The following is a 55,349-nucleotide window of genomic DNA, read 5'->3' on the forward strand; positions in this document are numbered from 1 at the left end:
GGTGGGGCGGCGCTGGGGGGGGCGTGTGGGGGGGGGGGGGGCGCGGTGCGGGGCGGCGGCGCGGGGGCCCGGTTTCACGGGGGGCCCGGGGGGGGCGGGGGGCGCGGCTGGGGCGGGCGGGGCGGCCGACCGGGCTTCGTCTCGGGCCTGAGCCGCCGCGGTGGCCGCCTTGCGTGCGAGCGCCTCCGCGGCGGTCGCCGCACGGTTGGCCTCGGCGGCGTGGCGCCGGGCCGCGGCGGCGGCGCGACGGGCCTCGGCGGCCTGGGCGCTGCTCTGATCGGCGTAGTTGCTCGCCGTCACGGCGGCGTCCGCGGCCGCGTCGGCGTTCACGCCGGCGCTGATGGCGGAGAGCGCCGCGGCGCCGGCCGCGGCAGCGGCTTTCGACGCCTCGTCGGCCGCGTCGGCCGCATCGGTGGCACCCTTGGCGGCGGCCCGCGCCTCCACGGCGGCCTTACGGGCACCGTCGGCGTCGGCCGCGTCACGCGCCGCGTCAGCCGCGGCGCTGCGGGCGCGGGAAGAAGCACGCGCGGCGCCCGCCGCGGCGGCGGCTGCCTGAGCGGCGGCGTCGGCCGCGACCCGGGCGGAGTTGTTGGCCGCGTTGGCCGCGGCGATGGCGTGCTGGGCGGCGGTCGCCGCTTCCTTGGCGGCCTTGGCCGCGCGCCCGGCGGCGGCCGCGGCGTCGACTGAGTCCCGCTGCGCCAACGACGCTTCCTCGGCGGCCTTCTTCGCCGCGTCCTTGGCCATCTCGGCGGCCTTGACCGCCTTCGCCGACGCCTCCTTCGCTTCTCTGGTCTCCTTGGCGGCCTGGCGCCCGGCCTTCTCGGCCTGGGCCGCCAGCTGCTCGACGGTGGCCCTCTCCTGGTCGCGGGAGCGCGCGACGTACTGACCGACGTCCAGGAACTCCTGGACATCGTCGGGAGTGCCGCTCAGGGCGAGTCGGCCCGCCGCCTTCACATTGGGCCCACCGGCGCTGATGATCTGCGCGGCCTCGACCCGGTTGTCCTGCTCCCGCGCCTCGTACTGGCCGGTCGACAGGAACTCCTGCACGTCCTCGGGCGTACCGCTCAAAGCGGCCTGTCCCGCCTCCTGGACTATGGGACCACCCGCACTGACGACCTGCGCGACCAGCACGCGCTGGTCCTGCTGGAGCGGTGCCTCCCAGCCGGACGACAGGAAGGCCTCGAGGTCTTCCGGCGTTCCCGCCAGCGCCGTGCGCGCGGAGTCGAGGAGTTCGGTGCCGCCTATCCCGGCGAGCTGCGCCGCAGCGACGCGGTTGTCCTGGATTCCCAGCTCCCGCGCGGCCGCCAACAGGTTCTTGACGTCTGCGTCGCTGCCGGCGAGGGCCGCCTCGGCGGCCGCCTTGGTCCCGGGGCCCCCGCTCTTGTACAGATCCACGACCAAGGCGCGCTCGGTGAGCGGTGTGGGACTGCCGCTCTGCCCGCTGAACAACCCGTCGTCGGACAGGGGGTCGTCGGCCGCGACGGCCGTGCCGCCAAGCAGCCCCATCACGAGAGCCAGCGGCAGCAAGCCCCCGGCCAGCGCGCGCGCTGCCCGCCGGGGTCTCCTCTCCGCTCGCGGATCACTACTTCTTCGGTTCACAAGTAACTCACCTCGTCGTATCGGTGAAAGGTTTGCCAAGCACCGGACTTCAAGGCTCATGATCATGACAGATCACACCGACTTTTCGTTAGCACTACAGTTCGTTTACAGGTCGTGGCCAGGTGCTCCGCCCCCGTGAGGCCGGGGACCGGTGAGCCGGGACCCGGCCGGGAGAGCTTGAACCGAGACCGGCCGCCTGCGCCCGGCCCGCTGCGCGAACGATGACGGCGGGACTCTTCACCGGGCTGCCATCGGGAGCCGAACCGGCGTGCGTGGCCGCCCCGGCAGCCCGAGCAGCCGACGCTGATCGATCCGGTAGGCGCCGCCTTCCCTCTGTGGCAGCCTTACAGGTTCACCGGGTGGAGGTTCCCGTCCCGTATCGCGGGCGCTCGACACCACAGCCGGGAGACCGACCGTTCCGTTCTGCGACTGCGCATCCCGGAAGGGCCGTCGTTCCGGGTCACCCTCCGGGCCGATGACGCCGGTGAGCCAAGTGTGACTGAGCGTTTGATTCGGCGAGTTGAGCAGGGCACCGGTGCGGTCCTGCTGGCGGTGCCGGCTCTGAGGCCGTGATCCACGTCGCCTCGATCGACAATCTCGCCAAGCACATAATGGACGAGACGGCGCCAACCCGATCAAATGCCCTCTGAGCCAGTTGAGTGCATCCGTAACTCCCGGATTCCGGCGTGTCACTCCGACTGGTGCTCCGGCCCTCCGAAGTCCGGGCTGGTGTGATCCGGGCTGGTGAAGCTCGGGCGTGGGCCGTCGTCCGCGCTGCTGAAACCGGGGCGGTTGTAGCCGAGTTGTGGCATACGGGTGGTTGGCGTCGGCGGTGCCGTACGGCGCAGGACCGCCGTACTGGGGTCGTCCAGGGCATCCTGCAGGAACGGCAGGATGCCACGTTCCAGCAGCGCCTCGCGCCAGGCTTCTCTGGCCCGTGCCACCTCCTCGCTCAACTCGCCGTAGGGCCCGGTTTCGAGTGAGGGCCTGTTGCGTAGGGCAGTGAAGAGCAGGGCGACAGCCGCAACCAGAGTCGCACCTGCGGCTACGGCGCCGAACATCCACCCCGTGGTGAGCATGATCCGGGCGATCGCCGGCTCGGGGTCGAGCAGTTTCAGGATGTATCCGATGATCAGGAAGATCACCGCAAGAGTTCCGGCGAGGACGGGTGCCAGGACCGCGACGGTGGCGCCGACACTCGCCCCCTTGGACTCGGCGACCTCACCCATGGTTGCGGCGAGCCTCATCGTGCTTGCGTCCCTCTCCGTGGAGCCGGTTCCACGGACAACCGTCGGCTGCCAGGACGGGCACGGTGTCCGTACTTCCGCTGCTGCCACCGTTGGTGCCTCTGGACGTACGTGCAGCCCAAGCACTGTTGCCAGCAGACGGCGGCCGTAGGACATCCGGGCCCACCGGTGAGGAGCGACTCCGTTGCGGATCCCGCGGCCGCCTGGATGTCCAGCGCCCAGGATGGCGGCCCCGAGGCGGCGGCCCAGACGGGCCGGGGCACGGTGGTCCACCGATCGGCTGTCGGAGCGCGGAGAAGCAGACGGAGCAGAGGCGGGCGCCGAGCCCGAACCTGAGGACGAGTGGGCAATGCGCGAGGACTGGTACGGGGGCACCGGGTGGCGGAGTTCTTCGCGGAGCCGGACGTAGTGCTGGTACTCCGTCGCCGCAGCCGCCGTGATGAGTGCGGTGGCACTGAGTGCCATGGTGCGCAGCTGTTCGGGGTTGAGCCGCTGTCCCACAGCAGCCAGGTCCGGGCGGTTCGGGGCAGAGCGCAGCGCCTCATCGAGGAGCCGCTCGTATTCTTGGCGGTCCTCGCTGAGCAGGTGTGGCGGAACGCTGTTCACAGCCCCTCCTCCCCGAACTCCGTCCTCTGCCATCGTGGAGCGTTTCGACCGTCGCGGCTAGTTCCCGTGCCACTGGCCGGGTCCGCGGGGAAGGGACCGTCTCCGGGTTGCGAGGGACCCGGAGGCTGTGATCGATCCGCAGGCAGTTCGCCGAGGGCTCGCTCCGGCGTGCGGGCGTCCGCGACCGCGCTTGGCGGCCTGGGCGAAGGCACCGGCCGCGCGATGGGCGTGGGGCCTTCTGCGGCAGAGGCTGGTAGCTGAACTTGGTCTGAGTGGGATGCCGAAGGCGCGGGCAGGGGCTCCGCTCGGAGCGCACGAGCCGACGACGCTACGACGGCTCCGGCACCCACGGTTCCCACGTCGGCGACGCCATGCACACCGCCCGAAGCGCTGGCGGCTGGCTGCGCCCCGGTCTCTGCGGCCGCTTCCTGCGCGCCTGCCGACTGCCGGTCGCCCGTCACCGCCTCGCTCACGGTCTGGATGCGGATGAGTTGGGTGAGTAGCACGGGCGCCGACATGCCGACGACGAGGGCGGCGTACTCACCGCTGATCTGCCCCGTGGTGCCGAACAGCACTGCGGCACCGGCACCCATCGTGGTGTGCACGACGGCCGCGGCGAAGTCGACAGGGGCATCGAAGTACCCCTGGAACCGTGGAGCTTCTCCCTGTGCCGTCCCCGCCGTGATCGCATGCCGATGGGCGTTGCGGTCAGCCTGCCAACATACGAACCGGGCGTACAGGTCCACGACCCCACGCAGCAGACCGCCCGCCGCCCCCAAAAGGATCAACGTCGGGACGTCCACGGTCTCCCCCGGGTGATGGCGCTGACGCCTGGCAGCGAGCTTGCGGACACCGGACGAGCGTAGAGCCGCGGACAAGCCGCAGGGAAGAGCTCAAGCCGGCCCGCCGCCAGGGCACCCCAGAAGCATACGAACGAGCCCTGGACGCGACCGCCGTAGAACTCGCCTCCTCACCGCTGATCGACTACCAGCACCGCCGCGCCCTCCTCACCGACTGGGCACTGCCACCACAGGCATGGCGCCCGATCGCCGACCAGCTGGAACGCCGGCCCAGTCCCCGCTACATCTCCGACGGCCGAGCACGCCTCGCCGTCACGGCCTGCCACTGGACGCAAGTCACCCAAGGCGAGACCCAGTTCGAAGCCAACCGAAGCCCGAAAGGACCCCGAGCTCGACACGTCGTGGAGATTGGACCGGTTCACCATCGGACACTGGCGTCGGCAGAACAAGGTGCCCCTCTACCGGCAGATGAAGCCGTTGCTCGACGCCTACGCCGCCCAGCTCGCCCGAACCGTCGATACAGCACCCTCCACTCGCCAACTGAAGCGCTCAGTCACACCAAGGCTGGGTGGTTGTCACCCGGTTCCTGCTTCAGGATTCGAGATCCAGGTAATCGATGACGTTGATGGCGACGTCCGAGAGTCCCGCAGCGCGGGCTCCGCCGTCCTGGAAGTACACGTCTTTGAATCCTTCGGCGATGATCTGGCGCAGCTGCCGGTCGCCGGCCCCGGCGTTTCGGGCATCGAAGAGGCGACGCGCGTACTGCGGGGGGGGAGGTGCACGGTGAGCCGCCGGAAGCGTCCGTCGTCGGTCGTGCCGACGGGCGCGGTGTACCCGAACCGGACCCGGGTCTCCACGGTGATCCCTCGGGTGCGGGCGGCCTCGCGGCGCCGGCGCTCGCGGACCCGGGGCTGCCACGGCTGCCGTACGGCGGCATCGATTCTCGCGGCGATGTCCTTGGGCGGGTTCTTCCTGGCGCCCCGCCGGTAGCGGTTGTCGGAGTCCGCGGTGACTCCGATCTCCGCCGCCACGCCTTGGCCGTACCCAATTGCCTGATCAGGTAGCCGATCTGCCCCTTGAGGGTCTTGGGGGTCCCGGGTGAAAGTCTCCTGTTCGGTGCGCTCGATGGCGCCCTCGATCTCTCCCGCTACGGCTTGAGCTCCCTTCGGGGGTGGGGACCCGGCCGTCGGGGCCGGCCGGAACCGGGTCTTCCGAATCTCGCGCAAGTCGTGTTGCCACCGCCTGTACGTTCATCCCGTGACGGCGGTGCTTCATCGAGTGGTACGGCTCGTCCGCCGCGATGCGGTCGGTGGCGATCAGCGTGCCGTCGAGGACGACGAACCCCTCTGGCAGCAGCTCGCGCAGGGCCTCGTACAGGGTCGGGGTCCGCTCGGCGAGGATGTCCACCGTTTCCGTGGCGTACTGGCCGGCGGCGGCGGTGGAGACGCCGAACCCTTCAGCGACCTGGGCCAGGGTTTCGTTCTTGCGCAGGTGCACCAGGACGAGCAGAGCCTGTCGGAAGCAGCCCGACCTGCGCCGGCGGGAGTTCAGCTCACACCTTCGGGCGTGGATGAGCCAGGAAACGTGCTCGACGACCTCGTGCGGGAGGTCGAGCATGGCTCGATACGGGACCAACAGAGCTTCTGCGTCGAGGCGTTGGCGAGTGAGATCACCAGCCGAAACGACCAGGAGCCCTGCCGCGTCACGGCCCTGACCACCAGCCGTCATCACCCGCAAACCACAGAATGAGAAGCGTTCACAGAGAGACACGAATCCCCTCGCCTCACCGCCCCTTTTTCCAGGCGTGCGCTCAAGAAGAAGACGCGACGTCGGAATCCGCGCGCGCTTACGGGCGGTGGCAACCTCATACGCAAGCGGTGTCGGTCGTCCATGCAGCACCGCCCCGGCCGTCCGGGCCGTCTCCGCAGCCGGAGCTGCGACGCCGGCAGCGCTACTTGCTGTACGTCGGCTACGCCGCAGCCCTCTCGGCTGCTGCGCCTTGGCGGTCGAGGTGCACTGCCGACGGTGGGAGCACACGCGTGGGCAGCACAGGAATTGCGGTGGGTCCCGGCCTTCGGTGGCCTGGCAGCCGGCGTCGGGCTGCTCTTCTTCGCCCTGCCCGGGAGCCGCGCTCGCGGTCGAGCCCTCGCCTGCGCTGTCTGGTGCAGCGCCTGGGTGCCGTACCGCCACCTGTTTCACCACGGCGATGTGTCCCGGCTGCCGGGAACCGAGCCGTGAGCGGCCGGCAGGCCGGCGTGGGCGGCTGATCGGTCTCGTTGCGAAGGTGGCCGCCTGTCGCATCGGCCGCAGTCACCCAGGGCCGCGTTCTCCGAAGTACCGCGCCGGAACCGACCGCCGCTCCGAGGCCGCGGAGTCATGACCGAGAGACGCCACCGGCTCCGGAAGACCGCGACCGGGATCCGGTCTCCGCCTACGGGCCGGGGGGCAGCAGGCCGCGGGTCAGGGTGAAGGCGGCTGTGGCCGTGGACAGGAGGGCGTTGATCCTTCCGAGGATGCGGCCCGTCCTGTCGGCGTCCTGCGCGTCGACGGCCGAGGCCAGGTCGTCGGCGTATTCCCGCGCCCGCACGGCCTCATCGGGCGTCGCGGTGTCCGCGTCCGCGCGCAGGGCGTCGATCAGCCGCTGGTGGGGAACGTCGGGCGTATTCGTTCGGTTGCCGTAGCCGCCGTGGGCCACGGCCTGCGGGCTGTGGACGTTTGCCACGACGAAGCCACCCGACGCAGAGGAGATGTGCACTCCTTCGCCTCCCATCCATATGAACTTGCGCTCGTACTCGGACCAGCCCTTGCGCGTCACGCTGTACTCGCCGAACCGCCAGCCGCTGACCTTGATCAGTTTGTGCTTGAGCGGCTCGGCCAGGATGAGGAAGACATCCGCCCGGTTCCATCCTCGCCGGGCGAAATAGTCCGTCATCACCACGTGCGGACCCGGGCGCACTGCCCGTCGGCAGATCTCGCGGAACGCCTGCCCCTGGTACGCCTCCAACTGGTCAGGAGGGAGCGACGGCTCCGGAAGTCCCTTCCGGTGCACAGCTCCGCGGATCTTGACGAACAGCGCATAGACCGACCAGCAGAGCAGAGCAATCATCACAACTTGCCCGAGCGTCAGCTCCTCGCTCATCGCTCTCCCCCGTCTACCTCAAGGGGGCTTATTTTAAAGTGATTTGACGCTCCGTGAAGTCTGCTGAACCAACACTTTCCTTGCGTTTCGCCAAGACGGCGGCCGTCTCACCCGTCCCTCCCTCCACACCGACACGCGAGCGGGTGTTCCCGGAACTCGGCACCGCTCCGGAGCGGCCCGAACGGCATCTGCTGCTCCCAGAGGGGATCCGGTCCGGGGAGCCGGCGGTTCGGGACGTTTGTGTGACCGCCGGCCTCGGCGGTCGTCGGCGAGGTGCGAGCGCCCGTCGTCCGTACCGTGGTGATGTCTCCTGTGCCCGCCGGGCCCACAACGCCAGGCTCCGAAGACGCCGCAGGTGCCGGCACGTGACGGCAGAGTCGTAGCATCGTCGGACGATGCCCTCCGCGGAAGGACGGGCGGAACACCTTCACCGATGGCGGAGCGTGCGCCGCGCCGCTCGCGCTCCCTCACGCCCCCGGCACAGCGGTGCCGCTCAGCGAACGGACGCGTTGGTCATGTCACTGTCGCATCGTCGACAGGTCACCGCCGGCACACCGGGACGTGCCGCCAGGGTCGAAGGGAGCGCGGGACATGGAACTGCGGCCGGACGAGGACGCCTATCTGGAGGCCTTCGACAGGTTCCTCGCCGGGACCGATGAGAAGTCCACCACCCACGCCTACCTGCAAGGCATCATCGAGCGGCTGCCTGCCCGGCGGGTGTTCTTGGACGTGGGCGCCGCCGACGGCACGACGACACGGCATATCGCCCCGTACTTCCAGCGCACCGTCTGCATCGAGCCGAGCGCACCGATGCGGCGCGCCCTGGCACAAGCCTGCCCGCAGGCCGAGGTGATGGCCGAGCCGGTCCTCGAGGCTCGGGTGGACGCACAGGCCGATCTGGCGCTGCTGTCCCACGTGCTGTACTACGTTCCGCGCGCGCAGTGGGCGGCGACGGTGGCGCGCGTCATGGAGTGGGTGGCGCCGGGCGGTGTCCTGCTCGTCGTACTGCAGGATCCCGACAACGCCTGCATGCGCATGGTGCGACACTTCACCGGCCGGCGCTTCGACCTGGAGGAACTCGCCGACGAGCTCAGCACGCTCCCGCCGGGCCTGGCCGGCGGCGCAGGACTGGACGTCGTGCCGGCCTGTTACCGCAGCCGGGATCTGGACGAGACCGTCACGGTCGCCGGCTTCCTCCTCAGCGTCCCCGGCACCCCGCACCCGCCCAGGGAAGCGATCGAGGCATACGTCCGCCGGCACTTCGCCGACGGCGACGGCGGGTACGCCCTCCGCCACGACCAGCACGTACTGCGCGTCCAGCGCCCGGCGCCGTGACCACACGCGCTGCCTGCGGCCGGGCACACGGCAGGCCGGCCACCCGCCGGTACCGGCACATCCCCCTGGCCGTGCTCGCCCACGCCGTCCTCACCGTTCCCGCCGCCCAGGCCGACGGCGACGCAAGGGGGCAGCAGAAACGGACCAGCCCTCGCCCCGCTCACCGTGGCAGAGATCCGGTGCCCGCCGGACACCCTCCTGCCCCCCCACCACCAGGGCAGACGCCACCACGCCCTGAGCTGGTTCCCCGGCACCGCCGCCACCGAAGAAGAGCCGGCTCAGGACAGGAGGTCCCGTACGGGCATCGGGCCGCGGCGCGCACGCGGGCGGCGGAGAGGCCCGGCCCCGTTCGCCGGTACCGCTCACGCCCGGTCTCCGGGAGCGGTCAGCGCTGTGCCGGTGCCGACAGGCTGTGCAGGCGCAGGGCGAGTTGTATCTCCAGGGCGCGGGCGGGGCTGTGCCAGTCCTCGCCCAGGAGACGGCCGACGCGTTCCAGACGCTGCGCGACCGTGTTCACGTGGACGTGGAGTTCGTTCTTGGTGCGGGCCGGGCTCATGCCGCAGGCGAAGTACGCGTCGAGGGTGCGCAGCAGTTCGGTGCCGCGCCGCTCGTCGTACGCGATGACCTCGCCGATGGTGCGGTCGACGAAGCCCGCGATGTCCCCGTTCCCGGCCAGGAGGAGCCCCAGGAAGCCGAAGTCCTCGGCGGCGGCGCCGTCCCCCGAGCGGCCGAGCAGGCGCAGGGCGTCCAGGCAGCGCCGGGCCTCCGCGTAGGCGGTGGCCACCGCGTCGGGGTGGGCGGCCAGGTCCTCGACGGGGGCGGAGGCGCCGACCGTGACGGCCTCGTGGACGGCCGCGCCGAGGTACCGGGCGGTGCGGCGGGCCGCGTCGGTGGCGGTCTGCCCCGGGCCGAGGGGCAGCAGCAGGACGGTGCCGCCGTCGCGGGCGGCGGCCAGGCCGTGTCGTGTCGCGGCGAGGTGGGAGGCGGCGGCCCACAGGCGCCGGCGGGCGTCCGCCTCCTGGTCGGCGTCGGCCGCGGGGCTGTCGAGGCGGGCTGCGAGCACGGTGTGGGTGGCGCCGAGGTCGGCGTGCAGCCGCCGGGCGCGGTCGTGCAGCAGCCGCGGGTCGCGGTCGCGGGCGTCGAGGAGGTCGTCCAGCAGCTCGCCGCGGACGCGCTGTTCGGCCTCGGCGGCGGACCGGCGCGCGAGGAGCAGCAGCGAGGTGACCATGGCGGCGCGCTCCAGGGTGCGCTGGTCGACCGGGTCGAGTCCGGGGTGGCCGCGCAGCACGAGCGCGCCGAGCTGTTCGCCGCCGGCGGTGACCGCGGCGATCCAGTCGTCCCCGTGCCGTACCGCGTGCCCCTCGGTGCGGGACGCCTCCAGGGCGTCGGCCGGTGCGGCGCCGGCCTCGGTGAACTCGACGGTGCCGTCGAGGACCTCGGAGACGGCGGCGGCCACGTCGTGCACCCCGCCGCCCCGCAGGACCAGCTCCGCGAGGCGGTCGTGGACGTCGGAGGCGCGTTCGATGACGGCGCTGCGGTCCCGGATGATCTCGTTGGCCCGCTCCAGGCCGGCGAGGGCCGAGCGGGTCTCGGTGAGCAGGTTCGCGGTGTCGATGGCCGCCGCCGCGAGGGCGGCGAAGGAACCGAGGAGGGCGATCTGCTCCCGCTCGAAGACCCGGGCCCGCCGGTCGGCGGCGAACAGCACGCCGATGACGTGGTGCCCGAGCATCAGGGGGACGCCGAGGATGGCCACGAGCCCTTCGTCGCGCACGGCCCCGTCGATGGTGCGCGTGTGCTGGAAGCGGTCGTCCTGGAAGTAGTCGTCGGTGACGTAGGGGCGGGCGGTCTGGGCGACGAGGCCGCCGAGGCCCTCCCCCATGCCCAGGCGCAGCTGCTGGAAACGGGCCGCGACCGAGCCCTCGGTCACGCGCATGTAGGTGTCGCCCCGGGCGGGGTCGTTCAGGCTGAGGTAGGCCACGTCCGTGCCGAGCAGGGAGCGGGCGCGCTGCACGATCGCCCGCAGGACGGCGTCCACGTCCCGCAGTCCGGCCAGGTCGTGGGCGGTTTCGAAGAGGGCCGACAGTTCGGCCTCCCGCCGGCGCCGCCCCTCCAGCTCGCTGCGCACCCGCAGCGCGAGCAGTTTGGCCCGTTCCAGCGCGGCGATCCGGTCGGCCGGCCCGCCTTCGGCGCGGGCGAGCAGTACCGGCTGCTCGTAGGCGTCGGCGGACGCGCCGCGGGCCAGCAGCTCCAGGAACGGCGTCTCGGTGCCGGCCGGCGCCCCGGCGGCGGTGGCGGGGCGCTCGGCGGGCTGCACATGATCGCGGGACATGCTCACAGGATTCCCCATCGCCCGGCCGCCGTGGCAGCCCTGTGGAAAACTCGGCGGGACCCGGGCCGCGCCGGGCTCAGTGCGCCGTCCAGCCGCCGTCCAGGACGAGCGAGGTGCCGGTCACGAAGGACGCCTGCGGACCGCACAGGTACGCCACGGCCTCGGCGACCTCCTCCGGTTCGACGAGCCGTTTGAGCGCGCTGTCCCGCAGCAGCACGTCCGTCAGGACCCGCTCCTCGGGGATGCCGTGCGCCCGGGACTGGTCGGCGAGCTGTTTCTCGACCAGCGGGGTGCGGACGTAGCCCGGGTTCACGCAGTTCGACGTGACACCGTGGGCGGCGCCTTCGAGGGCGGCGGTCTTGGAGAGCCCTTCCAGGCCGTGCTTGGCGGCGACGTAGGCCGCCTTGTAGGGCGAGGCGCGCAGGCCGTGGACGGAGGAGACGTTCACGATGCGGCCCCAGCCCTGCCCGTACATGTGCGGCAGGGCTCCGCGGATCAGCCGGAACGGTGCCTCCAGCATCACGGTGAGCATGGTGTGGAAGACGTCGGGCGGGAACTCCTCCAGGGGTCGCACCCGTTGCAGCCCGGCGTTGTTGACGAGGATGTCGGTGCCGGCGGCGGCGCGTTCGGCGGCGTCGAGGTCGGTCAGGTCGACGACGCGCGGCTCGACGGCGCCCGCCAGGCCGCGGGCGTGCCCGGCGAGCTCCGCCAGTCCGGCGGCGTCCCGGTCGACTGCTCTGACCTCGGCCCCGGCGGCCGCCAGCCGCAGCGCGCAGGCGCGGCCGATGCCGCCGGCGGCTCCGGTGACGAGTGCGGTGCGGCCGCCGAGGTCGAGCGTGGGGGCGTGGGGTCCCGGGAGGGCGCTGGGCGAGGTCATGGCACGACCCTAGGAAGCCCTCACGCTCTGCCCCATGTGATCACGTCCTACAGTTCAGCCCGACTCGGTGGTGTCGAACCACGTAGGCCCGTCCGACATGGCCTGCTTGATCCGGAACAGGGAGAATTCGTGGAGGTCGGGCAGCGCGTCCACCGCGAACCAGCCCACCTCCAGCGACTCGTCGTCGTTGACCCGGGCCTCGCCCCCGACGGCACGGCAGCGGAACGTGATGTCCATGTACTGGCAGACGTCGCCGTTGTCGTACGTCACCGGGTCCAGTGCCTGGACGAGCACGACCCGCTCGGCGACGCACCGCACCGCGGTCTCCTCGTACACCTCGCGCACGGCGCAGGCGGCGGGCTGCTCACCCGGCTCCGGGATGCCGCCGACGACCGACCAGCGGCGGGTGTCGGACCTGCGGTTCAGCAGCACTCTGTCCTGGTCGTCGAAGACGAGGGCGGTGACTCCGGGGAGCCACAGCAGCTGGTGTCCGGCCGAGGCGCGGAGCTCGCGGATGAAATCGGGAGTAGCCATGGGCCCGACCCTAAAAGGCCGCGCCGGCCGCCTCGCGCACCCGCGAGGGTCGTGCGGCTACACGCCACCGGCGCGCCGCCCGCGCACGCCCGCCCCGATCGCCAGGCCGAGCCCGCCCGCGGCGACCAGGACGAGGGCGGTCTCCGGGAGGACGCCCAGCCGGGTGGCGGGCGTCGTGGAGGAGCGCAGCGGCACCTCCTGCACCAGGGAGCCGGCGACGAACATGCCGGTCTTCTGCGTGATCCGCCCGTCGGGCATGATGATCGCGCTGACGCCGCTGGTCACCGGCACGGTGACGGTCCGGCTGTGCTCGACCGCGCGGATACGGGACATGGCGAGCTGCTGGTAGGTCATCTCGCTGCGGTCGAAGGTCGCGTTGTTGCTGGGCACGGAGATCATCTGGGCGCCGTCGGTGACCTCGGAGCGCACGGCCCAGTCGAAGGCGGCCTCGTAGCAGGTGACGAGGCCGACCCGGGTGCCGTCCATGGTGAACACGCCGGGGTCGCTGCCCCGGCTGAAGTCCTGGCGGACCATCGACGTCCAGTCGCTGTTGATCGCGCCGATGAGCGAGCGCAGCGGGAGGTACTCGCCGAACGGCTGGATCTGCCGCTTGTCGTAGATGTCGACGGGCCCCTCGGCCGGGTCCCACAGGATCTGCTCGTTGTAGAGCCTGCCGTCGCGTTCCACGACGCCGCCGACCGAGATGGGCGCGCCGATCACCCGGGCCGCCTCGTCGATGACGGTGCGCGCGTCGGGGTTGGCGAACGGGTCGATGTCGGAGGAGTTCTCCGGCCACAGCACGAAGTCGGGCCGTGCGACCTTGCCCGCCTCGACCTCGGCGGCCAGCCGCCGCGTCTCGCGCGCGTGGTAGTCGAGTACGGCCCGTCGCTGGGCGTTGAAGTCGAGGCCCGCGCGGGGCACGTTGCCCTGGACCACGGCGACGGTCGCGGTGCCGTCCTCGGCCGCGTCGTCGACCAGCGGGCGGGCGGCCAGCGCCCCCGCCACCGGGAGGGCCACGCTCAGCAGGGCCACGGCCGCCGCGCCCCGCCGCAGGACGCGGGTGCGCCGCGCCCGCAGGGCCAGGCGTACGACGTCGTACAGGCCGAAGCCGCACAGGACGACCGCGAACCCGAGCAGCGGTGTGCCGCCCACCGCCGCCAGGGGCAGGAACACCCCGTCCGCCTGGCCGAAGGCGATCTTGCCCCAGGGGAAGCCCTCGAAGGGCACGCGCGCGCGTGCGGCCTCTCCCGCGGTCCACAGCGCCGCCGCCCACACCGGCCAGGCGGGCAGCTTCGACACCGCCGCGACGCCCGCGCCGGCCAGCGCGACGAAGACCGCCTCGATCGCCGCCAGGGCGAGCCAGGGGCCGGGGCCGACCTCCACGCCGGTCCACACCAGCAGCGGCAGCAGGAAACCGAGCCCGAACAGGTAGCCGAGGCCGAGGCCCGCCTTCCAGCCGCGTCCGCGCAGCACCCACCCGAGACCGGCGAAGGCGGGCACGGCCAGCCACCACAGGGTGCGGGGCGGGAAGCTGACGTAGAGCAGCAGGCCGCAGAGCGCGGCTGCGACGGCCGGGACGCAGCGTGCGAGCCGCGAGCCGCGCGCGGCGGGCGCGGTCCGCGACTGCAGCCGGTCCGGCTCGCCGACGGGGGTTGCGGTGACGGTCACTCCCGGAGTGTACGGCGGGCGGCTGTGCGGCGGACGAGCGCGGTCCGGGGCCGCCGCGGGCGGGACGGCGTGCTGATCCGCGGTGCCGTGGGCAGGCGGTGCGGAGGGCGGCACGCTCGGCATGGCCTCACGCGCGGACGGCGTGCCGCGCCGCCGGGACGGGCGCGCCGCGGTCCGGGCTCAGTGGGCCGGGTCGGACGCCTTCGGGCGCAGCCGGTCCTTGATGACGCGGACGGCCGCCTCCGCGTCGTCCACGGTGACCGTGAACGTGTGGCCGTCCCACAGGCGCAGGATGACGCCCTCGCCGCGCCGGACGACGACGGCGGTGCCCTTCTCGGGGCGCCAGCGATAGCCCCATCCGCCCCAGTGGCGCGGGGTGACGTGCGGCGCGAACTCCGCGCCCGCCACATGGGAGAGGGGGATGCGGCGCCGGGGCACGCCGATGTGCCCGCAGCGCACTTCCAGGCAGTCCTCGTCGACTCTGAGGGCGACGTGGACGAAGGCCAGCGTGCCGAAGAGGACCAGCAGGCCGGCCGCGATGCAGCCGACGACGGCCATGACGAGCGGGGCGATGCCGGACTCCCACGCCGAGTCGACGGCCAGCGCGATCCCGAGGGCCAGGCAGGCCGCGCCGATGAGCGCCAGCAGCCACTGGACCCGGTTCGTGGCCCGTCCGGTCCAGACGTCGGGGGGCGGGGCGTGCTCGCCGTGGCGGTGGTCCCTCATGCATACGAGATTACTCAGGTTTCGCTGTGCGGGTACCTCGTCGCGAAGGGTGACTGGGCCGGCCGGGCGCACGCCGCCATGGGGAGCGTCCGGTCCGCGCGGCTGCTACCGGGCGGGGGTGGCGGCCTCCAGCAGCCGGCCTTCCTCGTAGGCCAGGGCGGCGGCGGGCAGCGGGCCCTGCCGTCCGCTGAGCAGCACGGTCAGGGTGCCGTCGGACGGGGCGGCGGGCTCGGGCCGGGCGCCGATCCGGCGCAGCGCCTGGGCGGCGACGGCTCCGGCGGAGCCGTGCAGGACGAGGGGCGGGGAGCCGGGGCGCTGCACGGCGGCCCGGATGCGCTCGGCGACCAGCTCGTAGTGGGTGCAGCCCAGGACGACGGTCGTCACCTCCTCCGGGGTCAGGGCGGCGGCCGCCGCGACGGCGGCGTCGATCGCCGTCTCGTCCGCGCGTTCGACGGCGTCGGCGAGTCCGGGGCAGGGCACCTCGGTGACCGGGACGCCGTCGGCGAAGTCACGGATGAGGCCGCGCTGGTAAGGGCTGCCGGTGGTGGCGGGCGTCGCCCAGATCGCCACGGGGCCGCCACCGGCCGCGGCGGGCTTGATCGCCGGAACGGTGCCGATGACCGGGATCTCCGGCTCCAGCCGGGCGCGCAGGGCCGGCAGCGCGTGCACGGTGGCGGTGTTGCAGCCGACGATCAGGGCGTCCGGGCGGTGGGCCGCGGCGGCCTCGGCGACGGCGAGAGCGCGCCGGGTCAGGTCCTCGGGGGTCCGCGGTCCCCAGGGCATCCCGTCGGGGTCCAGGGAGAGCACGAGATCGGCGTCGGGGCGCAGGCGCCGCACCGCGGCGGTGGCCGCCAGCAGCCCGATTCCGGAGTCCATGAGCGCGATCTTCACCCGGCCACGATAGACGATGCCCGTCGCCGGGCCCTTCTCGTGGGGCAGACTGCGCACGTGAGCGCCGTTGTGTGGATCGCCGCCGTATCCCTCGCCGCCTGGTTGTGGCTGCTGCTCGGCCAGGGCTTCTTCTGGCGCACGGACGTCCGGCTGCCGCCGCGGAGGGAACCGGACGTGTGGCCGTCGGTGTGCGTGATCGTGCCGGCGCGCGACGAGGCCGCGGTCCTGCCGGCGAGCCTGCCGTCGCTGCTCGCGCAGGACTATCCGGGGCGGGCGGAGGTCTTCCTGATCGACGACGGCAGCTCCGACGGCACCGGGGAGCTGGCCCGCGCGCTGGCGCGGCGCCACGGCGGGCTGCCGCTCACCGTGGACTCGCCCGGCGGTGAGCCGCCCGCGGGCTGGACCGGCAAGCTCTGGGCGGTCCGGCACGGCATCGGGCTGGCACGCGCGCGTGGACCCGAGTACCTGCTGCTGACGGACGCCGACATCGCCCACGCCCCGGACAGCCTGCGGCAGCTGGTGGCGGCGGCCCGCACCGGTGGTTTCGACGTCGTCTCCCAGATGGCCCGGCTGCGGGTGCGCAGCACGTGGGAGCGGCTCGTCGTGCCGGCCTTCGTCTACTTCTTCGCCCAGCTGTATCCGTTCCGCCGGATCGGCCGGAGGAAGGCGCGGACGGCCGCCGCGGCGGGCGGCTGCGTGCTGCTGCGCGCCGAGGCCGCCGAGCGGGCACGGATCCCGGAGGCCATCCGGCACGCCGTCATCGACGACGTGGCGCTCGCGCGGGCGGTGAAGGACGGCGGGGGGCACATCTGGCTGGGGCTGGCCGACCGGGTGGACAGCGTGCGCCCGTATCCGCGGCTGGACGACCTGTGGCGGATGGTGTCGCGCAGCGCGTACGCGCAGCTGCGGTACAACCCGCTCGTGCTGGCCGGGACGGTCGCGGGGCTGGCGCTGGTGTACCTGGTGCCGCCGGTGGCCGTGGCGGCGGGCGCGATCGGCGGCAGTGCGGCGGCGGTGGTGTGCGGCGGCCTGGCGTGGCTGGTGATGGCGGGAACGTACCTGCCGATGCTGCGCCACTACGGGCAGCCGCCCTGGCTCGCTCCCCTGCTGCCGTTCACCGCGTCGCTGTACCTGCTGATGACGGTCGACTCCGCGGTGCAGCACCACCGGGGGCGCGGCTCGGCCTGGAAGGGCCGTACGTACGCGCGCCCGGACGCCGTGCCCGACGAGGGCTGAGCGCGGCTGCCCGGGGCCGGCTTCGCTTCCGGCCGGGGGGCCGGTCCAGGCCCGGCCGTGGGCACGGCCGACGGTCCACCGAGGGCTCACGCCGTGCTCGGGCGCCCGGTGACGGGCCTCGCTCCGGACGTGGGGGCGGATGCGGGCGCGGGGTGACCGTGGCGTGCGGGCCGGCGAAGGGGCGCGCCCCTTCGCAGACGGTCATGCAGACCACGCAGACGAGGATGTGCCGGAAGGCGTGCCGGTGGTCGAGGCTGACGGTGAGGTTCTCGCGGGCCGCCACGGCTCCGGTGCGGTCACCGTCGTCGAGGCGGACGCAGGGGCCGGCCGAGGGAGCCGGGAGAACCCCGGCGGGCGGCCGTCGACAACCCTCCCGAAAATCGCCCATTACCGGAAGATCGCTCGGCGTGACGCCCCCTTATGCGAAATTCGCTCGCATTAGGGACCCCCCGTCACTGCGGACACGGAAAACAACCCTCTTATCGGTCTCCCCAACCAGCACATCGTGGGCTTAACTTATGTGCCATGACCTCCCCCCGCTCCACTTATGGTGGCGGCTACCACTCCGCCTCCTTCCGGGACACCCCCATCTACGACTCGCTCGTGGCCGAGCGGGGCACCCCGCAGATCGCCCCGATCCGGGTCCCGGCCGCGTACGATGCGCCGGGCAGCCAGCTGCCCGCGCTCCCCTCGGCGATGCCCGCCCTCCCGGCGGCCCCGTCCCAACCCGTGCACGGCTATCCGGCGCAGGCTCCGCAGCACGCCCCGCTGCAGCACGCCCCGTTGCAGCACGCCCCGCTGCAGCAGGCACCCGCCCCCTACATCCCGCAGCAGGCGACCGCGCCGCGCGGCTACCCCGGCCCGCAGCCGCAGCCGCCGCGTCCGGCGGCGCCCGGCCCCGCGGGGTACGAGGCGATGCGCCCCGCGGCCCCGCGCCCCGCACCGGCGCCCGCGCCGTACCAGGACCCGTACAACAACCAGCAGTACCGCGGCTACTGATCCGCTTCCGGGGCTGTCGGTGCCTCCTGGCAGGATGGCCCCATGGGGAGCGCGCGACTGCAGTCGGTTCACGTCCATCCGGTCAAGGCGTTGCGGGGCCTGGCGCCCCGGGAGGCCGCCGTGGAGCCCTGGGGGCTGGCCGGAGACCGCCGCTGGGTGCTGATCGACGACGGGGGAAAGGTCGTCACGCAACGCCAGCAGCCGCGCCTCGCCCTGGCCGCCGCCGAGCTCCTGCCCGGCGGCGTCCGGCTGTCCGCGCCCGGCATGGAGCCGTTGACGGTGCCGGTGCCGCGCCCGGGAGGCACGGTCGCGGTGGAGATCTTCCGCGACAAGGTCGAGGGCGTCCCGGCACAGGACCCCGCCGCGCACGTCTGGTGCAGCGCCTACCTCGGCATGGACGTACGGCTCGTGCACATGGACGACCCCGCCACGCGCCGGCCCGTCGACCCGCGGTACGCACGGCCCGGTGAGACCGTCTCCTTCGCCGACGGCTACCCGCTGCTGCTCACGACGACGGCCTCCCTCGACGCCCTCAACCACCTGGTGGCCCAGGGCGATCACGCGGCCGAGGGGCCGCTGCCCATGAACCGCTTCCGGCCGAACCTGGTCGTGTCGGGCACCGACGCCTGGGCCGAGGACGGCTGGACGCGCGTCACCGTCGGGGAGGTCGTCTTCCGTGTCGCCAAGCCGTGCGGGCGGTGCGTGGTGACCACCACCGACCAGGGCACCGCCGGACGCGGCCGGGAACCCCTGCACACGCTCGGGCGCCACCGGCGCCTCGGCGGCAAGCTGGTGTTCGGGCAGAACCTGGTGCCGCTCGGCCCCGGCACGGTCCGGGTCGGCGACCCGGTCGAGGTCGTCGGGTGAGGACGGCGGGTGAGGCCGACGGGTGAGGTCGTCGGGTGACGAGCCCCTTCCCCGGCCCGGTCCACGGGGAACCCCGTCCGGAGCCCGCGCGTTGGTCCGGGGCGAGGAGTCTGCGGGAAGTTCGCGACGGAGCCCGCCCCGAGACGGCGCCGCCCGGCACGTGACGTCGCTCTCTTGTGGCGGGTGCCGCTCGTGAACGGCTCCGCCGAGGGGTATCACGCAGCGGGAAGGGGGTGCGGACGGTGCGGGCGATCAGTGGACTCGTGCGCTGGCGGCACAATCCCCTGTGCCGCACGACCGACCTCGTCGAGGCGTGGGTGGCGCTCGCCGCCCTGCTGCTGATGCTCCTGTCCGCCCCCGTGACCGGCGTGCTCGTCGGCGGCGCCACCCGAGGCGCCCTGCAGGAGTCCGTCCGGGAGCAGCACGCCTCCCGGCAGCCGGTGACCGCCACGGTCGTGCGCGAACTGGCCCGCACGGGCCTCGACATCGATCCGGAGACCGGCGCGGCGGGCGACCTGCGCAGCCGTGTCCTGGCCGACTGGACCGCGCCGGACGGCACCGAACGCCACGGCGCGGTCACGACGACCCTGAGAGACCCGCAGCCCGGTGACCGGTTCCGCATATGGACGGACGGGCAGGGCCGGACGGCGGCCCGCCCGCTGGACTCCGCCACCGCCACCACCCACGCCGTCCTCGCCGGCTTCGGTGCCGCGCTGGTGGCGGCCGGGGGCGTCGAGACCGCCCGGCGGCTGATCGTCTGGCGCTTGGTCCGCCGCCGGTACGCCCGCCTGGACCAGGCCTGGGACCGGGTCGGCCCGGACTGGGGCCGGACCGGAACCGGCAGTTGACGGCCTTCCGCCTCCGGTCAACCCGCCGCCCGCGCGCACGCTACGGTGGACCGGCCGAACCGCTTTCGGCAACGACCCGCGCGTGAGAGAGCCAAGGGGCCGCGGTGCCCCGACGGCGAACGAGCCATCAGTACGACGAGGTGGGGGCAGAGCAACGCCATGGCACAGGGCACGGTCCAGGTGACGCACACCGGCACATCGCGGTGGCGGCGCCGCACGGGTGAGTACGCATCGCTCGCCGCCGCCCTGGAGGCCGCGGTCGACGGTGACGTCCTCACCGTCGCTCCCGGGACCTACCGGGAGAACCTCGTCGTCCTGCGGGCGGTCACCCTGCGCGCCCCCGAGGGGGCCCACGGCTCGGTGCGGATCGCGCCGGCGGACGGGGTGCCGCTGACCGTGCGTGCCTCGGCGGTGGTGCAGGACCTGCACGTGGAGGGGCAGGACGCGGCGGCCCCGGCCGTGCTGGTGGAGGAGGGCACACCGGAACTGACCGGCGTGCGGATCGTCACACGGTCCGCGGCCGGGATCGAGGTGCGCGGCGGCGCCCGTCCGACGGTGCGGCGCTGCACGGTCGACAACCCGGCCGGCGTCGGCATCGCCGTCCTCGACGGCGGGGGCGGGGTGTTCGAGGAGTGCGAGGTCGTCGCCGCCGGCCAGGCCGGCGTCGCGGTGCGCACCGGCGCGCACCCCCGGCTGGAGCGGTGCCGCGTCCACCACGCCGCGGGCTCGGGCCTGACGGTGACGGGCGACAACTCCGCGCTGGAGGCCGTGGGCTGCGAGATCTACGAGGTGCGGGGCAGCGGCGTCCAGGTCACCGGCCGGGCCACCGCGCACCTGGCCGACTGCGACGTGCACCGCACCACCGCCGACGGCATCACGCTCGACACCGACGCCGTCCTCACGCTCGCCGACTGCCGCATCCACGACATCCCCGAGAACGCGGTGGACCTGCGCTCCCGCTCGGTGCTGACGCTGACCCGCACCAGTGTGCGGCAGTTCGGGCGCAACGGCCTGTCGGTGTGGGACCCGGGCACGCGCGTGGACGCCAACCAGTGCGAGATCTTCGACAGCACCGGCGACTACCCGGCGGTGTGGGTCAGTGACGGCGCCACGGCGGTGCTGGACTCCTGCCGGGTGCACGACGTGCCGGACGCGCTGTTCGTCCTGGACCGCGGCTCGCGCGCGGACGTCGTCGACAGCGACCTGTCCCAGGTCCGCAACACGGCCGTGTCGGTGAGCGACGGCGCCACCGCGCAGCTCGACGACTGCCGGATCCGGGACGCGGCGACGGGGGCCTGGTTCCGCGACCACGGCAGCGGCGGCACGCTCGGCAACTGCACCCTGGACGGCACGCAGACCGGCGTGATCGTCACCAAGGGCGCCGACCCCACCATCGAGCGCTGCACGGTCGACTCCCCCTCCGAGGCCGGGTTCTACGTGTCGGCGGGCGGGCGCGGCACCTTCCTGAACTGCCGGGTGACCGGCAGCGGCGGCTACGGCTTCCACGTGATCGACGGGTGCCGTACGACGCTGCGGCGGTGCCGCACGGAGCGGTGCGCGCGCGGCGGGTACGAGTTCGCGGACGGCGGCCCCGACGCGGGCCCGGACGCCGGTCCCCTCGTCGAGGACTGCACCAGCGACGAGAGCGGTGGCCTCGGGCGGCACGCGGCCCGCGAGACGGCCGCGCAGACGGTGAGCCGGCCGTCCGCCGCGTCGTCCGGTCTGCTGGGGCCGCTCCCCGGGCAGCGCGCGGCCGGGCAGGAGCCGCCGGTCGCCCCGGCGCCGCCCGGGAAGCCGGCGCGGACGCCGAAGGACGTGCTCGGCGAACTGGACGCGCTGGTGGGCCTGGAGAGCGTCAAGCGCGAGGTGCGGGCCCTGACCGACATGATCGAGGTGGGCCGGCGCCGGCAGCGGGCAGGCCTGAAGGCGGCGTCGGTCAAGCGCCACCTGGTCTTCACGGGCTCCCCCGGCACCGGCAAGACGACGGTCGCCCGGCTGTACGGCGAGATCCTCGCCTCGCTCGGCGTCCTGGAGAAGGGGCATCTCGTCGAGGTGTCCCGGGTCGACCTGGTGGGCGAGCACATCGGGTCCACCGCGATCCGCACCCAGGAGGCGTTCGAGCGGGCGCGGGGCGGGGTGCTGTTCATCGACGAGGCCTACGCGCTCTCGCCCGAGGACGCGGGCCGGGACTTCGGCAAGGAGGCCATCGACACGCTGGTGAAGCTGATGGAGGACCACCGCGACGCGGTCGTGGTGATCGTCGCGGGCTACACGGCGGAGATGGAGCGGTTCCTGTCGGTCAACCCGGGGGTGGCCTCCCGTTTCTCACGGACCATCACCTTCGGCGACTACGGTCCCGAGGAGCTGCTGCGGATCGTGGAGCAGCAGGCCGAGGAGCACGAGTACCGGCTGGCGCCCGGCGCGGACGAGGCGCTGCTGCGGTACTTCGCGGCGATCCCCAAGGGGCCCGCGTTCGGCAACGGCCGCACCGCCCGGCAGACCTTCGAGGCGATGGTGGAGCGGCACGCGAGCCGGGTCGCCCAGCTGGCGGACCCCAGCACGGACGACCTGTCCCTCCTCTACGCCGAGGACCTGCCCGAGCAGCCCTGAGGACCGCTGTCCGCGCCCGGTACGGACTCCTGCCCGGTGTGGCGCGGGGCCGGCACATCCGGGCGCAGCCGGGCCAGCAGCCGCTGCCGTTCCTCGGCGAACGCCGGGTCCGCCTGGTAGTCGGAGTGGCCGAGGATGGGCGCGGGCAGCGGGTGGTGTTCGGTGCGGCCGTACGCCAGGGGGTCCTTCAGGGGTTCCCGGTCGACCGCGGGACCGCGGTCGCCGGGCAGCCCGACCGGGCCGCCGATGGGGTCGGTGAGCCGGTACAGGTTGCGCCAGCAGTCGACGTCCCGGTGCAGGGAGCCGAGCGCGTCCGGGCCGAAGTGGGCGGGGAACCAGCGGCCGTACAGGCGCTCCAGCGGGGAGCCGTACGTCAGCAGGGCGACCCGCTTGCGTTCGGCGGTCGCCAGCTGCCAGGCGGCGGCAGCGGCCAGCACGCTGCCCTGCGAGTGCCCGGAGATGACCAGCCGCCCGCCGGTCGCCCGCGTCCAGGTCGCCATGCGCCAGGTCAGGTCGGGCACCGCGCGCTCGGCGTAGCAGGGCGGTGCGAAGGGGTGGGCGGCGCGCGGCCAGAAGGTGCCGACGTCCCACAGGATGCCGATGGTGCGCCGGGTGGAGGCGTCCTTGTAGGCGCGGCGGCCGCAGGTGACGAGCAGGACGAAGCCGAGCCCTATCAGCCAGGAGCCCAGGGCCTGGGCGGTCTCGGCGGCGCCCTGGACGAACGCGGGGGTGCCGTCGGCGGCACCGGCGGGGGTCCGGCCGGTGATCAGGGCGCCCGCCAGCGCGCCGGAGCCCAGCAGCAGCGTCGTGGCGGAGACGACGGCGACGACGCGGGGGCCCCGGTCGGTGAGGGCGGCCAGGGCGCGGGCGCGGGCGATGCGGCGGGTGCGCTCGGTGTCGCCGGGCTCGCCGGGGTAGTCGCGTGCCACGGCGGCGCGTTCGGCGCGGGCCAGTCGCCAGGCGCGGTGGGCGAGCCAGGCGGACAGCGCCAGCACCACCGCGAGCAGGGGCGGGATCACGGACGCCTGCCAGGTGAGCAGGACCGGCGGGCCGTCGAGGAAGGCGCCGGTGCCGTCGAGCCAGTCCGACACCCGCTGGGCGACGCCGCCGGACATCACCCCGCCCAGCGCGCAGGCCAGCATGGCGACGGCGGGGCCGCCGAGGCCGTACATGGCGGCGCGGCGGTCGGGGCGGATGCGGTGCAGGAGGTGGGCGACGGCTGCGAGGGCGACGACGAGCAGGCCCTGCACCAGGGTGATGCCGCCGAAGGCGGCGTCCCCGGGCAGCCGGCCGGCCGACGTCCAGCCCGGGCGGTCCCACCCGGCGTACAGCAGGGCGAGGACCAGCAGGGCGAGCGCGGCGAGCGGCAGCCACCGTACGAGACGCACGTCGAGGCCGTGGTCCAGGCGCCGCTCGCTGCGGCCCCGGCGGCAGACCGCCCCCACCACGGCGACGGCGCAGGCGGCGAGGGCCGCGGCCAGGAGCCGTCCCAGGATGTCGAGCAGCGCGGGTCCGCCGGGCGCGCGGTCGAACCGCGCGGCCGGTGCCGTGAGGGCGGCGGCGACCGTCACGAGGGCCGCGGCGGTGTGCGCGGCGCGCAGCCGGGCGACCAGCCGGCGGCCGTACCAGAAGCCGGGCCGGCCGAGCGCAGTGCGGGCGGCGTCCGGGTCGGACTCGCCGCCGCCGGCCGGCGGCCGCTGGGACTCGTACGCGCTCCAGGTGCGCAGCGACAGGAACCACAGCAGGCCGGTGAGGGCGGCGGGCACCACGGCCGCGAGGGCGAGGCGGCGGCCGGGCGGGCTCCACCAGCCGCCGCCGGAGACCGCGGGCGACAGGAAGCCGAGCCAGGAGTGGCGTTCGGCGCACGCGCGGGTGCCCGCGCACTGCCAGGCCGCCAGGTCCAGGGCGACCTCGCAGGCCGCCGCGACCAGCAGCACCGTCAGGGTCAGGCCGGTGAGCCGCACCAGCAGGCCGTACAGGCGGACCGTGCGGATCCGGCCGGATGCGGCGGGCCGCATCCAGTGGGCGAGGTTGACCACCATGAACGGCAGGAGCAGCAGCCACAGCGCGCGGGTGCCGTTGCCGGAGGTGAGGTTGCACCAGACGTAGGCCTCGGGCACCGGCCGGCCCCGGTGGTCCCCCGGCCGCGACTCGGCGTCGGCGTCCTCGGCCCGCCGGAAGACGGCGGCGACGTCGTCACCGGTGATCCGCACGGTCCGCGGATCGTCCAGCATCTCCCCGGGGGTCGTGCCGCCGACTCCGTGGACCAGGAGTTCCAGTGCCGTTCCGGTTGTCCCGGGCCGCGGGGCGGGGCCGTCCTGTCCGCCCGCCGCGGCCTGTTCCTGCGCTCGTTCCACTGCTCGCACTTCCCCCGTGACGTGCCGTCGGCTGTGTCCGTGCGGGCACAGGATCTCCGCTGGACGGGCGGCCTACACCCGCCGTCACGGAATTTCCCCGATCCGTGGCACGAGTGACGCACGGCCGAGATCTGAGTGACATGTGCGCGTCGGGCAGGCGGTGACGCGGGGCCCGACGGGGCGTGCGAGGATGGGACGCCACGCGCCGGGGCGGGGAGAATGTCCTCGTGGGGGCAGGTTCGCCGGGCGTGCCGGGCGGGTGTGGGTGACTTGAGGCGAAAGGACCGGAAGCGTACGTGAGCGAGAATCAGAACCTCCTCGCGGAGCAGCGGCGCGCCCTGATCCTCGACGAGGTCCGCCGCCGGGGCGGCGTCCGGGTCAACGAGCTGACCCGGCGGCTCGGCGTGTCCGACATGACGGTCCGCCGCGACCTCGACGCGCTGGCCCGGCAGGGCGTGCTGGAGAAGGTGCACGGCGGCGCGGTGCCGGTGGCCGAGGCGAGCACGCACGAACCGGGGTTCGAGGCCAAGTCGGGCCTGGAGCAGACCGCCAAGGAGGACATCGCGCGGGCCGCGGCCGAGCTGGTCGCGCCGGGTGCGGCGATCGCGCTGTCGGGCGGGACGACGACGTACGCGCTGGCGCACCGGCTGCTCGACGTGCCGGACCTGACGGTGGTCACCAACTCGGTGCGGGTGGCCGACGTCTTCCACGCGGCGCAGCGCGGCTCCGGCGCGCGGCAGGGCGCGGCCACGGTGGTGCTGACCGGCGGGGTGCGCACGCCGTCCGACTCGCTGGTGGGGCCGGTGGCCGACCAGGCGATCGCGGCGCTCCACTTCGACGTGCTGTTCCTCGGGGTGCACGGGATATCGGTGGAGGCGGGCCTGTCGACGCCGAACCTGGCGGAGGCCGAGACCAACCGCCGCCTGGTGCGGTCGGCGCGGCGGGTCGTGGTGGTCGCCGACCACACCAAGTGGGGTGTGGTCGGCCTGAGTTCCTTCGCGAAGCTGGAGCAGGTCGACACCCTGGTGACCGACGCCGGGCTGCCGGCCGGGGCGCGTGCGGAGATCTCGGAGCATCTGCGGCTGGTGGTCGCCGGCGAGCCGGGCGAGAGCTACGAGGACGCCGAGGGCGCCGAGAGCTCCGAGGTCGCCGAGGACGAGGGGCAGGAGCGCGGCTGAGGGCCGGCGCGCCCGGCGTTCCCCGGAGCGGAGGCGACGGCGGCTCGCCCGGCCTCATCGAAGGGTGACGGCGGGGGCCGGGGCGTTCAGCGGGGCCAGACGCCGGTCTCCAGCAGTGACTCGATCGCCGCCGTGTACGGCCGGATGTCCAGGCCCTGCTCCGCCAGCCAGGCGTCCGAGTAGTACTTGTCGAGGTACCGGTCCCCCGGGTCGCACAGCAGGGTCACCACACTGCCCCGGCGGCCCTCGGCCACCATCTCGGCGACGATCTTCAGGGCGCTCCACAGTCCGGTACCGGTCGAGCCGCCCGCCTTGCGGCCGATGGCCCGCTCCAGGGCCCGTACGGCGGCGACGCTCGCCGCGTCCGGCACCTTCATCATCCGGTCGATCGCGCCGGGCACGAAGCTCGGCTCCATGCGCGGCCGGCCGATGCCCTCGATGCGGGAGCCGCAGTCGCAGGTGACGTCGGGATCGCCGGTGGTCCAGCCGTCGAAGAAGCAGGAGTTCTCCGGGTCGGCGACGCAGACGCGGGTGTCGTACTGCATGTAGTGGACGTAGCGCGCCAGGGTCGCGGAGGTGCCGCCGGTGCCGGCCGTGGCGACGATCCACGCCGGTTCGGGGAACCGCTCCAGCCGCAGCTGGCGGAAGATCGACTCGGCGATGTTGTTGTTGCCGCGCCAGTCGGTGGCCCGTTCGGCGTAGGTGAACTGGTCCATGTAGTGGCCGCCGGTGTCGGCTGCGAGCCGGGCGGACTCCTCGTACATCTTCCGCGGGTCGTCGACGAAATGGCACCGTCCGCCGTGGAATTCGATGAGGCGGATCTTCTCGGCGCTCGTCGTGCGCGGCATGACGGCGATGAAGGGCACGCCGATCAGCTTCGCGAAGTACGCCTCGGAGACGGCGGTCGAGCCGCTGGACGCCTCGATCACCGGGCGGTCCGGCCGGATCCAGCCGTTGCACAGGCCGTAGAGGAAGAGCGAGCGGGCGAGGCGGTGCTTGAGGCTGCCGGTCGGATGGGTCGACTCGTCCTTCAGATACAGGTCGATGCCCCACCGTTCGGGCAGCGGAAAGCGGAGCAGGTGGGTGTCGGCCGAACGGTTGGCGTCCGCCTGGACCTTGCGGACGGCTTCTTTCAGCCACGCGCGGTAGGCGGCGTCGCTGCGGTCGACGTCCAGGGTCTCGCCGGTACGGGGGTGATCGGTGGTGCTCACGACGGGGCTCCTCACGGTGCGCTCCGACGGCGCGTCGCGCGGCCGGCACACCGCATCATAGGCGCCTTCCACACGCTTCTCACCTGCATAAACACACCTTTGAGCCGCCCCAAGGCACCCCTGGGCCGCCCCTCGGGGGCTCATGGGGGCGCATGCGGGCGCGCGCGTGCTCCCACACCCCGGCGAAGGGGGGTCGCATGCACTGGTGTTCGCCGCCCGGGGCGGGCAGACTGCACCGGGCGGGGCCGGGACCAGGGCTCCGGACGGGGGCACACTGGGTCACGACACGAGCCGGGGCGGCCCGCGGGAGCTCGGTCCGGCACACCGACGCGTGCGAGGGGGCGGCGGCATGGCGGAGCCGGAGTTCACGGCCACGGGGGTGCGGATAGACCAGCGGCTGCGGTCGCTCACCCGGGCCGGACAGGTCCGGATCAGCGACGGCAGGCTGGAGCTGCTCACCAGTTACGGCAGTGTGATCGACAGTGCTCCGGTGCAGGCGGTGCGCGCCTCCAGGCCCTGGTTCGCCGGCGAGGACCGGGCGCTCGCGGAGCTGGACGGCAAGCGGTACGTGCTGACCCTCGGCGAGAGCGACCCCGCGCCGGGCGAACCGGGGCCACCCCCGGCACGCCGCTTCATCGAGGCCGTGCGCAAGGCGGCGGGGCACGGCGACTGAGATGTCCGTAAGTTGCGGTGCCGTACCCCTTGCGCCACTCTGGTCTCACGTCACTCTGGGTTTACCGGCGATAACGCTGCGAACCAGCCCGCCGGATCATGGCAGCGGGCGGGCTGTGCCGCAGACGCCCCGCTGCATCCGTACTCCGTGTTCTTCCGGACCTCACGTCGGGGAGTCGCAGCCGTGATCAGTCACCCAAGCAGGCACTGCACGGTGGAGCTCCAAGCCCTGCCGTCGCGGATCGGCCAGGTCCGCAGGATCGTATCTGCGCAGTTGCGCTACTGGCATCTGGATTCCCTGATCGACCGGGCGGCGCTCGGTGTGACGGAGCTGTTGACCAACGTCCACCTGCATGCCCGCCCCGACAAGACGTGCACCGTGGAGCTGGAGCTGCTGCTCGACCGGCTCACGGTCTCGGTGCGCGACCACGACCCGCGTCTGCCCGTGGTGGACGACGCCGACCCGCTGGCGACCTGTGGCCGCGGGCTGGCGATGGTGGCCGCGATGAGCGAGAGCTGGGGCGCCCGGCCGGACGGGGATTCCGGCAAGGTCGTCTGGTTCACACTCCCCGCGACCATGGCCACGTCCGAGCCGTTCGCCGCCGCGCACCCGCCGCGGCGCGCGGTCGAGGAGACGCACGCCCGCCCGTTCCCCGAGGTCGAGCAGGTCGGCCCCGGCCGGCCCCAACCCGCTCCCGCCCGGTCGGCCGTTGCCGGCTGACCGGGCGGTGACCTGCTCCTCCCCCGGGCCGGCCGGCCGGTGGCGCCGGGGTCCGCCGCACGTCCGGGCGGGGGCGCACGTCCGGGCGGGCCGCGCCGGCCGGTGCGGCAGGACCACGTCGGCGATCACGGCGACCGCCTCCGGACGAAGGGGACGAGCAGGATCCACGGTCCGGGGCCGCCGCCGAAGGGTGCGAGGGTCCGCGTGTCGGTTCCTCTCGTGCATGCCGGTCTCGGCGAGGTGCCGACGAGCCGAGAAGGGCCCCGCCGAGGGGCCCGGGTCGTCGTACCGCCAGCGGCCGTGGGCCTGTCCCGGCGGGAGCAGGGGCCGCCCGGCTGCCGCTCCCGGCGGCGGACACGCCTTCCTTTCTGTAACTACTAGTATGTACAGTGGGGGCATGAGCACCTCGGAGCGACTGATCGAATCCACCCGCGAGCTGCTGTGGGAGCGCGGATACGTGGGCACCAGCCCGAAGGCGATCCTGGAGCGTTCGGGCGCGGGACAGGGCAGCATGTACCACCACTTCAAGGGCAAGCCGGATCTCGCCCTGGCCGCGATCCGGCGCACCGCCGAGGAGATGCGGGCCACCGCCGAGAAGGTGCTGGGCGGTCCCGGAACCCCGTACGAGCGCATCGCGGCGTATCTGCGGCGGGAGCGGGACGTACTGCGCGGCTGCCCGGTCGGCCGGCTGACGATGGACCCGGACGTCGTCGCCAGCGACGAACTGCGCGCTCCCGTGGACGAGACCCTGGACTGGCTGCGCGAGCGCATCGCCGGGATCGTCGAAGAGGGCAAGGAGGAGGGGCAGTTCGCACCGTCCCTGGACGGCGAGGAGATCGCGGCGGCCGTCGTCGCCACCGTACAGGGCGGTTACGTCCTCGCCCGCGCCTCCGGCTCCCCCGCGGCCTTCGACACCGGCGTGCGGGGACTGCTCTCCCTGCTCGCGCTCCACGACCACACCGCCTGAGGGACCCACGATGCACGCGATGCAGTACGAGATCACCCTGCCCGCCGACTACGACATGGGCGTCATCCGGAAGCGGGTGGCCGACCGCGGCCATCTGCTGGACGCCTTCGACGGCCTCGGGCTGAAGGCGTACCTGATGCGGGAGCGCGGGAAGGACGGCTCGCCGGTCAGCCAGTACGCGCCGTTCTACCTGTGGCACACCGTGGAAGGCATGAACTCCTTTCTCTGGGACGGCGGTTTCCAGGGGATCTGCGACGACTTCGGGCGGCCGCCGGTCCGGCAGTGGGCGGGCCTGGCGTGCGAGGAGGGCGTCGCCGCCGGATCGCCCGCGCGGGTCGCGGTCCGGCGGCGGGAGCGGGTGCCGGACGGGGTGCCGGTGGCCGAGGCCGCGGCGGACGCGGTGGAGCGGGCCGGCCGGCTGGCGGCGCGGGGCGGTGCCGTGCTCGCGGCGGCGGCCGTGGACACCGGCCGCTGGGAGGTGGTCCTCTTCTCCCTCTGGGCCGGTGAGGTGCCCGCGGGGACCGAGGGTGACGTCTTCCGGGTGCTGCACGTGTCGGCGCCGGGACTGGACCGGCTGCCCCGGGGGCGCCGGTGGTGAGCGCGGTCCGCGCCGCGCCCGGGGGCGCGGCTCCCGGCGTGCCGGGCGTGCGCGCGCACGGCCCCCTGTTCCCCGGCAGGCGGCGTTCGCCCCGTCCGGGCGGTGCGCCCCGGCGCCGGCTTCACCCGCCTCGACGCCGAGGTGGCAGGACGGCGGATGTCCCGAAGCACAGGGGCGGTGCCGGCCTCGGCCCGGACGCCGGCGGAGGTGACCTGCTCGTGGACACCGTCCGGACGAAGGTCACGGAGCCTGTGTCGCCTTCTTGAAGACTTCGAACACGGCCAGGTAGTTCTCGCCGCCGTGGCCGTCCGCGATCGCCCGCGAGGCGATCTCCCGCATCAGCCGCGGCTGGCCGGTGTGCACGCCCTGCTCCTCGGCGGTGCGGGCGATGTGCTCCAGCGCGTTCAGGTTCATCTCCATGGTGCCGAGATCCCCCGGGTAGACGCCCCTGTCCAGGACGGGAGCCTCCTCGGCGAGCATCGGGCCCAGCACCGCGGGCAGGAACCAGCCGACGGCCAGTTCGGCGAACTCCACCGCCGAGACCCCGGCCGAGCCGACCATGGCGGTGGCGTGCAGATAGCCGTTGATGGTGGCGTACATCATCTCCAGCAGCGCGGTGTTGTACAGCACCGCCAGACCGGGCTCGGAGCCGAGGTACCGGGGATCGCCCATGCTCGCCAGCGTCGCCCGGTGCTCGTCGAAGACGTCCCGCGGACCGCTGTAGAGGAAGACGGATCCGGGGTGTCCGACCAGCGGCGGCGGCACCATGATCGCGCCGTCCAGGTACGCGACGCCGCGCTCGGCCGCCCAGCCGGCCGCCGCGTGCGCCTCCTTCGGAGTCCCGGAGTTGAGGTTCACCAGTACGCGGCCCTTCAAGGCGTCGCCGGCGGAATCGAAGACCTCGTACATGGTTTCGTAGTCCTTGAGGCACATGATTGTGACAGGGCCGGCGGACACTGCTTCGGCGACGGTCTCCGCACGGTGGACGCCCTTGGTGACGAGGCGGTCGGCCTTCTCGGGCGTGCGGTTCCAGACGGTCGTGGGGTGGCCGTGGCCCCAGAGCGTCTCGGCGAGGGCGAGGCCCATGGGACCGAGGCCGACGACTGTGACGGGCGTGTGCTGCGGGCTTGCTGATCTCTGGTTCGTCATGCCGAATAGACTGCTGTCTCACACCGATGTGAGAGTCAACCGGACGTGGTGGTCGTCACATGCGTATGGGCGAGTTCTCCCGGCGGACCGGGGTCAGTCAACGGCTGCTGCGCTATTACGAGGAGCAAGGGCTGCTCAAGCCGTCGCGACGGCCAAGCGGGTACCGCGAGTTCGCGGAAGAGGACATAGCCACCGTCCGGGGCATCCGCATCCTGCTCGGCGCCGGTCTCAACACCGCCACCATCGCCGGACTGCTGCCCTGCATGGTCGACGACGGGCAGCTCCTGGCACCGGCCTGTTCCGGCATGCTGCCCGACCTGAACCGGGAACGCGAGCGCATCGACGAGGCCGTGGCGGGCCTGCTGGCCGCACGCGACACGCTGGACGCCATCATCGCCGCCACGGCGCCGGCCGGGACCGACGATCCGGATGCCTGCCACGCGGCCGGTGCCGCGCCTCGGCCCGGCCATGCCGGTTCGTCGTCGCGCGGCAGCACGTGATGCCGCGCCGGGGAATGTCCGCGGTTGTGATCACGTTCGGGTTGTGGGCCCTGGCCGGGGTGCCGGTGCGGCAGGACTTCGGTGTGACACGTGCGCACCTCACCGACGAGGAGCGGGAGTTCCTCGGGCCGTCTCTGCCGGCCGGCAGGCCCGCACCCCAGGGGGCTTCTGACGGATCTCCGCGGAAGAAGGAGCGGCGTTCGGTGCGTGCTCTCGGCGTGCGGGGCGGAGGGTCATGCGGCGGAGCCACCCGGCCCTCCACCCCGTGCGGCGAGAGGGCGTGCCGGGCGTCGCGACGCCGCGGAGATCCGTCAGAAGCCCCCTAGCCGAGTACGGCCAGCGGGTCGTCCAGTACCGGCTGCCAGGCCAGTTCGGCCGCGCCGACCAGGCTGTTGTGGTCGAGGGTGCAGGGCAGGATGGGCACGCCCCCGCTCTGCCCCCACAGGCTGCGGCCGGCGACGACCGCGCGCAGCCGGTCCGGGTCGGCGTCGAGGAGCGTGCGGTGGAGTCCGCCCAGGATGATCCGGTCGGGGTTGAGGATGTTCACCAGGCCGGCCAGGCCGAGGCCGAGCCGGTCGATGAGGGTCTCGGTGGCGGTGCGCACGGCCGGGTCGGTGTAGCGGCCGCGGATCAGGTCGTTCGCCTGCTGGAGCAGGGACTTCTCGGGTCCCGGCTCGCGTCCGGCGGCGGTGAGGAAGGCCAGCGGGTCGGCCTCCACGTCCAGGCAGCCGCGGCTGCCGCAGTGGCAGGGGCGGCCCTCGGGGTTGACGGTGAGGTGGCCGACCTCCAGGGCGAGGCCGGAACTGCCCGTGTGCAGACGGCCGTCGAGGACGAGGGCACCGCCGACGCCCCGGTGGCCGGTGGCCACGCACAGCAGGTCGCGGGCGCCGCGGCCGGCGCCGTGCCGGTGCTCGGCGAGGGCGGCGAGGTTGACGTCGTTCGCCGTGAAGGCGGGACCGTCGATGCCTGCGGCGCGCACCTGCTCGGCGAAGATCTCCCGGACGGGCGCGCCCGCGGGCCAGGCCAGGTGCAGCGGGTTCAGCGCCAGCCCGGCCGGTTCGGCCACCGCGGACGGTACGGCGAGCCCGGCGCCCACGCAGCGCCGCCCGGTGGCGCGCAGCAGTTCGGCGCCCGCCTCGACGACGGAGCCGAGGACCTTCGCCGGGTCGGCGTCGACCACCTCGCAGCCGGGCGCGGTGGCGACGATCCGCCCGCCGAGCCCGACGAGCGCGGCCCGGAAGCCGTCGGCGTGGACCTGGGCGGCGAGGGCGACGGGCCCGTCCTCGGCGACGGCGAGCCGGTGCGAGGGGCGGCCCTGCGAACCGGCCGCCGCGCCCGGCCGGGCGTCCACCCGGATCAGGCCGAGCGCCTCCAGTTCGGCGGCGACGGCACCGGCCGTGGCCCGGGTCACGCCGAGTTCGGCGGTGAGGACGGCACGGGTGGGCGCGCGTCCGGTGTGCACGAGCTCCAGCGCGGGCCCGAGCGCTCCCCGCCCCCGGTCCAGCCGCGTCCTCGTCGCGCTTGCCGTGGTGCTCCCTTCCCCCGCGCTCCGGGGGTCCGCCTTGCCGCTCATGAAGGCGAGTCTCCCATGCCCCGCGGACCCGGCCGCCTACGCGTCGGCCGGGAATCCGCCCGGGGTTCTGTCCGGGGATCCGTCCGGGAATCCGCCGACCCGGAGCGTGATGTTCAGCCGCCCGGTCAGGCCGAGGGCGGGCGGTGCCGTGCCCGGGTGCACGCGCGGCACCCCGTGGTAGGCGAGCCGGGACGGCCCGCCGAACACGAACAGGTCGCCGCTGCGCAGCTCGACGTCGGTGTAGGGCCGGGTGCGGGTCCCGGTGTTGCCGAAGCGGAACACGCAGGTGTCGCCGAGGCTGAGGGAGACCACCGGGGCGCCGGACCTCTCGTCGCCGTCGCGGTGCATGCCCATGCGGGCCCCGGCGTCGTAGAAGTTGACCAGTGCGATGTCGTACGCCGCTTCGGCCACGGCGTCCGGACCGAGCGCGTCGGTCACCGCGCGGCGGCCCAGGGCGCCCAGCCAGGCGGGGAAGGGCTTCACGGGCGCGCCGTCGCCGTCGACGGCGGTGCGGGCGTAGCCGTACGGGTACCAGTGCCGTCCGAGGCACACCTGCCGGGCGGTCATCGTGCCGCCGCCGGGGGTGCGGACCGTGCGCAGTCCGGCGGGCGGGCGCGCCCACCGGCGGCAGGCGTCGAGGAGCTCCCTCTGCCGTCCGGCGTCCAGCCAGTCCGGGACGTGCACCGCGCCGGGCGCGACCTCGGTACGGGTCCGGGGGAACAGCTCGGCGTCCATGCCCTCCATCCTGCCCGAGCCGCCCTGGGCGCTTCGCGCCCGCCCGAGCCGTACCGAACCGCCCCGGGCTGCGGCCGGGCCGGCTCGGCTAGCCTGGTCGCACGATGAACGACCGTACCGCCCCCCTCGCCCGCACCGAGCGCGCCGACCGTACCGACCGCATGCCGACGCCGTGGGGCGAGCGGGTGCTGACCCGTTTCCCCGAGGACCCGCGCGAGAGGCTGCGCGCCTGGGACGCCTCCGACGAGTACCTCCTGCGGCATCTCGCCGAGCGGCATCCGTCCCTGTCCGGCACGGTGGTGGTCGTCGGCGACCGCTGGGGCGCGCTGGTCACGGCGCTGGCACCGCACCGGCCGGTACAGATCACCGACTCCTGGCTGGGGCAGGAGGCGACCCGGGCCAACCTGGCGCGCAACGGTGCCGAGCCGGACGCGGTCCGGCTGCTCACCACGCAGGACGCGCCGCCGGACCGGATCGACGTGCTGCTGGTGCGGGTGCCGAAGAGCCTGGCGCTGCTGGAGGACCAGCTGCTGCGGCTGGCCCCCGCGGTGCACGCGGACACGGTCGTGGTCGGTACGGGGATGGTGAAGGAGATCCACACCTCGACGCTGAACCTGTTCGAGCGGATCCTCGGCCCGACCCGGACCTCCCTCGCGGAGAAGAAGGCCCGGCTGATCTTCTGCACGCCGGATCCCGCGCGGGGGCGGCCCGCCAATCCGTGGCCGCTGCGCTACACGCTGCCCGACGGGATCGGGCCGGTCTCCGGCCGGACCGTCGTGAACCACGCGGGCGTCTTCTGCGCCGACCGGCTCGACATCGGCACCCGCTTCTTCCTCCGGCACCTCCCCGAGCTCCGAGGCCCCCGGAAGGTGGTGGACCTCGGGTGCGGCAACGGCGTCGTCGGTACGGCGGTGGCGCTGGCCGGTCCCGGGGCCGAGGTGCTGTTCACCGACGAGTCGTTCCAGGCCGTGGCCTCGGCTCAGGCGACGTTCCAGGCCAACGGGGCGCCGGGGCGGGCGGAGTTCCGGGTCGGCGACGGGCTGTCCGGGGTGCCGGACGACAGCGTCGACCTGGTGCTCAACAACCCGCCCTTCCACACCCATCAGGCGACGACCGACGCCACGGCGTGGCGGATGTTCAGCGGGGCGCGGCGCGCGCTGCGCCCCGGCGGCGAGCTGTGGGTGGTCGGCAACCGGCACCTGGGGTACCACGTCAAGCTGCGGCGGCTGTTCGGCAACAGCCGGGTGGTGGCCAGTGATCCGAAGTTCGTGGTGCTGAAGGCCGTCAAGCGGTAGGAAGACCGTCGGACGGCAGGACGGCAGGACGGCAGGACAGCAGGACAGTGGGGCGGTCAGGTGGTGGGGCCGCCGAGCAGCCGGACGATCTCCGTGACCGTCCGGACCATGGCCTCCCGCCCGACCGTGAGGTAGCCGCGCGAGTCGACGGCCTCGGGATGGGCGGCGAGGAACTCCCGGATGGCGCCGGTCATGGCAATGTTCAGGGCGGTGCCGACGTTGACCTTGGTGATGCCGTTCGCGACGGCCGCGGCCAGTTCGCCGTCCGGGACCCCGGAGGAGCCGTGCAGGACGAGCGGTACCTCCAGGGTGCCGGCCAGGCGTTTGACGAGGTCGTGGTCGAGGGAAGCGGTGCGGGTGGTCATCGCGTGGACGCTGCCGACGGCGACCGCGAGGGCGTCCACGCCGGAGTCGGCGACGAAGGCGCGGGCCTCGGCGGGGTCGGTGCGGGCGCCGGGCGCGTGGGCGTCCAGCGGGGGCTGCCCGTTCTTGCCGCCCACCTGACCCAACTCGGCCTCGATCCAGAGCCCTTGGGCGTGCGCCCAGTCGGCCGCCGCCCTGGTCGCGGCGAGGTTCTCGGCGTACGGCAGCCGGGAGGCGTCGTACATCACCGAGCTGAACCCGGCGTCCGCGGCCTGGCGCAGCAGGGTGTCGCTCTGGACGTGGTCGAGGTGCAGGGCGACGGGCACGGTGGCGCGCTCGGCGGCGGCGACGGCGGCGCGGGCGAGCGGGAGCAGCCGCCCGTAGCGGTACTTCACCGCGTTCTCGCTGACCTGGAGGACGACGGGCGTGGCGGCGGATTCGGCGCCGATGATCACGGCCTCGACGTGCTCCAGCGTGATGATGTTGAAGGCGGCGACGGCACGGCGCGTGGCGGCGGCGCGTGTGACCAGGTCGCCCGTGGTGGCGAGGGGCACGGACCTCTCCTTGTCCGGAGTCACGGTTCCCGGAGGACGGGCTGTCTCGGGATGCGGGCCGTCCCGGGGTGCGGGCTGTTCCGGGATGCGGGCTGTCCCGGGATGCGGGCTGTCCCTGAGTACGGGCTTCCCGGCCGTCAGGGGGTGAGGATCACCGAGCGGGTGAGGTGGCGCGGGCGGTCGGGGTCGAGGCCGCGGGCGGCGGCGACGGCGACGGCGAGCCGCTGGGCGCGGACCAGTTCGGCGAGCGGGTCGAGACCGCCCTCGATCCACCTGCCGCCGGTCTGCCGCACCTGGTCGCCCAGCCCCTCGGGGGCTTCCCCGAACATCCAGGTGGCCGTCCCCCGGGTGGTGACGCTGATGGGGCCGTGCCGGTACTCCATCGCCGGGTACGCCTCGGTCCAGGACAGGGACGCCTCACGCATCTTCAGCGCGGCCTCGTTGGCCAGTCCCACCGTCCAGCCGCGCCCCAGGAAGGTGAACTGCGTGCACTCCACGAGTCCTTCGGGCAGCTCGGCCGCGAGTGCGGCACGGGCGTCGGCGACGGCGGCGTCGGTGTGCAGGCCCAGGTGGGCGCGGAACAGGGTCAGCGCGGTGGTGGCGAACCGGGTCTGCACGACGGACCGCTCGTCCGCGTAGTCCAGGACCACGACGTCGTCGGCGGCGGCCATGACGGGCGTGTCCGGGTCGGCGGTGACGGCGGTGGCGCGGGTACGGCCCTTCACCTTCCCCAGCAGGTCGAGGACTTCGGTGGTCGTACCGGAGCGGGTGAGGGCGACGATCCGGTCGTAGGCGCGGCCGGCGGGGAACTCGGAGGCGGCGAAGGCGTCGGTCTCACCCTGGCCCGCACCCTCGCGCAGCGCGGCGGCGGCCTGGGCCATGAAGTACGAGGTGCCGCATCCGACGATCGCCACCCGCTCCCCCGGCGCCGGCAGGGCCTCGCCGTGCTCCGCCGCCTCGGAGGCCGCGCGGGTCCAGCACTCGGGCTGGCCGGCCAGCTCTTCCGCGACATAGGTCATGCCGTACCCCTCCCAGATGTGATTGTTGCTGCAAGATACAGCGGCATTTCAATCAGGATCAAGCATTTGGGGGGAAGCGGGGTGCGCTAGTGTCTCTTCGACGCAGGGAGTGACGGGGAACGGAGATGCGGATGTCGCGCGACGCCCGCTGGAAGGCGCTGCTGGAGCTGCTCGTCGAGCGCGGCCGGCTGGACGTCGAGGAGGCGGCGGCCGAGCTGGAGGTGTCGGCGGCGACGATCCGCCGTGACTTCGACCGGCTCGCCGAGCAGCAGATGCTCGTCCGCACCCGGGGCGGAGCGGTGGTGCACGGAGTCTCGTACGAACTGCCGCTGCGCTACAAGACGGCCCGCCGCGCCTCCGAGAAGCAGCGCATCGCCAAGGCGGTCGCCTCGCTGGTGGCGCCCGGGGAGGCCGTGGGGCTGACCGGCGGTACGACCACGACGGAGGTGGCGCGCGCGCTGGCCGTGCGCGGCGACCTCGCCTCCGGGTCGCCCGCACTGACCGTCGTCACCAACGCGCTCAACATCGCCAACGAGCTCGCCGTACGGCCCCAGTTCAAGATCGTGGTGACGGGCGGGGTCGCGCGGGCCCAGTCCTACGAGCTCATCGGGCCGCTCGCCGACGGAGTGCTCGGCCAGATCACGGTCGACGTGGCGGTGCTGGGGGTGGTCGCCTTCGACGTCGCGCACGGCGCCGCGGCCCACGACGAGGCGGAGGCCGCGGTCAACCGGCTGCTGTGCGAGCGCGCCGGGCGGGTGGTCGTGGCCGCCGACTCCAGCAAGCTGGGCCGGCGGGCGTTCGCCCGGATCTGCGCGGCCGAGGCGGTGGACACGCTGGTGACGGACACGGCGGCCGACGCGGACCTGGTACGCCGGTTCGAGGAGGCCGGAATCGGCGTCGTGACGGCGTGAGGAGGGGTCCCGGGCCGGTTCTCCGGTCCGGGACCCCGGTGGTTCTCCGGTCCGGGACCCCGGTTTTTACGGCGGTACCGTCTCGCGGCGTCCGTCAGCGGCTGTGGCTGTGGCCGTCGGAGTGCTCTTCTCCGGCGCCGGGGCGTTCCTCCGCGGTGCCGGACGGCTGCTGCCCGGCCCCCGGTCCTCCCGCCCGGACCGTGAAGGCCGCGGTGTGCACGCGCCCTTCGTGCCGGAAGTCGAGGAAGAGGCGGTAGGTGCCGGCACTGGGCGCGGTGGCGGTGAAGGAGACGTCGGGGCCGGACTTGGTGGTGCCGTCGCCGGGTTCGCCGTTCGGGTGGACGTGGAGGTAGGCGAGGTCTCCGGAGCGCAGGGCGACCAGGTGGCCGTAGGCGCCGAGGTAGGGCTCCAGGTCGGTGACGGGCCTGCCGTCGCGGGAGACCTTCAGGGTCAGCTCGCTCGCCCGGCCGGGGCGCAGGGTGCCGGCCAGTTCGACCTCGTAGCCGCCGGTCCTGGCGGTGGTGTCCGGGGCGGGCAGTGCCCGCGGCTCGTAGCGGCCCGAGGCCGCCAGGTCCGCGCCGAGGGTGAGGTTGCCGGCGCCCTTCCGCGCCGGGGTGAAGTCGGCGAAGACCCGGTAGCCGCCCGCCCGGGGCAGCTCGACGGGGGTGCTCCACGTGCCGTCGGCGGCGCGCTCGGGGTGCAGGTGACGGTAGGTCGTCAGGTCCCGTGAGGCCAGGATCAGGTGGAGTTCCTTGCCGTGCTCGCGCCGGTAGGCGGTGACGGCGCGGCCGTCGCCGTCCCGGACGGTGAAGCGCAGCTCGGCGGGGGCCCCGGCGGTGACGTGCGGGGTGGCCAGGGCGAGCGTGTACCCGTTCTCGGAGATCTGCAGTCCGCCGGGCGGGGCGCTCGCGTGTCCCGTGTGCCCGTCCCCGCCTCCGGGCGCGGGCGAGGGCCGGCCGTGTGTGCCGTGGGCGGCGGGCGCAGCGTCCTCGACGACCGGGTCGACGCCCTTGCCCACGCCGTACGCGGTGCCGAACGCCGCGGCCAGCGCGGCGGCGAAGGCCGTGATCCTCACTCCGGTGTTCATGGCGGTGATCTCCTCCCAGAACAGGGCCTCCGGCCGGGGCGGGAGGCCTCAATGCAGCTCACCATACCCCTAGGGGGTACTAAGTCAAGCGGCGGCGGGACTTGCGACAGATACCCGGAGGGGGTATACATGGAGTCCATCGGCCGAGGTACCCCCACCGGGTACCCGTATCGCATTCGCACAGCCTTACAGGAGGCCCGCATGTCCTCGTCCTGCTGCTCCCCCGACGGCCACTGCTCCACCGGCACCGCCACCGAGGCGACCGAGGGTGTCGCCACGGTCTACGACGTCTCCGGGATGACCTGCGGGCACTGCAAGGCCACGCTCACCCGGGAGATCGGCGCGCTGGACGGTGTCCTGGCGGTCGACGTCGACCTCGAAACCGGCCGGGTCACCGTCACGACGGCCGCCGAGCCGGACGACGCCCTGATCGCGAAGGCCGTCGACGAGGCCGGCTACGAGCTCACCGGCCGCGCAGCCTGAAGGCCCCGCAACCGGCCGGGCCCGCCCGCGGGCCCGGCCCCCCCCTGTCTCCGCCCTTTCCCTTTGTCCTGATCAGTCCGAGGAGTAGTGATGGCCACCACGGTCCCCGACACAGCCGAGGTCGAACTCGCCATCGGCGGCATGACCTGTGCCTCGTGCGCCGCCCGGATCGAGAAGAAGCTCAACCGGATGGACGGGGTCACCGCGACCGTCAACTACGCGACGGAGAAGGCGAAGGTCCACTACTCCGGTGAGGTGTCCGTGCAGGACCTGATCGCCACGGTCGAGGCGACCGGGTACACGGCCCGCGAGCCCGAGCCGGTCCGCGCCGAGCCCGCCCCCGGCACGGAGGCCGGCAGGTCCGCGGAGGCCGACGACCTGCGGCCGCTGCGGGACCGGCTGGTCACGGCCGTGGTGCTGGCCGTCCCGGTGATCGCGATGGCGATGGTGCCCGCCCTGCAGTTCGAGTACTGGCAGTGGCTGTCGCTGACCCTGGCGGCGCCCGTCGTGACGTACGCCGCCTGGCCCTTCCACAAGGCCGCCTTCACCAACGCGCGGCACGGCGCGGCCACCATGGACACCCTGATCTCGGTCGGCACCACGGCCGCCTTCCTGTGGTCGCTGTGGGCCCTGTTCTTCGGCACCGCGGGCACGCCCGGCATGACGCACCCCTTCGAGCTGACCATCGCCCGCACCGACGGCGCCGGGAACATCTACCTGGAGGCCGCCGCCGGGGTGACCGCCTTCATCCTGGCCGGGCGGTACTTCGAGGCCCGTTCCAAGCGCAAGGCGGGTGCCGCGCTGAAGGCCCTGCTGGAGCTGGGCGCCAAGGACGTCACGGTCCTGCGGGGCGGCCGTGAGGAGCAGATCCCCGTCGCAGAGCTGAAGGTCGGGGACCGCTTCCTGGTCCGCCCCGGCGAGAAGATCGCCACCGACGGTGCGGTCGTCGAGGGCACCTCCGCCGTGGACGCCTCCATGCTCACCGGCGAGTCGGTGCCGGTCGAGGTCGGCGTGGGGGACGCGGTGACCGGGGCGACCGTGAACGCGGGCGGACGGCTGGTGGTCGAGGCCACCCGGATCGGCGCCGACACCCAGCTGGCCCGGATGGCCCGGATGGTGGAGGACGCGCAGAACGGCAAGGCCGCCGCCCAGCGGCTCGCCGACCGCATCTCCGCCGTCTTCGTGCCCGTCGTCATCGCCCTGGCGCTGGCCACCCTCGGCTTCTGGCTCGGCAACGGCGCGGGAGCCGCCGCCGCGTTCACCGCCGCCGTCGCGGTACTGATCATCGCCTGCCCGTGCGCGCTGGGCCTGGCCACGCCGACCGCGCTGATGGTCGGCACCGGGCGCGGCGCCCAGCTCGGCATCCTCATCAAGGGCCCTGAGGTCCTGGAGTCCACGCGCCGCGTCGACACCGTCGTCCTGGACAAGACCGGCACCGTCACCACCGGCCGCATGACCCTGCTCGCCGTACACACCGCCGACGGCACCGACGAGACGGACGTCCTGCGGCTGGCGGGCGCGCTGGAACACGCCTCCGAACACCCGATCGCCCGCGCCGTCGCCGACGGGGCGCAGCAGAAGCTGGGCGCGCTGCCCGCACCCGAGGACTTCGCGAACGTGCCCGGGCTCGGCGTGCAGGGCATCGTCGACGGCCACGCCGTCCTCGTCGGCCGCGAGAAGCTCCTCGCCGAGTGGGCCATGGGGCTCCCGGCGGACCTGGCCCGGGCCAAGGCCGGGGCGGAGGCGGCCGGCCGCACCGCGATCACCGTCGCGTGGGACGGCCGGGCACGGGCGGTCCTGGAGATCGCCGACGCCGTGAAGGACACCAGCGCCGAAGCCATCGCCCGGCTGCGCGCCCTGGGACTGACGCCGATCCTGCTGACCGGCGACAACGAGGCCGTGGCCCGGTCCGTGGCCCGCGAGGTGGGCATCGCCCCCGAGCATGTCGTCGCCGAGGTCATGCCGCAGGACAAGGTCGACGTCGTCAAGCGCCTCCAGGGCGAGGGCCGTTCGGTGGCCATGGTCGGCGACGGGGTCAACGACGCCGCCGCCCTCGCCCAGGCCGACCTGGGGCTGGCCATGGGCACCGGCACCGACGCCGCCATCGAGGCCGGCGACCTCACCCTCGTCCGCGGCGACCTGCGCGCCGCCGCCGACGCCATCCGCCTGGCCCGCAGGACACTGGGCACCATCAAGTCCAACCTCTTCTGGGCCTTCGCCTACAACATCGCCGCCCTGCCGCTCGCCGCCGCCGGCCTGCTCAACCCGATGATCGCCGGAGCCGCCATGGCCTTCTCCTCGGTCTTCGTCGTCGGCAACTCCCTGCGCCTGCGCGGCTTCAAGGCCGCGGACTGACGGCCTCGCCGCCCGTTGTCCCCGCTGCCCGGCGTCCCTCACGGAGGGTGCCGGGCAGCGGGGCTTTCCTGCCGGGCTGCCGGGCTTTCCCGGGAGCGGTGATGAGCGGGACGGGGTCCGGGGCCCAGGGTCCGGGGCCCGGGGCCCGGGGTCCGAGCTCCGAGGTCTGGGGCCCGGGGTCCGAGGTCCGAGGTCCGAGGTCCGAGGTCTGGGGCCCGGGGTCCGAGGTCCGTGCCCGGTCCGCGCAGGACACGGCGGTCGCCCGGACGGGTGTGCCGGGCAGCGGCCGGGGCAGGCGCGGACCAGGCTTGTACCGGAACGGACCGAAGGACGGCGGGCGCCCGCAGCGGCCCCGGCGCCCTCTGAGGGAAAGAACGCATGACCGAACCGACCAACGCCGACGGTGACACGACCGGACCGCTCGGCCCGGCGCCCGGTTCCGCGCACCACCGCCGACGGGGTCCGGCGGCGGTGCTCGGCGATCTGCGGGCCGTGGACGGCGCCCTGTACGCGGCGGTGGCCGCCACGCCCACGCCCACGCTCGACCGCGCCCTGCGGCGCCTGTCGCACGCGGCCGACCACTCCAAGATCTCGTTGGCCATCGCCGCTTCCCTGGCCCTCGGCGGCCCCCGGTCCCGCAGGGCCGCGCTCGCCGGGGCCGGTGCCGTCGCCGTGGCCTCGGCCTCGGCCAACCTGCTCGGCAAGCGCCTGGTGCGCAGGGCCCGGCCCGACCGGGAGGCGGCCCGGGTGACCGTGGACCGGCACGTGCCCATGCCCACGTCGGCGTCGTTCCCTTCCGGTCACACGGCGTCGGCGGTGGCGTTCGCCGTCGCCGTCGGGGTGGTCCTGCCAGGCGCGGCGGTACCGCTCGGGGCGCTGGCGAGCGCCGTGGCGTACTCCCGCGTCCACACCGGCGTGCACTATCCGGGTGACGTGGCGGCCGGGGCCGTCCTGGGCATCGCGAGCGCCGCCACCGCGCTGGCGGCGGTGGCGGCGGCCCGGGGACCGCACGGGCCGGCAGCCGGACCGGCCGCCGGGCGGAGGCCCTGACGCCCCTCGCCCCTCAGGCAGGACAGGCCGGCCGCACCGGGCAGCAGGTGCGGGGCGCGGGCCCGGGGCCGTCGTTCACCACGGCAGGCCCTCCAGGTGGGCGGTGACGCGGGCGTGGTCCCAGGCGCCGTCGGCGACGACGATCCGGTAGCGGTAGGCGAAGGACTCGCCCGGCTCCAGCTCGAACTCCTCGAAGAACGCCCAGGAGAAGGCGGCCGTCGGGATCGGCTCCGCGCGCACGAACCAGTGGGAGGCGTGGATCGCGTGCGCGGCGTCCAGGTTTTCGGGGGCGTGCGCGAAGACGAGCGTGGAGTGGGCGTCGGTCTCGTCGTGCTCGGCGGTGAAGGCCAGCCAAGGGCTCTGGGTGCCCATCAGCTTCCCGGCGTCCGCGCCCGCGACCGCGTCGGCGCCGGGGGCGAACACGGTGCCGCCGGTGAAGTCGCGGGGGCCGCGCCACTGCAGGCCGGTGTAGCCGGCCATCTCGCGGCCGGCGGTGGTCGGGGAGCCGAAGGCCAGCGGCTCGGCGCGGATGTTGGTGAGGCGGATCGACCAGTCCAGGGCCCAGGCTCCGGCCGCCTCGTCGACCGAGTGGACGGTGAGGCCGCGTGCCTCGCGGGCCCATTCCCCGCCGTGGTGCGCCACCCAGGTCAGGTCCTCGGTGAGGGCGAGGCGGTCGTCCTCGGCCGTGAACGCGGAGAAGCCGTCGTGCCGCATGGAGCCGACGCGCTCGGGCAGGGGCAGGTAGCCCCGGCCGTGGACGTAGGAGTTGCCGCCCCAGAAGTTCTGGCCGGAGAGGTGGCTCGCCGTCATCTGGAGGCCCTTGTGCCAGCGGTGGTCGCTGGGGCGGTAGCCGGTCACGGTGCGCCCGGCGAGGGTGCGCACCGGGTGGGCGTACGGCTTGCGGGACTCGAACGGGTCGGGGTCGGGGCGGTAGACGTACCGCAGGATCTCGGTGCCGCTCGCCGCGGTGACCGCGACGTGGTCGCCGTGGGTGTGGCTGACGCGGATGCTCCGGACACTCATGCGCGCTCCTTCGGGGCCCAGTCGGGGTGGCCGCCGTGCAGGGCGGCGTAGTACGGGTCGCCGGGTCCGATCTCGCCGGCGCGGACCGGACGGCCGGTGAAGGCCGCCTTGTACAGGGCGGCGGCGAATTCGAGGGTGGCGCGGGCGTCGGTGCCGCTGCCGGGTGGCCGTACGCCGGCGTCGTAGGCGTCGAGGAGGGCGCCGAGCTGGGCGGCGTGGGAGCTGGGCACGTCGGCGGCGGGGGCACGCCAGGCGGCAGCGCGCCCGGGGTCGACGTGCGGGGCCGGGGTGTAGGTCCAGTCGGCGTTGCGGTGTCCGTACAGGTGGGTGAGTTCCACGGTGGCGTCGGCGCAGTCGACGCGGATGCGGCTCACCTCGTCCGGGGACAGGACGCTGTTGACGACGGTGGCCAGGGCGCCGTCGGCGAACCGCACGAGGGCCGTGGAGACGTCCTCGCTCTCGGTGGCGTGGACCAGGCGCGAGGCCATCGCGCGGATCTCCTCCCACGGGCCGAGCAGGTGCAGCAGCAGGTCGTACTGGTGGATGCCGTGGCCCATGGTCGGCCCGCCGCCCTCGGTGGCCCACCTCCCGCGCCAGGGCACCGCGTAGTAGTCGGCGTCGCGGTACCAGGTGGTCTGGCAGTGGGCGACCAGCGGGGCGCCCAGCTCGCCGCTGGTGATCAGCTCGCGGGCGTGGACGGCGCCGGAGCCGTAGCGGTGCTGGAAGACGACGGAGGCGTACGCCCCCGACGCCTCCTCGGCCGCCGCGATGTCGTCGTACTCGGCGAGCGACAGGCACAGCGGTTTCTCGCACAGCACCCAGGAGCCCGCCTTCAGGGCGGCCACCGTCTGTTCCCGGTGCAGCGACGGCGGCGTGCCGATGAGGACCAGGTCGGGGCGTACGGCGTCCAGCATGTCGCCGACCGACGTGTATCCGGCGATGTCCGCGCCCGCCAGCTCCCGGAAGGCGGCCAGCCGGTCCTCGTCCACGTCGACGGCGGCGACCAGCTCGGCCCGGTCGGCGTGGGCCCGGAGCGCGGACAGGTGGCTGCCGCCGGCGATGGCGCCGGTGCCGACCACGGCGACGCGGCGGCGGGCGGGGGCCGGGGACGTGCGGGCCATGTGGTTCTCCTCGTGCGTACGGCGGACGACGCGCACAGAAAGCGCTTTCACTCCGGCCGACCCTAGAGGTGCGCGCCATGTCAGGACAACCCCGGGGCGCATCGCGCGAGGACGTCACCGGGACCGGCCGGGCGGGCCCGTGCCTCACTCGGGCCGCAGCGTTTGCGGGGAGGCCGGGCGGCTGGTCGACTGTCGCAGGGAGCCGGAGCCGGCCGTGCGGCCCCCGGCTCCCCCTCAGCTCTCCGCGGAAGGAGTCCAGGCGTGACCACCGATCCCCAGCCGACGCCCTCGGGGCGGGGCCCGGACGGCAGCCAGCCGTGGCTGCACCAAAGAGGCCGGATCATCCAGGAGTTCGGCACCGTCAAGCAGTTCCCCGTGGCCCTGTCCATGGAGGCCCGCCTCTACTCCTGCCAGCGGCTCAACAAGGTGCTGGCGGACACGCGCATCCTGCACGACCTGTACAAGAAGTACCACTGGCTCATGCGCGGGGCGACGTTCTACCAGCTGCACCTGCTGCTGGACAAGCACGCGGGCGAACAGCTGGCGCTGGTCGACACGATCGCGGAACGCGTCCAGACCTTGGGCGGTGTGGCGGTCGGCGACCCCCGGCACGTCGCGGAGATCACCGCCGTGCCGCGTCCGCCGGACGGCGTGGAGGAGGTGCCCGCCATGCTGTCGCGGCTGCTGGAGGCGCACGAGCTGATCCTCACCGACTGCCACGACGCCGCGGCCCGCACCCAGGAGCAGGGCGACGACGGGACCAACGACCTGCTGGTCTCCGAGGTCGTCCGCACCAACGAACTCCAGGCCTGGTTCGTCGCGGAGCACTTGGCCGACACTCCCCTGGTGCGCGTCTGACCCGCGCCGCGGGGCGGCCCGGTGCCGCCGGATGCCACCGGATGTCACCGGACGGCGGCAGACCACCACGGTGGCGGGACCAGGACGACAGCAGACCACGACGACGGCAGGACCACGCACCCGACCGGCACAGGACGAGCGAACGAGCGCGATATGCCCGACACGTCACACGGTGAGCACGGCAAGCCGCCGACGCTCGCGCAGCGGTGGGCCCGTTTCAAGGAGTCCCCGTTCCTGCCGGCCGTGGTGCTGGTGTTCATCCTGGCGGCCGCGGCCGGTCTCTTCGCGGGGTCCTACACGTACTCCATGGCGGATCCGACACCGCGCTCGATCCCGACGGCGGTGGTCGGCTCGTACGAGAAGGAGCGGGGCCGGGGCTTCCTGATCGGCCTGGAGAAGGCGCTGAACGCCTCGGTGAAGGTGCACACCTACATCACCCTGGCCGACGCCCGGCGGGCGGTCGAGGAACAGGAGGTCTTCGCGATCCTGGAACTGCGGGACGACGGCCGGTCCGTCGTCCTGGACCTGTCGAGCGCGTCGGGCTCCTCGGTCGCCGAGGTCCTGTCCCAGGCGGCGCCGGCCGTGGGGGAGAAGACGGGGGTGGAGGTCACCGTCCGGGACATCAAGCCCCTGCAGGAGGGCGACCCGCGCGGGCTGGCGATCTTCTACATCTCCCTCGCCGCCGTGATCATCGGCTTCGTCGGGGCGATCCAGCTGAGCGTGCACGCGCGGTCCCTCACCCCGCCCGAACGCATCGCCTTCACGGTGGCCTACGCGCTGCTCGGCGCCTTCGCCATCGCGGCGGTGGTGGACTGGCTGCTGGACGCGCTCGACCTGCCGTTCGTCGAGTCGTGGCTGATCCTGGCGCTCACGATGTTCGCCAGCGGCATGGTCTTCACCATGTTCAACACCCTGGTCGGACGCTGGGCGATGCTGCCGACGTGGGGGCTGATGGTGCTCCTGGGCAATCCGTCGTCCGGCGGCGCGGTGTCCTGGCCACTGCTGCCGTCGGTGCTGGGGGTGATCGGCCAGTGGCTGCCGCCGGGCGCCTCGATCAACGCCCAGCACACGGCGGTGTACTTCTCCGGGCACCAGCACGCGTTCCCCTTCCTGGTGCTGGCCGGCTGGGCGCTGCTGTCCTGCACGGTGTTCTGGGTCTGGCGGCACCGCCACCCCGGCAGCCGCGAACGCCGTCCGGCGCACGCCGGTTCGTGAGGCGGTCCGAGCCCTCGCAGGTGGCCGGCAGGCGGATGATCCGGCGCGGCGCCTCGCGGTGCAGCCGCGCCGAGGAAGCCGCGCGCCTGCTCACCGAGGGCCACGGTGCCGGGCGCCCCTGTGTGCCGGAGCGCCGGACGCCCTCGGGCGCCGAGGTGTTGCGCGGCGCGGGGTGCGGGGCCGGCGCGCAGGCGCGGGGCCCGGGCGTGGGTCGACGGGTCCCGCGCCCCGGCCCGTGCTCCACGCGTTCCGCGCCCCGGCCCGTGCTCCACGCGTTCCGCGCCCCGCACCCGGTGCTCAGGTCAGCGGCACCGTCACCTCACCCGCCCCCTGCGCACTCGCGCCGCCCGGGACGCGCACGGTGAACGGCCGGTCGGTGCCGCTCGCGGTGACGCGCAGCAGGCCGTCCTCGCGCCGTACGCGGAACGTGGCCGCCGGTGCCCCGGCCGGGTCGGGCACGGTGACCTCGGTGGCGTACTCGGGCCCGGCGGGCGGGTGGACGAGCAGGACCGGGGCGTCCAGCCAGTCGCCGTCGGGGCGCCGGTCGTCGGTCGTCAGCGGCAGGACGGCGCCTTCGCGGACGTACAGCGGGAGGCTGTCGTAGCCGTGCCGTTCGGTGCGCCAGGCCGGGCCGGTGACCTTCTCGCCGCTGAGGAGGTGGGTCCAGGTGCCTTCGGGGAGGTAGACCTCCACCTCGCCGTCCTCGGTGAAGACGGGGGCGACCAGGAGGTCGGGGCCGAGCATGTACTGCCGGTCCAGCGGGCGGCACGCCGGGTCGTGCGGGAACTCCAGCACCATGGGCCGCATCACCGGCACGCCGGTGCGGTGGGCCTCGGCGGCGGCGCCGTACAGGTAGGGCATGAGCCGGTGCTTGAGCAGGGTGAAGCGCCGGGCGACGTCGACCGCCTCGTCGCCGAACTCCCACGGCACCCGGTACGACGACGAGCCGTGCAGGCGGCTGTGCGAGGACAGCAGGCCGAAGGCCAGCCAGCGCTTGAAGACGGCCGGGTCGGGGGTGCCCTCGAAGCCGCCGATGTCGTGGCTCCAGAAGCCGAAGCCGCTCAGGGACAGCGACAGGCCGCCGCGCAGCGACTCGGCCATGGCCTCGAAGGAGGACCAGCAGTCGCCGCCCCAGTGCACCGGGTACTGCTGGCCGCCCGCGGTCGCCGAGCGGGCGAAGAGCACGGCCTCGCCCCGGCCGCGCTCCTTCTCCAGGAGTTCGAACACGGTCCGGTTGTAGAGGTGGGTGTAGTAGTTGTGCATCCGCTGCGGGTCGGAGCCGTCGTGCCAGACGACGTCGGTGGGGACGCGCTCGCCGAAGTCGGTCTTGAAGCAGTCCACGCCCTGGTCGAGCAGCGGCTTCAGCTTCGACTGGAACCAGGCGCGGGCGTCGGGGCTGGTGAAGTCGACCAGGCCCATGCCGGCCTGCCACAGGTCCCACTGCCAGATGCCGCCGTCCGGGCGGCGCACCAGGTGGCCGAGGGCGGCGGCCTCCTCGAACAGCGGGGACTTCTGGGCGATGTAGGGGTTGATCCAGGCGCTGACCCTCAAGCCCTTCTCCTTCAGCCGGGCGAGCATGCCCTCCGGGTCGGGGAAGACCTCCGGGTCCCACTGGAAGTCGCACCACTGGTACTCGCGCATCCAGAAGCAGTCGAAGTGGAAGACGGACAGCGGGATGCCGCGTTCGGCCATGCCGTCGACGAACGACGTCACCGTCCGCTCGTCGTAGGAGGTGGTGAAGGACGTGGTGAGCCACAGGCCGAAGGACCAGGCGGGGGGCAGGGCGGGGCGGCCGGTGAGGGCCGTGTAGCGGGTGAGGACGTCCTTGGGGGTGGGGCCGGCGACGACGTAGTACTCCAGCGTCTGGTCCTCGACGCTGAACTGGACCTGTCCGACGGCCTCGGAGCCGACCTCGAAGGAGACCGCGCCGGGGTGGTTGACGAAGACGCCGTAGCCGCGTGAGGAGAGGTAGAAGGGGACGTTCTTGTAGGCCTGTTCGCTGCTGGTGCCGCCGTCGGCCTGCCAGATGTCGACGACCTGGCCGTTCTTGACGAACGGGGTGAAGCGCTCGCCGAGGCCGTAGATGTGTTCGCCGACGCCGAGGGCGAGCTGGGTGAGCATGTGGTGGGCGCCGTCGCCGGTGACGGCGAAGGCGGTGCCCTTGCGGCCCGCCCGGGTCAGTTCGCGCCCGTCCGCGCCGTGGAAGGCGAGGGCCCAGGGGGCGGCCTCGTCCAGCCGGAGGGTCAGCGGGCCGCTGGTCAGCTCCGTGACGGTGCCCTCCCGGCGCACCCGGGCGGTCTCGCCGGCGGGGCTCGCGAGGGCGAAGTCGGGTCCCGGCCGGCGCTTGCCGGCGTGGTGGGTGACGCGGACGCCGATCACGCCCTCGGCCGGGGAGAAGCAGTCGACCGTGAGGAGCGGCGTGTTGAGCGTGTCCCCTCTGTGGGTCACCTTGCGGACGGCGGCGTGGGCGGTGAAGCGGTCGGCGCCGGCGCGCACGTCGCGGACCTCGGTGGCGTACGAGATGCGCACACCGTCGCGGACGAGCCAGAAGCCGTCGGTGAACTTCATGATCTTCCTCGGGTGGGGCGGGAGCCGTCCGGTGGGGAACCGTCCGGCGGTGGGGGTGTGGGCTGGGCCGGACCGGCCGGGGCCTTCGGCTTCGTCGGGCTTCGTTCGGCTTCACATGGCCCGTTCGGCTTCATTCGGCCCGTTCGCCTTGATTCGGCTCGGCTCAGCTCGGCTCGGCTCAGCTCGGCTCGGCTCGGCTCGTCTCGGCTCGTCTCCGTTCGATGAGCCTTCGAGAGTTTCGACGGCAATTCGACTGGATTCGATAGTCGTTCGATAAAGATTCGACAGGCATTCGACTGTGCTCGATCGGGCCCTCCCAAGACCTGGCCGGACGTTTTGATCGTACACAAAACTAATCCGGTCCAGCCCTCCCTTCGCGCCGACCTCAGGACTCTGACCAGCCGAGACGTCCTGCCCGCCCGGCCGGTAAGCGGCACGAAGAAAGAGACGGACGCCACTTCTCCCTAGCGCGCCACCCCTTCTTTGACGTATTAGTCATCACACCAAACAAACCGTCCGGTAAAGGGGCCGGACGGTTACGACAGCAAGGGCCGCACCACATGTCCGAACGCTTCACGCGGGGCAGGACACCCACCGTCAGGGCCGTCATGCCGTTCGCCGCCGCCTCCGTCCTGATCGCCGGGGCGGCGCTGACCGGCTGCGCACAGCAACGCGACGGCGATGTGTACACCGTGATGAACTCCTCGACCGACGAGTCCTACCACCGCTGGGACGCGGAGGCGATGGCCCGCTGCGGCGAGCGGCTGGGCGTGCGGATCGAGCAGCAGAGCGTCCCGGCGGCGCAGGTGATGACGAAGGCGCTGCGCATGGCGTCCTCCAAGTCGCTGCCGGACATCGTGCAGTTCGATGCTTCCGAGATGCCGGTCTTCGCCGAGGCCGGCGGCCTCGTCGACCTCAGGTCTCTGGGCCTGAGCACCCGGGGCGTCCCCGAGGGGATCGTGAACTTCGGTTCGTACCGGGGGACGTACTACGGCGCGGCCCGGTCGGTGAACACGCTCGCGCTCTTCTACAACAAGGACGTCCTCGACGAGGCCGGTGTGGAGGTGCCCACCACCTGGGCCGAGCTGCGGGAGGCCGCGAAGAGGCTCACGCAGGGCAAGCGGTACGGGCTGGCGCTGAGCGCGGGCGGCGCGGAGGACGGCGTCTTCCAGTTCATGCCGTTCATGTGGTCCAACGGCGGCGACGAGCGGAAGCTGGACGGCCCGCGGGTCGTCCAGGCCCTCGACTACTGGAAGGCGCTGCTGAAGGACGGCTCGCTGTCGAAGTCGACCGTCAACTGGACGCAGGCGGACGTCAACGACCAGTTCATGGCCGGCAACGCGGCCATGATGATCAACGGGCCGTGGCAGGTGGAGACGCTCAACACCAAGAAGTCGCTGCACTGGGGCATCGCGGAGATCCCGGTGCCCGAGGCCGGTGCCCCGTCGGTCGGTCCGCTCGGCGGGGCCGTGCTCACCGTGCCCCGCACCGGTGACGAGGAGCGGGAGCGGACGGCCGGACGGATCGTCGCCTGCCTGTCCGGCGAGAAGGAGCAGCTGACGTACGCGCTCAACAGCTGGATGGTCCCGGCCCACGCCAAGGCCGCCGCCGTCTGGCGGGAGCGGGTGCCCGAGCTGGACGCCCTCGCCGACCAGGTCGCCGCCGCCCGGTCGCGTACGGCCCGGGTCGGCTCCGGCTGGCCGAACGTGTCGCTCGCCCTGCAGAGCGCCTTCCAGTCCGCCCTGACCGGCCAGTCCAGCGAGGCCGCCCTGAAGCGCGCCCAGCAGCGGGCCACGAGCGGGAACTGAGGTACGCCGCCCATGACCACGTCCACCGTCACCGCTCCCGCGCCGGCCGCGGCGCGCACGGCGTCCCGCGCCGCGGACCCGGACCGGCTGCGGCGCCGGCGCCGGCTCGCCCAGTGGGGGTTCGTCGCCCCCGCGGTCGTCTTCATGCTGCTGTTCTTCGGCTACCCGCTCGTACGCAACGTCGTGATGAGCTTCCAGCACTACACGCCGAAGACGTTCTTCACCGGTGAGGCGCCCTTCAACGGCGCCGACAACTGGGCGAACGTGTTCCACGACGCCCTGTTCGGCAAGGCGCTGTGGCACACGCTCGTCTTCACCGCCGGCTCGCTGCTCGGGCAGTTCTGCATCGGGCTCGCCCTCGCCGTCTTCTTCAACCGCAGGTTCCCGCTGAGCGGGGCACTGCGGTCGCTGATCCTGCTGCCCTGGCTGGTGCCGATGGTGGTGTCCGGCGTCGTGTGGCGGCGCATCCTCGACCAGGACACGGGCGTGCTGAACTCGTTCCTGGACACCCTGGGCCTGGGCAGCGGCCACACCCCCTGGCTGACCAGCCCGCACCTGGCCCTGTTGTCGGTGATCCTGGTCAACATCTGGATCGGCATCCCGTTCAACATGGTCATCCTGTACGGCGGCCTCCAGGAGATCCCGAAGGAGCTGTACGAGGCGGCCTCCCTGGACGGCGCCTCCGCGTGGCGGACGTTCCGCTCCCTCACGCTGCCGATGCTCAAGCCGGTCATCACGGTCGTCCTCGTACTGGGCTTCATGTCGACGGTGAAGATCCTCGACCTGATCCTCGCCCTCACCGACGGCGGCCCCGCCGACGCCACCCAGACCCTGGGCACGCTCACCTACCAGAACTCCTTCGTGCAGCTGGACTTCGGCGCGGGCGCGGTCGTCGGCAACGTACTCATCCTGATCTCCGCGGTGTTCGCGGTGTTCTACCTGCGGGCCAACCGCACCGAGGGGAAGTGACGGACATGGCCGCTCCCACACCGGCCACGCCCCGGCGCCGCTGGGGCTCCACCCTCGCCGGGGTGCTCATCCTGTGCGTGATGCTGTTCCCGCTGTACTGGATGCTCAACACCGCGCTCCAGCCCGAGGCGGGGCTGCTCCAGGTCGACCCGGTGCCGGGCAGCCTGGACCTGTCCGGTTTCTCCAAGGCGATCAGCGACCAGGGCGGTCACCTGCTCACCTCGCTGGTGGTCTCGCTCGGTGCCGTCGTCATCTGCCTGGCGATCGCGGCTCCGGCGGCGTACGGGCTGGCGCGGTTCGGGCTGCGCGGGTCGCGGACGATCGTGTTCGGCACGCTGATCACGCAGATGGTGCCGGGCATCGTCATCGCCAACGCGCTCTACAACTCGTACGTCGATCTCGGCCTGGTGAACTCCTCCTTCGGCCTGATGCTGGCGGACGCCTCCCTCGGCATCCCGTTCTCCATCGTGCTGATGCGCTCCTTCATGGTGTCGATCCCGGGTGAGGTGATCGAGGCCGCGCAGATGGACGGGGCCGGTCCGGTGCGGACGTTCGTGCGGGTGGTGCTGCCGATGAGCCGCAACTCGCTCATCACCTGCGGTCTGTTCGCGTTCCTGTTCTCGTGGAGCGACTTCATGTTCGCCCTCACCCTGAACACCACGGACGACGTCAAGCCGATCACCCTGGGCATCTACCAGTACATCGGCGCGCACGTCGGCGACTGGGGCTCGGTGATGGCGGCGTCCGTCCTGTCCGCGGTTCCGGCTGCGATCCTGCTCGTGCTCGCCCAGAAGTACATCGCCGCCGGCATCACCGGTGGTTCCATCAAGTGACCACTGCGCGCATCGGTGGCCACTGCGCGCATCGGTGGCCACTGCGCGCGTCAGCGATCGCCGCACGCATCAGTGACCACCGCTCGCGCAAGTGACCACCGCACGCATCAGTGACCACCGCAAGCGCACATGACCACCGCACGCATCAGTGACCACCGCAAGCGCACATGACCACCGGTCACGTAAGTGACCACCGTACGCATCGAAATGGGCCTCACCGCATGAGTGACTTCCCCGGTTTCCCGCCCGGCTTCGTCTTCGGCGCCGCGACCGCCTCGTACCAGATCGAGGGCGCGGTACGCGAGGACGGCCGCGGCCCGTCGATCTGGGACACCTACAGCCACACCCCCGGCCTCGTCGCGAACGGCGACACCGGCGACGTGGCCTGCGACCACTACCACCGCTACCGGGAGGACGTGGCGCTGCTGCGCGGCCTGGGCGTGGACTCCTACCGCTTCTCGATCGCCTGGCCGCGGATCGTGCCGGACGGGTCGGGCCCGGTGAACCCCAAGGGCCTGGACTTCTACTCCCGGCTGGTGGACGAGCTGCTCGCGGCGGGCATCGAACCGGCCGCCACCCTCTACCACTGGGACCTGCCGCAGGCACTGGAGGACCGGGGCGGCTGGCGGACGCGTGAGACGGCGGAGCGGTTCGCCGACTACACGGCCGTCGTCGCCGAGCACCTCGGCGACCGGGTACCGCGCTGGATCACCCTCAACGAGCCGTGGTGCAGCGCCTTCCTCGGCTACTCCGTCGGCCGCCACGCGCCCGGCGCCCGCGAGGGCCGGGGCGCGCTGGCCGCCGCCCACCACCTGCTGGTCGGCCACGGGCTGGCGGTGCAGGCGCTGCGGGCGGCCGGCGCGCGCGAGGTGGGCATCACGCTCAACCTCGACCGCAACCTTCCCGCCACCGGCTCCCCCGCCGACCTGGCGGCCGTGGTCCGCGCCGACACCCAGCACAACCTGGTGTGGACCGAGCCGATCCTCGCCGGACGCTACCCGGCCACGGAGGAGGAGACCTGGGGCGAGCTGATCACCGGTCAGGACTTCCGGCGCGACGGCGACCTGGAACTGATCTCCCAGCCGCTGGACTTCCTCGGCGTCAACTACTACCGGCCCATCGTGGTCGCCGACGCCCCTCACCGGGAACCCGACCCGGCGCGGCGGGTGGCGACGGACAACCGGTACGAGGAGGTGCGGATGCCGGGCGTGAGGCACACGGCGATGGACTGGCCGGTCGCCCCGGACACCTTCACCGACCTGCTGGTGCGGCTGAAGCAGCAGTACGGCGACGCGCTGCCGCCGGTCCACATCACCGAGAACGGCTCCGCGGAGGACGACACGGTCGCCGCCGACGGGGCGGTGCACGACGCCGACCGCGTGGCCTACCTGCGCGACCACCTCACCGCGCTGCGGGCGGCGATGGATGCGGGCGTGGACGTCCGGGGCTACTACGTGTGGTCGCTGCTGGACAACTTCGAGTGGGCGTACGGCTATGGCAAGCGGTTCGGGATCGTCCGCGTCGACTACGACACGCAGCGGCGTACGCCGAAGGACAGCTACCACTGGTACCGGGAGATGATCGCGGCGCAGCGCCGCTGACGGGAGCGGGAACGGGGGCAGTGCGGAAGCGGAAGCGGGAGCGGAGCGTCGGGTCCGGCCGGAGGCCCCGGCCGTCCTGCTCCCGGCCGCTCTCGGCCGGCCCCCGGCTCATCCCGCCGCGCGCTCGGCGTACGCTGCCGGGTCGGCCAGTACCTCACGCACGATCACGCCGGCCGCGCCCTCGTGGAGGGCGGCGCCGATCCGGGCCTGCGGGAGGACCACGGCACCGGGTACACCCCGCTGGAGTGGGCCGTGAAGGGCGGC

42 protein-coding genes and 5 pseudogenes are annotated in these 55,349 nt (G+C 73.5%); 24 read left to right on the forward strand and 23 right to left on the reverse strand.

The window, feature by feature from the left end:
* The 6 genes and pseudogenes from ABZ340_RS29045 to ABZ340_RS29070 form a co-directional block, all read right to left on the reverse strand.
* On the reverse strand, positions 1-1,506 hold a 1,506-nt coding region (locus tag ABZ340_RS29045), incomplete at its 3' end, for an ALF repeat-containing protein (protein WP_358784810.1).
* Positions 1,507-2,288: 782 nt separating this feature from the next.
* Positions 2,289-3,023, reverse strand: a pseudogene (locus tag ABZ340_RS29050) (hypothetical protein); the annotation flags it as partial.
* Positions 3,024-3,221: 198 nt separating this feature from the next.
* A pseudogene (locus tag ABZ340_RS29055) lies at positions 3,222-3,485 on the reverse strand (hypothetical protein); the annotation flags it as partial.
* A gap of 1,358 nt (positions 3,486-4,843) precedes the next feature.
* A pseudogene (locus ABZ340_RS29060) lies at positions 4,844-5,391 on the reverse strand (XRE family transcriptional regulator).
* Positions 5,392-5,692: 301 nt separating this feature from the next.
* Positions 5,693-6,553: pseudogene (locus ABZ340_RS29065) on the reverse strand (transposase family protein); the annotation flags it as partial.
* Positions 6,554-6,683: 130 nt separating this feature from the next.
* The gene (locus ABZ340_RS29070) at positions 6,684-7,391 is read right to left on the reverse strand and encodes a hypothetical protein (protein ID WP_358784811.1); all 708 of its coding nucleotides are present in this window, start codon (positions 7,389-7,391) and stop codon (positions 6,684-6,686) included.
* A gap of 591 nt (positions 7,392-7,982) precedes the next feature.
* Between ABZ340_RS29070 and ABZ340_RS29075 the strand changes: the two genes are divergently transcribed.
* Positions 7,983-8,726 carry a class I SAM-dependent methyltransferase gene (locus ABZ340_RS29075; RefSeq protein WP_358784812.1) on the forward strand — a complete coding sequence of 248 codons (744 nt, stop codon included), beginning with the start codon at positions 7,983-7,985 and terminating at the stop codon, positions 8,724-8,726.
* 385 nt (positions 8,727-9,111) lie between these two features.
* Here ABZ340_RS29075 and ABZ340_RS29080 read toward each other — a convergent pair whose 3' ends face one another.
* The 6 genes from ABZ340_RS29080 to ABZ340_RS29105 all read right to left on the reverse strand — a co-directional run bounded on the left by ABZ340_RS29080 (position 9,112) and on the right by ABZ340_RS29105 (position 15,751).
* Positions 9,112-11,055 (reverse strand): GAF domain-containing protein, encoded by a 1,944-nt coding sequence (locus tag ABZ340_RS29080; protein WP_358784813.1) that lies wholly within the window; start codon positions 11,053-11,055, stop codon positions 9,112-9,114.
* A 76-nt stretch (positions 11,056-11,131) separates the two neighbouring features.
* On the reverse strand, positions 11,132-11,932 hold the full coding sequence (locus ABZ340_RS29085; RefSeq protein WP_358784814.1) for a 3-hydroxybutyrate dehydrogenase: 801 nt from the start codon (positions 11,930-11,932) through the stop codon (positions 11,132-11,134).
* A 54-nt stretch (positions 11,933-11,986) separates the two neighbouring features.
* On the reverse strand, positions 11,987-12,466 hold the full coding sequence (locus ABZ340_RS29090; RefSeq protein ID WP_358784815.1) for an NUDIX domain-containing protein: 480 nt from the start codon (positions 12,464-12,466) through the stop codon (positions 11,987-11,989).
* Between the two features lie 57 nt (positions 12,467-12,523).
* Positions 12,524-14,134: an apolipoprotein N-acyltransferase gene (lnt, locus tag ABZ340_RS29095; RefSeq protein WP_358784816.1), complete on the reverse strand. Its 1,611-nt coding sequence runs from the start codon at positions 14,132-14,134 to the stop codon at positions 12,524-12,526.
* A 180-nt stretch (positions 14,135-14,314) separates the two neighbouring features.
* Positions 14,315-14,860: a hypothetical protein gene (locus ABZ340_RS29100; protein WP_358784817.1), complete on the reverse strand. Its 546-nt coding sequence runs from the start codon at positions 14,858-14,860 to the stop codon at positions 14,315-14,317.
* A 105-nt stretch (positions 14,861-14,965) separates the two neighbouring features.
* Positions 14,966-15,751 carry an aspartate/glutamate racemase family protein gene (locus tag ABZ340_RS29105; protein WP_358784849.1) on the reverse strand — a complete coding sequence of 262 codons (786 nt, stop codon included), beginning with the start codon at positions 15,749-15,751 and terminating at the stop codon, positions 14,966-14,968.
* Between the two features lie 39 nt (positions 15,752-15,790).
* Between ABZ340_RS29105 and ABZ340_RS29110 the strand changes: the two genes are divergently transcribed.
* From ABZ340_RS29110 to ABZ340_RS29130, 5 genes are all read left to right on the forward strand, one after another.
* On the forward strand, positions 15,791-16,987 hold the full coding sequence (locus ABZ340_RS29110; protein WP_358784818.1) for a glycosyltransferase: 1,197 nt from the start codon (positions 15,791-15,793) through the stop codon (positions 16,985-16,987).
* A gap of 525 nt (positions 16,988-17,512) precedes the next feature.
* Positions 17,513-17,986 (forward strand): DUF6643 family protein, encoded by a 474-nt coding sequence (locus tag ABZ340_RS29115; RefSeq protein ID WP_358784819.1) that lies wholly within the window; start codon positions 17,513-17,515, stop codon positions 17,984-17,986.
* Positions 17,987-18,028: 42 nt separating this feature from the next.
* Complete coding sequence (locus ABZ340_RS29120; protein WP_358784820.1) at positions 18,029-18,853, forward strand: MOSC N-terminal beta barrel domain-containing protein; 825 nt, start codon at positions 18,029-18,031, stop codon at positions 18,851-18,853.
* 242 nt (positions 18,854-19,095) lie between these two features.
* The gene (locus ABZ340_RS29125) at positions 19,096-19,701 is read left to right on the forward strand and encodes a hypothetical protein (RefSeq protein ID WP_358784821.1); all 606 of its coding nucleotides are present in this window, start codon (positions 19,096-19,098) and stop codon (positions 19,699-19,701) included.
* A 159-nt stretch (positions 19,702-19,860) separates the two neighbouring features.
* Complete coding sequence (locus ABZ340_RS29130) at positions 19,861-22,311, forward strand: right-handed parallel beta-helix repeat-containing protein (RefSeq protein WP_358784822.1); 2,451 nt, start codon at positions 19,861-19,863, stop codon at positions 22,309-22,311.
* Here the strand turns inward: ABZ340_RS29130 and ABZ340_RS29135 are convergent.
* Positions 22,281-24,668 (reverse strand): hypothetical protein, encoded by a 2,388-nt coding sequence (locus tag ABZ340_RS29135; protein ID WP_358784823.1) that lies wholly within the window; start codon positions 24,666-24,668, stop codon positions 22,281-22,283. The genes ABZ340_RS29130 and ABZ340_RS29135 overlap by 31 nt on opposite strands.
* Positions 24,669-24,964: 296 nt before the next feature.
* Between ABZ340_RS29135 and ABZ340_RS29140 the strand changes: the two genes are divergently transcribed.
* The gene (locus ABZ340_RS29140; protein WP_358784824.1) at positions 24,965-25,846 is read left to right on the forward strand and encodes a DeoR/GlpR family DNA-binding transcription regulator; all 882 of its coding nucleotides are present in this window, start codon (positions 24,965-24,967) and stop codon (positions 25,844-25,846) included.
* A gap of 86 nt (positions 25,847-25,932) precedes the next feature.
* Here ABZ340_RS29140 and ABZ340_RS29145 read toward each other — a convergent pair whose 3' ends face one another.
* Positions 25,933-27,057, reverse strand: a complete 1,125-nt coding sequence (locus ABZ340_RS29145; protein WP_358784825.1) for a PLP-dependent cysteine synthase family protein — start codon at positions 27,055-27,057, stop codon at positions 25,933-25,935.
* A 349-nt stretch (positions 27,058-27,406) separates the two neighbouring features.
* Here ABZ340_RS29145 and ABZ340_RS29150 point away from each other — a divergent pair, with 349 nt between their 5' ends.
* The 4 genes from ABZ340_RS29150 to ABZ340_RS29165 all read left to right on the forward strand — a co-directional run bounded on the left by ABZ340_RS29150 (position 27,407) and on the right by ABZ340_RS29165 (position 30,015).
* Positions 27,407-27,730, forward strand: coding sequence for a hypothetical protein (locus ABZ340_RS29150; protein ID WP_358784826.1), 324 nt, complete (start codon positions 27,407-27,409; stop codon positions 27,728-27,730).
* 183 nt (positions 27,731-27,913) lie between these two features.
* Positions 27,914-28,450 carry an ATP-binding protein gene (locus ABZ340_RS29155; protein WP_358784827.1) on the forward strand — a complete coding sequence of 179 codons (537 nt, stop codon included), beginning with the start codon at positions 27,914-27,916 and terminating at the stop codon, positions 28,448-28,450.
* 382 nt (positions 28,451-28,832) lie between these two features.
* Positions 28,833-29,417, forward strand: a complete 585-nt coding sequence (locus ABZ340_RS29160) for a TetR/AcrR family transcriptional regulator (RefSeq protein WP_358784828.1) — start codon at positions 28,833-28,835, stop codon at positions 29,415-29,417.
* A gap of 10 nt (positions 29,418-29,427) precedes the next feature.
* A complete protein-coding gene (locus tag ABZ340_RS29165; RefSeq protein ID WP_358784829.1) occupies positions 29,428-30,015 on the forward strand; it encodes a DUF4865 family protein in 588 nt (195 codons plus the stop codon).
* 240 nt (positions 30,016-30,255) lie between these two features.
* Here the strand turns inward: ABZ340_RS29165 and ABZ340_RS29170 are convergent, their stop codons facing one another.
* Positions 30,256-31,164 (reverse strand): NAD(P)-binding domain-containing protein, encoded by a 909-nt coding sequence (locus ABZ340_RS29170; RefSeq protein ID WP_358784830.1) that lies wholly within the window; start codon positions 31,162-31,164, stop codon positions 30,256-30,258.
* A 59-nt stretch (positions 31,165-31,223) separates the two neighbouring features.
* On the opposite strand from ABZ340_RS29170, the gene ABZ340_RS29175 reads away from it, so the two are divergent.
* Positions 31,224-31,664 (forward strand): MerR family transcriptional regulator, encoded by a 441-nt coding sequence (locus tag ABZ340_RS29175; RefSeq protein ID WP_358784831.1) that lies wholly within the window; start codon positions 31,224-31,226, stop codon positions 31,662-31,664.
* A 322-nt stretch (positions 31,665-31,986) separates the two neighbouring features.
* Here ABZ340_RS29175 and ABZ340_RS29180 read toward each other — a convergent pair whose 3' ends face one another.
* A complete protein-coding gene (locus tag ABZ340_RS29180) occupies positions 31,987-33,237 on the reverse strand; it encodes an ROK family protein (protein ID WP_358784832.1) in 1,251 nt (416 codons plus the stop codon).
* 36 nt (positions 33,238-33,273) lie between these two features.
* Positions 33,274-33,972, reverse strand: coding sequence for an alpha-ketoglutarate-dependent dioxygenase AlkB (locus ABZ340_RS29185; protein ID WP_358784833.1), 699 nt, complete (start codon positions 33,970-33,972; stop codon positions 33,274-33,276).
* Positions 33,973-34,133: 161 nt separating this feature from the next.
* Here ABZ340_RS29185 and ABZ340_RS29190 point away from each other — a divergent pair, with 161 nt between their 5' ends.
* A complete protein-coding gene (locus ABZ340_RS29190) occupies positions 34,134-35,267 on the forward strand; it encodes a methyltransferase (protein WP_358784850.1) in 1,134 nt (377 codons plus the stop codon).
* Between the two features lie 56 nt (positions 35,268-35,323).
* Here ABZ340_RS29190 and ABZ340_RS29195 read toward each other — a convergent pair whose 3' ends face one another.
* Positions 35,324-36,184: a class II fructose-bisphosphate aldolase gene (locus ABZ340_RS29195; protein WP_358784834.1), complete on the reverse strand. Its 861-nt coding sequence runs from the start codon at positions 36,182-36,184 to the stop codon at positions 35,324-35,326.
* 137 nt (positions 36,185-36,321) lie between these two features.
* Positions 36,322-37,203 carry a sugar isomerase gene (locus ABZ340_RS29200; RefSeq protein ID WP_358784835.1) on the reverse strand — a complete coding sequence of 294 codons (882 nt, stop codon included), beginning with the start codon at positions 37,201-37,203 and terminating at the stop codon, positions 36,322-36,324.
* A 131-nt stretch (positions 37,204-37,334) separates the two neighbouring features.
* Here ABZ340_RS29200 and ABZ340_RS29205 point away from each other — a divergent pair, with 131 nt between their 5' ends.
* Positions 37,335-38,114 carry a DeoR/GlpR family DNA-binding transcription regulator gene (locus tag ABZ340_RS29205; protein ID WP_358784836.1) on the forward strand — a complete coding sequence of 260 codons (780 nt, stop codon included), beginning with the start codon at positions 37,335-37,337 and terminating at the stop codon, positions 38,112-38,114.
* Between the two features lie 94 nt (positions 38,115-38,208).
* Here ABZ340_RS29205 and ABZ340_RS29210 read toward each other — a convergent pair whose 3' ends face one another.
* Positions 38,209-39,201, reverse strand: a complete 993-nt coding sequence (locus ABZ340_RS29210; RefSeq protein WP_358784837.1) for a hypothetical protein — start codon at positions 39,199-39,201, stop codon at positions 38,209-38,211.
* A gap of 201 nt (positions 39,202-39,402) precedes the next feature.
* On the opposite strand from ABZ340_RS29210, the gene ABZ340_RS29215 reads away from it, so the two are divergent.
* From ABZ340_RS29215 to ABZ340_RS29225, 3 genes are all read left to right on the forward strand, one after another.
* A complete protein-coding gene (locus ABZ340_RS29215; RefSeq protein WP_358784838.1) occupies positions 39,403-39,684 on the forward strand; it encodes a heavy-metal-associated domain-containing protein in 282 nt (93 codons plus the stop codon).
* 90 nt (positions 39,685-39,774) lie between these two features.
* On the forward strand, positions 39,775-42,039 hold the full coding sequence (locus ABZ340_RS29220; protein WP_358784839.1) for a heavy metal translocating P-type ATPase: 2,265 nt from the start codon (positions 39,775-39,777) through the stop codon (positions 42,037-42,039).
* Positions 42,040-42,417: 378 nt separating this feature from the next.
* Positions 42,418-43,089: a phosphatase PAP2 family protein gene (locus ABZ340_RS29225; RefSeq protein ID WP_358784840.1), complete on the forward strand. Its 672-nt coding sequence runs from the start codon at positions 42,418-42,420 to the stop codon at positions 43,087-43,089.
* A gap of 75 nt (positions 43,090-43,164) precedes the next feature.
* Here the strand turns inward: ABZ340_RS29225 and ABZ340_RS29230 are convergent, their stop codons facing one another.
* Both ABZ340_RS29230 and ABZ340_RS29235 read right to left on the reverse strand, forming a co-directional pair.
* Positions 43,165-44,112: a PmoA family protein gene (locus ABZ340_RS29230; RefSeq protein WP_358784841.1), complete on the reverse strand. Its 948-nt coding sequence runs from the start codon at positions 44,110-44,112 to the stop codon at positions 43,165-43,167.
* Positions 44,109-45,233 (reverse strand): Gfo/Idh/MocA family oxidoreductase, encoded by a 1,125-nt coding sequence (locus ABZ340_RS29235; RefSeq protein WP_358784842.1) that lies wholly within the window; start codon positions 45,231-45,233, stop codon positions 44,109-44,111. Before ABZ340_RS29235 ends, ABZ340_RS29230 begins: the two co-directional genes overlap by 4 nt.
* A gap of 261 nt (positions 45,234-45,494) precedes the next feature.
* Between ABZ340_RS29235 and ABZ340_RS29240 the strand changes: the two genes are divergently transcribed.
* Both ABZ340_RS29240 and ABZ340_RS29245 read left to right on the forward strand, forming a co-directional pair.
* Positions 45,495-46,091: a DNA starvation/stationary phase protection protein gene (locus tag ABZ340_RS29240; RefSeq protein WP_358784843.1), complete on the forward strand. Its 597-nt coding sequence runs from the start codon at positions 45,495-45,497 to the stop codon at positions 46,089-46,091.
* A gap of 153 nt (positions 46,092-46,244) precedes the next feature.
* Positions 46,245-47,306 (forward strand): ABC transporter permease, encoded by a 1,062-nt coding sequence (locus tag ABZ340_RS29245; RefSeq protein WP_358784844.1) that lies wholly within the window; start codon positions 46,245-46,247, stop codon positions 47,304-47,306.
* A 297-nt stretch (positions 47,307-47,603) separates the two neighbouring features.
* Here the strand turns inward: ABZ340_RS29245 and yicI are convergent, their stop codons facing one another.
* Positions 47,604-49,874 carry an alpha-xylosidase gene (gene yicI, locus ABZ340_RS29250; RefSeq protein ID WP_358784845.1) on the reverse strand — a complete coding sequence of 757 codons (2,271 nt, stop codon included), beginning with the start codon at positions 49,872-49,874 and terminating at the stop codon, positions 47,604-47,606.
* Positions 49,875-50,482: 608 nt separating this feature from the next.
* On the opposite strand from yicI, the gene ABZ340_RS29255 reads away from it, so the two are divergent.
* The 5 genes and pseudogenes from ABZ340_RS29255 to ABZ340_RS29275 form a co-directional block, all read left to right on the forward strand.
* Positions 50,483-51,682 carry a sugar ABC transporter substrate-binding protein gene (locus ABZ340_RS29255; protein WP_358784851.1) on the forward strand — a complete coding sequence of 400 codons (1,200 nt, stop codon included), beginning with the start codon at positions 50,483-50,485 and terminating at the stop codon, positions 51,680-51,682.
* A gap of 12 nt (positions 51,683-51,694) precedes the next feature.
* The gene (locus tag ABZ340_RS29260) at positions 51,695-52,651 is read left to right on the forward strand and encodes a sugar ABC transporter permease (protein WP_358784846.1); all 957 of its coding nucleotides are present in this window, start codon (positions 51,695-51,697) and stop codon (positions 52,649-52,651) included.
* A 5-nt stretch (positions 52,652-52,656) separates the two neighbouring features.
* A complete protein-coding gene (locus ABZ340_RS29265; RefSeq protein WP_358784847.1) occupies positions 52,657-53,484 on the forward strand; it encodes a carbohydrate ABC transporter permease in 828 nt (275 codons plus the stop codon).
* A gap of 221 nt (positions 53,485-53,705) precedes the next feature.
* Entirely contained in the window at positions 53,706-55,085 is a 1,380-nt protein-coding gene (locus ABZ340_RS29270) for a GH1 family beta-glucosidase (RefSeq protein ID WP_358784848.1), read from the forward strand.
* Between the two features lie 168 nt (positions 55,086-55,253).
* Positions 55,254-55,349: pseudogene (locus ABZ340_RS29275) on the forward strand (ankyrin repeat domain-containing protein); the annotation flags it as partial.

This window comes from Streptomyces sp. NPDC006134, from assembly GCF_040628835.1.
Lineage (GTDB): Bacteria > Actinomycetota > Actinomycetes > Streptomycetales > Streptomycetaceae > Streptomyces.

Coding starts and splice junctions, on each gene's coding strand:
- ABZ340_RS29070 (WP_358784811.1), bottom strand. CDS start 7,391: ATGAGCGAGGAGCTGACGCTCGGGCAAGTTGTGATGATTGCTCTGCTC.
- ABZ340_RS29075 (WP_358784812.1), top strand. CDS start 7,983: ATGGAACTGCGGCCGGACGAGGACGCCTATCTGGAGGCCTTCGACAGG.
- ABZ340_RS29080 (WP_358784813.1), bottom strand. CDS start 11,055: ATGTCCCGCGATCATGTGCAGCCCGCCGAGCGCCCCGCCACCGCCGCC.
- ABZ340_RS29085 (WP_358784814.1), bottom strand. CDS start 11,932: ATGACCTCGCCCAGCGCCCTCCCGGGACCCCACGCCCCCACGCTCGAC.
- ABZ340_RS29090 (WP_358784815.1), bottom strand. CDS start 12,466: ATGGCTACTCCCGATTTCATCCGCGAGCTCCGCGCCTCGGCCGGACAC.
- ABZ340_RS29100 (WP_358784817.1), bottom strand. CDS start 14,860: ATGAGGGACCACCGCCACGGCGAGCACGCCCCGCCCCCCGACGTCTGG.
- ABZ340_RS29115 (WP_358784819.1), top strand. CDS start 17,513: ATGACCTCCCCCCGCTCCACTTATGGTGGCGGCTACCACTCCGCCTCC.
- ABZ340_RS29120 (WP_358784820.1), top strand. CDS start 18,029: ATGGGGAGCGCGCGACTGCAGTCGGTTCACGTCCATCCGGTCAAGGCG.
- ABZ340_RS29130 (WP_358784822.1), top strand. CDS start 19,861: ATGGCACAGGGCACGGTCCAGGTGACGCACACCGGCACATCGCGGTGG.
- ABZ340_RS29150 (WP_358784826.1), top strand. CDS start 27,407: ATGGCGGAGCCGGAGTTCACGGCCACGGGGGTGCGGATAGACCAGCGG.
- ABZ340_RS29160 (WP_358784828.1), top strand. CDS start 28,833: ATGTACAGTGGGGGCATGAGCACCTCGGAGCGACTGATCGAATCCACC.
- ABZ340_RS29165 (WP_358784829.1), top strand. CDS start 29,428: ATGCACGCGATGCAGTACGAGATCACCCTGCCCGCCGACTACGACATG.
- ABZ340_RS29170 (WP_358784830.1), bottom strand. CDS start 31,164: ATGACGAACCAGAGATCAGCAAGCCCGCAGCACACGCCCGTCACAGTC.
- ABZ340_RS29175 (WP_358784831.1), top strand. CDS start 31,224: ATGCGTATGGGCGAGTTCTCCCGGCGGACCGGGGTCAGTCAACGGCTG.
- ABZ340_RS29180 (WP_358784832.1), bottom strand. CDS start 33,237: ATGAGCGGCAAGGCGGACCCCCGGAGCGCGGGGGAAGGGAGCACCACG.
- ABZ340_RS29185 (WP_358784833.1), bottom strand. CDS start 33,972: ATGGACGCCGAGCTGTTCCCCCGGACCCGTACCGAGGTCGCGCCCGGC.
- ABZ340_RS29190 (WP_358784850.1), top strand. CDS start 34,134: ATGCCGACGCCGTGGGGCGAGCGGGTGCTGACCCGTTTCCCCGAGGAC.
- ABZ340_RS29200 (WP_358784835.1), bottom strand. CDS start 37,203: ATGACCTATGTCGCGGAAGAGCTGGCCGGCCAGCCCGAGTGCTGGACC.
- ABZ340_RS29205 (WP_358784836.1), top strand. CDS start 37,335: ATGTCGCGCGACGCCCGCTGGAAGGCGCTGCTGGAGCTGCTCGTCGAG.
- ABZ340_RS29210 (WP_358784837.1), bottom strand. CDS start 39,201: ATGAACACCGGAGTGAGGATCACGGCCTTCGCCGCCGCGCTGGCCGCG.
- ABZ340_RS29215 (WP_358784838.1), top strand. CDS start 39,403: ATGTCCTCGTCCTGCTGCTCCCCCGACGGCCACTGCTCCACCGGCACC.
- ABZ340_RS29220 (WP_358784839.1), top strand. CDS start 39,775: ATGGCCACCACGGTCCCCGACACAGCCGAGGTCGAACTCGCCATCGGC.
- ABZ340_RS29225 (WP_358784840.1), top strand. CDS start 42,418: ATGACCGAACCGACCAACGCCGACGGTGACACGACCGGACCGCTCGGC.
- ABZ340_RS29230 (WP_358784841.1), bottom strand. CDS start 44,112: ATGAGTGTCCGGAGCATCCGCGTCAGCCACACCCACGGCGACCACGTC.
- ABZ340_RS29235 (WP_358784842.1), bottom strand. CDS start 45,233: ATGGCCCGCACGTCCCCGGCCCCCGCCCGCCGCCGCGTCGCCGTGGTC.
- ABZ340_RS29245 (WP_358784844.1), top strand. CDS start 46,245: ATGCCCGACACGTCACACGGTGAGCACGGCAAGCCGCCGACGCTCGCG.
- yicI (WP_358784845.1), bottom strand. CDS start 49,874: ATGAAGTTCACCGACGGCTTCTGGCTCGTCCGCGACGGTGTGCGCATC.
- ABZ340_RS29255 (WP_358784851.1), top strand. CDS start 50,483: ATGCCGTTCGCCGCCGCCTCCGTCCTGATCGCCGGGGCGGCGCTGACC.
- ABZ340_RS29260 (WP_358784846.1), top strand. CDS start 51,695: ATGACCACGTCCACCGTCACCGCTCCCGCGCCGGCCGCGGCGCGCACG.
- ABZ340_RS29265 (WP_358784847.1), top strand. CDS start 52,657: ATGGCCGCTCCCACACCGGCCACGCCCCGGCGCCGCTGGGGCTCCACC.
- ABZ340_RS29270 (WP_358784848.1), top strand. CDS start 53,706: ATGAGTGACTTCCCCGGTTTCCCGCCCGGCTTCGTCTTCGGCGCCGCG.